General features: G+C 66.8%; 44 protein-coding genes and 1 tRNA gene (1 of these 45 only partly in view). 30 read left to right on the top strand and 15 right to left on the bottom strand.

The features are described 5' to 3' along the window. The 10 genes from ATO4_RS09305 to ATO4_RS09260 form a co-directional block, all read left to right on the top strand. Positions 1 to 700: methyl-accepting chemotaxis protein (locus ATO4_RS09305; protein WP_245308653.1), on the top strand; the 700-nt coding region annotated here is incomplete at its 5' end. A gap of 566 nt (positions 701 to 1,266) precedes the next feature. Further along, positions 1,267 to 3,213, top strand: coding sequence for a methyl-accepting chemotaxis protein (locus ATO4_RS09300; protein ID WP_210191044.1), 1,947 nt, complete (start codon positions 1,267 to 1,269; stop codon positions 3,211 to 3,213). A gap of 288 nt (positions 3,214 to 3,501) precedes the next feature. Next, positions 3,502 to 4,281 carry a 3-hydroxybutyrate dehydrogenase gene (locus ATO4_RS09295; protein ID WP_083591232.1) on the top strand — a complete coding sequence of 260 codons (780 nt, stop codon included), beginning with the start codon at positions 3,502 to 3,504 and terminating at the stop codon, positions 4,279 to 4,281. Positions 4,282 to 4,748: 467 nt separating this feature from the next. Further along, a complete protein-coding gene (locus ATO4_RS09290; RefSeq protein ID WP_083591231.1) occupies positions 4,749 to 5,345 on the top strand; it encodes a hypothetical protein in 597 nt (198 codons plus the stop codon). A 26-nt stretch (positions 5,346 to 5,371) separates the two neighbouring features. Beyond that, entirely contained in the window at positions 5,372 to 7,279 is a 1,908-nt protein-coding gene (locus ATO4_RS09285; RefSeq protein WP_139802347.1) for a methyl-accepting chemotaxis protein, read from the top strand. Between the two features lie 221 nt (positions 7,280 to 7,500). Further along, positions 7,501 to 7,659: a DUF3096 domain-containing protein gene (locus ATO4_RS09280; protein WP_083591230.1), complete on the top strand. Its 159-nt coding sequence runs from the start codon at positions 7,501 to 7,503 to the stop codon at positions 7,657 to 7,659. Between the two features lie 3 nt (positions 7,660 to 7,662). After that, positions 7,663 to 8,940, top strand: a complete 1,278-nt coding sequence (locus tag ATO4_RS09275) for an FAD-dependent oxidoreductase (protein WP_083591229.1) — start codon at positions 7,663 to 7,665, stop codon at positions 8,938 to 8,940. A gap of 217 nt (positions 8,941 to 9,157) precedes the next feature. Then, positions 9,158 to 10,558, top strand: coding sequence for a cytochrome P450 (locus tag ATO4_RS09270; RefSeq protein ID WP_083591228.1), 1,401 nt, complete (start codon positions 9,158 to 9,160; stop codon positions 10,556 to 10,558). A gap of 177 nt (positions 10,559 to 10,735) precedes the next feature. Next, positions 10,736 to 13,735: a DNA translocase FtsK gene (locus ATO4_RS09265; RefSeq protein WP_083591227.1), complete on the top strand. Its 3,000-nt coding sequence runs from the start codon at positions 10,736 to 10,738 to the stop codon at positions 13,733 to 13,735. 231 nt (positions 13,736 to 13,966) lie between these two features. Beyond that, entirely contained in the window at positions 13,967 to 14,149 is a 183-nt protein-coding gene (locus ATO4_RS09260) for a hypothetical protein (protein ID WP_083591226.1), read from the top strand. A 514-nt stretch (positions 14,150 to 14,663) separates the two neighbouring features. Here the strand turns inward: ATO4_RS09260 and ATO4_RS09255 are convergent. The 10 genes from ATO4_RS09255 to ATO4_RS09210 all read right to left on the bottom strand — a co-directional run bounded on the left by ATO4_RS09255 (position 14,664) and on the right by ATO4_RS09210 (position 26,476). Then, complete coding sequence (locus tag ATO4_RS09255) at positions 14,664 to 15,824, bottom strand: diguanylate cyclase (RefSeq protein WP_083591225.1); 1,161 nt, start codon at positions 15,822 to 15,824, stop codon at positions 14,664 to 14,666. 104 nt (positions 15,825 to 15,928) lie between these two features. Next, a complete protein-coding gene (locus ATO4_RS09250) occupies positions 15,929 to 17,077 on the bottom strand; it encodes a cytochrome P450 (protein WP_176222923.1) in 1,149 nt (382 codons plus the stop codon). Then, positions 17,058 to 17,909: a phytanoyl-CoA dioxygenase family protein gene (locus ATO4_RS09245; protein WP_176222922.1), complete on the bottom strand. Its 852-nt coding sequence runs from the start codon at positions 17,907 to 17,909 to the stop codon at positions 17,058 to 17,060. Before ATO4_RS09245 ends, ATO4_RS09250 begins: the two co-directional genes overlap by 20 nt. After that, positions 17,890 to 19,560 (bottom strand): AMP-binding protein, encoded by a 1,671-nt coding sequence (locus ATO4_RS09240; RefSeq protein ID WP_176222921.1) that lies wholly within the window; start codon positions 19,558 to 19,560, stop codon positions 17,890 to 17,892. The genes ATO4_RS09245 and ATO4_RS09240 overlap by 20 nt, the downstream gene beginning before the upstream one ends. Continuing rightward, positions 19,557 to 20,378: a phytanoyl-CoA dioxygenase family protein gene (locus ATO4_RS09235; RefSeq protein WP_210191043.1), complete on the bottom strand. Its 822-nt coding sequence runs from the start codon at positions 20,376 to 20,378 to the stop codon at positions 19,557 to 19,559. Before ATO4_RS09235 ends, ATO4_RS09240 begins: the two co-directional genes overlap by 4 nt. Next, positions 20,375 to 21,244, bottom strand: coding sequence for a glycosyltransferase family A protein (locus ATO4_RS09230; protein WP_083591220.1), 870 nt, complete (start codon positions 21,242 to 21,244; stop codon positions 20,375 to 20,377). The genes ATO4_RS09235 and ATO4_RS09230 overlap by 4 nt, the downstream gene beginning before the upstream one ends. Further along, the gene (locus tag ATO4_RS09225) at positions 21,241 to 21,531 is read right to left on the bottom strand and encodes an acyl carrier protein (RefSeq protein ID WP_083591219.1); all 291 of its coding nucleotides are present in this window, start codon (positions 21,529 to 21,531) and stop codon (positions 21,241 to 21,243) included. Before ATO4_RS09225 ends, ATO4_RS09230 begins: the two co-directional genes overlap by 4 nt. Then, positions 21,518 to 22,807 (bottom strand): polysaccharide pyruvyl transferase family protein, encoded by a 1,290-nt coding sequence (locus tag ATO4_RS09220; protein WP_083591218.1) that lies wholly within the window; start codon positions 22,805 to 22,807, stop codon positions 21,518 to 21,520. Before ATO4_RS09220 ends, ATO4_RS09225 begins: the two co-directional genes overlap by 14 nt. After that, positions 22,804 to 24,513 (bottom strand): hypothetical protein, encoded by a 1,710-nt coding sequence (locus tag ATO4_RS09215; protein ID WP_083591217.1) that lies wholly within the window; start codon positions 24,511 to 24,513, stop codon positions 22,804 to 22,806. Before ATO4_RS09215 ends, ATO4_RS09220 begins: the two co-directional genes overlap by 4 nt. 7 nt (positions 24,514 to 24,520) lie before the next feature. Beyond that, entirely contained in the window at positions 24,521 to 26,476 is a 1,956-nt protein-coding gene (locus tag ATO4_RS09210; RefSeq protein ID WP_083591216.1) for a polysaccharide pyruvyl transferase family protein, read from the bottom strand. A 97-nt stretch (positions 26,477 to 26,573) separates the two neighbouring features. On the opposite strand from ATO4_RS09210, the gene ATO4_RS09205 reads away from it, so the two are divergent. Both ATO4_RS09205 and ATO4_RS09200 read left to right on the top strand, forming a co-directional pair. Further along, entirely contained in the window at positions 26,574 to 27,230 is a 657-nt protein-coding gene (locus ATO4_RS09205; RefSeq protein ID WP_083591215.1) for a class I SAM-dependent methyltransferase, read from the top strand. Positions 27,231 to 27,243: 13 nt separating this feature from the next. Continuing rightward, positions 27,244 to 29,001: a methyltransferase domain-containing protein gene (locus tag ATO4_RS09200; protein WP_139802345.1), complete on the top strand. Its 1,758-nt coding sequence runs from the start codon at positions 27,244 to 27,246 to the stop codon at positions 28,999 to 29,001. On the opposite strand, the gene ATO4_RS09195 is transcribed toward ATO4_RS09200, so the two are convergent. After that, positions 28,941 to 32,351 (bottom strand): glycosyltransferase, encoded by a 3,411-nt coding sequence (locus tag ATO4_RS09195; RefSeq protein WP_176222920.1) that lies wholly within the window; start codon positions 32,349 to 32,351, stop codon positions 28,941 to 28,943. The genes ATO4_RS09200 and ATO4_RS09195 overlap by 61 nt on opposite strands. A gap of 648 nt (positions 32,352 to 32,999) precedes the next feature. On the opposite strand from ATO4_RS09195, the gene ATO4_RS09190 reads away from it, so the two are divergent. The 16 genes from ATO4_RS09190 to ATO4_RS09130 all read left to right on the top strand — a co-directional run bounded on the left by ATO4_RS09190 (position 33,000) and on the right by ATO4_RS09130 (position 44,962). Continuing rightward, the gene (locus ATO4_RS09190; protein ID WP_083591212.1) at positions 33,000 to 36,101 is read left to right on the top strand and encodes a glycosyltransferase; all 3,102 of its coding nucleotides are present in this window, start codon (positions 33,000 to 33,002) and stop codon (positions 36,099 to 36,101) included. Between the two features lie 184 nt (positions 36,102 to 36,285). Next, positions 36,286 to 37,851, top strand: a complete 1,566-nt coding sequence (locus ATO4_RS09185; RefSeq protein WP_139802344.1) for a sulfotransferase family 2 domain-containing protein — start codon at positions 36,286 to 36,288, stop codon at positions 37,849 to 37,851. 393 nt (positions 37,852 to 38,244) lie between these two features. Next, positions 38,245 to 39,462, top strand: a complete 1,218-nt coding sequence (locus tag ATO4_RS09180) for a site-specific integrase (RefSeq protein ID WP_083591210.1) — start codon at positions 38,245 to 38,247, stop codon at positions 39,460 to 39,462. After that, on the top strand, positions 39,459 to 39,902 hold the full coding sequence (locus ATO4_RS27020; protein ID WP_139802343.1) for a hypothetical protein: 444 nt from the start codon (positions 39,459 to 39,461) through the stop codon (positions 39,900 to 39,902). The genes ATO4_RS09180 and ATO4_RS27020 overlap by 4 nt, the downstream gene beginning before the upstream one ends. A gap of 75 nt (positions 39,903 to 39,977) precedes the next feature. Next, positions 39,978 to 40,175, top strand: coding sequence for an AlpA family phage regulatory protein (locus ATO4_RS09175; RefSeq protein ID WP_083591209.1), 198 nt, complete (start codon positions 39,978 to 39,980; stop codon positions 40,173 to 40,175). An 89-nt stretch (positions 40,176 to 40,264) separates the two neighbouring features. Then, complete coding sequence (locus ATO4_RS09170; protein WP_083591208.1) at positions 40,265 to 40,546, top strand: hypothetical protein; 282 nt, start codon at positions 40,265 to 40,267, stop codon at positions 40,544 to 40,546. Further along, the gene (locus tag ATO4_RS09165) at positions 40,543 to 40,809 is read left to right on the top strand and encodes a hypothetical protein (RefSeq protein WP_083591206.1); all 267 of its coding nucleotides are present in this window, start codon (positions 40,543 to 40,545) and stop codon (positions 40,807 to 40,809) included. The genes ATO4_RS09170 and ATO4_RS09165 overlap by 4 nt, the downstream gene beginning before the upstream one ends. Before the next feature lie 133 nt (positions 40,810 to 40,942). Continuing rightward, entirely contained in the window at positions 40,943 to 41,146 is a 204-nt protein-coding gene (locus tag ATO4_RS28300) for a hypothetical protein (protein ID WP_083591204.1), read from the top strand. Continuing rightward, a complete protein-coding gene (locus ATO4_RS27015) occupies positions 41,143 to 41,808 on the top strand; it encodes a hypothetical protein (RefSeq protein ID WP_139802342.1) in 666 nt (221 codons plus the stop codon). The genes ATO4_RS28300 and ATO4_RS27015 overlap by 4 nt, the downstream gene beginning before the upstream one ends. Next, on the top strand, positions 41,802 to 42,119 hold the full coding sequence (locus tag ATO4_RS09155) for a DUF6074 family protein (protein WP_083591202.1): 318 nt from the start codon (positions 41,802 to 41,804) through the stop codon (positions 42,117 to 42,119). The genes ATO4_RS27015 and ATO4_RS09155 overlap by 7 nt, the downstream gene beginning before the upstream one ends. Before the next feature lie 193 nt (positions 42,120 to 42,312). Further along, complete coding sequence (locus ATO4_RS09150; protein WP_139802341.1) at positions 42,313 to 42,690, top strand: hypothetical protein; 378 nt, start codon at positions 42,313 to 42,315, stop codon at positions 42,688 to 42,690. Between the two features lie 2 nt (positions 42,691 to 42,692). Continuing rightward, positions 42,693 to 42,950: a hypothetical protein gene (locus ATO4_RS27010; protein WP_139802340.1), complete on the top strand. Its 258-nt coding sequence runs from the start codon at positions 42,693 to 42,695 to the stop codon at positions 42,948 to 42,950. Positions 42,951 to 42,960: 10 nt separating this feature from the next. Continuing rightward, positions 42,961 to 43,263 carry a hypothetical protein gene (locus ATO4_RS09145; protein ID WP_083591198.1) on the top strand — a complete coding sequence of 101 codons (303 nt, stop codon included), beginning with the start codon at positions 42,961 to 42,963 and terminating at the stop codon, positions 43,261 to 43,263. A 129-nt stretch (positions 43,264 to 43,392) separates the two neighbouring features. Continuing rightward, entirely contained in the window at positions 43,393 to 44,442 is a 1,050-nt protein-coding gene (locus ATO4_RS09140; RefSeq protein WP_083591197.1) for a phage major capsid protein, read from the top strand. Positions 44,443 to 44,453: 11 nt separating this feature from the next. Further along, a complete protein-coding gene (locus tag ATO4_RS09135) occupies positions 44,454 to 44,717 on the top strand; it encodes a hypothetical protein (RefSeq protein ID WP_139802339.1) in 264 nt (87 codons plus the stop codon). Beyond that, positions 44,717 to 44,962 (top strand): hypothetical protein, encoded by a 246-nt coding sequence (locus ATO4_RS09130; protein ID WP_139802338.1) that lies wholly within the window; start codon positions 44,717 to 44,719, stop codon positions 44,960 to 44,962. The genes ATO4_RS09135 and ATO4_RS09130 overlap by 1 nt, the downstream gene beginning before the upstream one ends. A gap of 84 nt (positions 44,963 to 45,046) precedes the next feature. On the opposite strand, the gene ATO4_RS27005 is transcribed toward ATO4_RS09130, so the two are convergent. Both ATO4_RS27005 and ATO4_RS09125 read right to left on the bottom strand, forming a co-directional pair. Further along, positions 45,047 to 45,562, bottom strand: coding sequence for a hypothetical protein (locus ATO4_RS27005; protein WP_139802337.1), 516 nt, complete (start codon positions 45,560 to 45,562; stop codon positions 45,047 to 45,049). Positions 45,563 to 45,707: 145 nt separating this feature from the next. After that, positions 45,708 to 46,466 carry a hypothetical protein gene (locus ATO4_RS09125; RefSeq protein ID WP_083591191.1) on the bottom strand — a complete coding sequence of 253 codons (759 nt, stop codon included), beginning with the start codon at positions 46,464 to 46,466 and terminating at the stop codon, positions 45,708 to 45,710. A 291-nt stretch (positions 46,467 to 46,757) separates the two neighbouring features. Between ATO4_RS09125 and ATO4_RS09120 the strand changes: the two genes are divergently transcribed. Together ATO4_RS09120 and ATO4_RS09115 are read left to right on the top strand one after the other, a co-directional pair. After that, entirely contained in the window at positions 46,758 to 47,621 is an 864-nt protein-coding gene (locus ATO4_RS09120; RefSeq protein ID WP_083591189.1) for a hypothetical protein, read from the top strand. Beyond that, on the top strand, positions 47,605 to 48,111 hold the full coding sequence (locus ATO4_RS09115) for a PIN domain-containing protein (RefSeq protein WP_083591187.1): 507 nt from the start codon (positions 47,605 to 47,607) through the stop codon (positions 48,109 to 48,111). The genes ATO4_RS09120 and ATO4_RS09115 overlap by 17 nt, the downstream gene beginning before the upstream one ends. Positions 48,112 to 48,200: 89 nt before the next feature. Here the strand turns inward: ATO4_RS09115 and ATO4_RS09110 are convergent. Both ATO4_RS09110 and ATO4_RS09105 read right to left on the bottom strand, forming a co-directional pair. Then, positions 48,201 to 48,276, bottom strand: a tRNA-Lys gene (locus ATO4_RS09110). Positions 48,277 to 48,578: 302 nt separating this feature from the next. Continuing rightward, positions 48,579 to 49,511, bottom strand: partial view of an ABC transporter substrate-binding protein gene (locus ATO4_RS09105; RefSeq protein WP_083591185.1) — the 3' portion only. It continues 63 nt past the right edge of the window; 933 of the gene's 996 nt are visible here — the last part of the coding sequence; the start codon falls outside the window, past its right edge — the gene reads right to left on this strand; it ends in the stop codon at positions 48,579 to 48,581.

Raw genomic sequence — 49,511 nt, 5'->3', positions numbered from 1 at the left:
CGGCGAGATCGTCGCCCAGGCGGTGACGGCGATGAACGGCATCGAAGCTTCCTCCCAGCAGATCACCCAGATCATCGGCGTCATCGACGAGATCGCCTTCCAGACCAACCTCCTCGCGCTCAATGCCGGGGTCGAGGCGGCGCGCGCCGGCGAGGCGGGCAAGGGCTTTGCGGTGGTCGCCCAGGAAGTGCGGGCGCTGGCCCAGCGCTCGGCGGAGGCGGCGAAGGAGATCAAGGGGCTGATCTCGACCTCGTCGGAACAGGTGGAGAAGGGCGTGGCGCTTGTGACGGCGTCGGGCAAGAGCCTCGACGAGATCGTCGCCGAGGTCGCCGGCATGGCGGAATCGGTGGCCAGGATCGCGGACTCGGCGCGCGAGCAGGCGACGAGCCTTCGCGAAGTGTCGGGCGCGGCCGACCAGATGGACAAGGTGACCCAGCAGAACGCCGCGATGGTCGAGCAGTCGACCGCCGCCGCACAGACGCTGTCGGTCGAGACCGACGGCCTGGCGAGGGCGGTGGAACGGTTCCGGACCGGGCGCGCAGCGTCCGCTCCCGTCGAACGGCCGGCCGCGGAACGGGCCGCGCGCAGCTCCGCCAACAGCAAGGCTGCTCCAAGGCCGGTGCCGCAGCTGCGGACCGCCGGACCGGGCGGCGCGGCCCGCAGGCCGGCGCAGCCCGAGGAGAGCTGGGCCGAATTCTGAGCGATCCGAGACTCGCGCCGATGTGAGAGGAAGACGGCCCGGGGAGCCCAGCCCCGGGCCGAAGTCGTTCGAGGTCGGCGCATTGCGGGCGACGGGTCGGGCCCGACGCTCTGCCGGACGCTCGACGTCGGCGCGTGGTCCTTCGCTGCGAACCCAGCCGCCGCAACGAGAGGCTGCAGCGCGTCCTATGGACGGCGGATGGATCGTTTGACGATGTAGTTGCAAGTTACATCAAGATCGCGCCGCGTCTTCCTGCAGGATTGACGTCGCCCTCCGTAGGTGAGGGACGCATTCATCCAAGAGTTGATGGATCTACCAATCTCGCCGCTCCGGCCATGGCGCGGATTCGTCTGACTCACCTCATCGTCAGTGACGATTAGCAAGCAATATCGGTTTTTTTACCTTTTCTGTCTATCGATCGTCGGGCGGAAACCGCGTCATGCACGACAGCGGAAGCGTCTCTTGCGCCACAGTTGCCGCCGTTGTGGCACGAAACTTCTCCCGCGAGTCGGCGCGACTTCCCGAATTGACAGCAGCCACCCCCGTTCGAACCAAGCGAGACGACCATGACACAAGCCGCCCGGTTCACCATGAGCATCGCAGGAAAGCTCCGCGCGACGCTGGTGATCACCATTGCCGCCTTCACGGTCGTGGGAACGATCGCCTTCTTGTCCGGCAAGTCCGTGCGAGCCGACATGGCGGAGGCCGAGGCGGTGAGGATCGACCTCGACGTTGCGGCCGACATGCGGCTGGCCAGCCTTGAGCTGGTCCTCATGGCCATGGACTCGATCATCGATCGGGACGAGGGCAGGATCAACGCCGAGCGGATGGCCGTGATCGAGAAGAACTCCGCCTTGCTGCGCGATAACGTCGCGGCGGCCGAGGTGCTCGCAAGAAGGCTCGGAGCCGGCGGCGCCGTTGCGAGCCTCGGCAAGGACATCGCCGCCGTCAACGAGGCGATCGGTGTGACCCTGCCCCGGCTGATCGCACAGCGCGCCGACATCACCGCCTTCGCCGCGATCGACGACACGATCGACGATGCCGGCGAGCGGGTGGCCACGGCGCTGGACGACCTCAAGGTGCGCGCCCACCGCGAACTGGCCGAGACGCTGTCGGTGACGCAGGCCGACGTCGAGTTCTCCTTGTACAGCCAACTCGTGGCCACTCTGCTCGCGATCGTTGCGGTCGGGGCGTTCACCCTGGCAACGAGCCGTTCGATCGTGGGCGGGCTCTCCCTGCTCGGCAACGCCATGCGACGGCTCGCCTCCGGCGACAAGGCGATCGAGATCCCGGGCCGCCAGCGCGGTGACGAGATCGGTGCGATGGCCGGCGCCCTGCAGGTGTTCAAGGAATCCGCCCTCGCACAGGACCGGCTGGAGAGGGAGGCCGAGGCGGCCCGTGTCGACCAGGAGGAGGCCAAGCAGCGCCAGGCGAATCTCGAACACGCCAAGTCGGAGGATCTGCGGGCGTTCATGGGCGTCGTCGACGCGAGCTTCGACCGGCTCTCCTCGGGCGACCTGACGGTGCGCATGTCGGGCCAGGTGGCGCCAGAATTCGAGCCGATCAAGGCGAAGTTCAACGCCTCGGTGGAAGAGCTGGAAGCCGCGATCGGGCAGGTGATCGGGGCCGTCGGCACGATCCGCACGGGCCTGAACGAGATCACGGTGGCCTCCAACGATCTCGCCCAGCGCACCGAACAGCAGGCCGCGAGCCTGGAAGAGACGGTGGCGGCGCTGAGCCAGGTGACGAGCGCGGTGAACCAGACCGCCGAGGGCGCCAGCCAGGCGCGCCAGAGCGCCGTGGCGGCGCGGGCGAAGGCGTCGAAGGGCGGCGAGATCGTCGCCCAGGCGGTGACGGCGATGAACGGCATCGAAGCTTCGTCCCAGCAGATCACCCAGATCATCTCGGTAATCGACGAGATCGCCTTCCAGACCAACCTCCTCGCGCTCAACGCCGGGGTCGAGGCGGCGCGCGCCGGCGAGGCGGGCAAGGGCTTTGCGGTGGTCGCCCAGGAAGTCCGGGCGCTGGCCCAGCGTTCGGCCGAGGCGGCAAAGGAGATCAAGGGGCTGATCTCGACCTCGTCGGAACAGGTGGAGAAGGGCGTGGCGCTTGTGACGGCGTCGGGCAAGAGCCTCGACGAGATCGTCGCCGAGGTGGCCGGGATGGCGGAATCGGTGGCCAGGATCGCGGACTCGGCGCGCGAGCAGGCGACGAGCCTTCGCGAAGTTTCGGGCGCGGCCGACCAGATGGACAAGGTGACCCAGCAGAACGCCGCGATGGTCGAGCAGTCCACCGCCGCCGCACAGACGCTCACGGCGGAGACCGAAGGCCTCGCCACCACCGTCGGGCGCTTCAGGATCGGCGGCGGCGCGGCGGCGGTTCGGCCCGCGGCGGCAAAGACGGCCCAGCGGCCGGCGGCGTCGCCCCGGCCGGTCGCCCAGATGCGCAGCACCGGAGCCGGCGGCGCGGCCCGCAGGCCGGCGCAGGCCGAGGAGAGCTGGGCCGAGTTCTGACGCGGGATCGAGGTCCGCCGCTCGCAGGAGCGGCCCGGAAGACACGACGCGATCCGGTCCGACCCAATCCGCCCCGGCCCGGTCCGGCAGCGCCCGTTGAAAACGGCGGGGATGGCGAGGCCGTCCCCGCTTTCGCGCGTCCTGCCGGTTCGGCGACCGCGAGCCCGTGCGAGGCTCGGGGCGGTCCCCGGCGCGGCGACTTAAACTTTCGTCATGTGGCCCGACCGCCTTGCTGTGCAGCGGCTCCCGTCCATTTGCTGCAGGAGCGAACAGCAAGGGATCGAGTCAATGCAGATGGAAGGTAACGTCGCCGTCGTCACCGGTGCGAGCTCGGGGATCGGCCGGGTGATCGCCGAGACGTTCGTGCGCGAAGGCGGCAAGGTCGCGATCTGCGACATCAACATGGACGGGGCCGAAAAGGTCGCGGCCGAAATCCGGGCCTCGGGCGGCGAGGCGATGGCCGTGGCCATGGACGTGACCGACGAGGACGCGGTGAACGGCGGCGTCGACCAGGTGGCCGAGCGCTACGGACGCATCGACACGATGGTCTCCAACGCCGGCATCCAGATCGTCCACCCGATCGAGGAGTTTCCCTACTCGGAATTCCGCAAGCTGGTGACGATCCACCTGGACGGCTCGTTCCTGCTCACCAAGGCCTGCGTCAAATACATGTATCCGCAGAAGTCCGGATCGCTGATCTACATGGGCTCGGTCCACAGCCACGAGCCCTCGGCGCTGAAGACCGCCTATGTGGCCGCCAAGCACGGCATTCTGGGCCTTGCCCGGGTGATGGCCAAGGAGGGCGCCAAGCATGGCGTCCGGTCGAACACCATCTGCCCGGGCTTCGTGAAGACGCCGCTGGTGGAAAAGCAGATCCCGGAACAGGCGCAGAGCCTCGGCATCTCCGAGGACGAGGTCGTCAACAAGATCATGCTGGGAGAGACGGTCGACCAGACCTTCACCACCATGGAGGATGTCGCCGAGGTGGCGCTGTTCCTGGCGAGCTTCAAGTCGAACGCCCTGACCGGCCAGTCGATCGTGCCGAGCCACGGCTGGTACATGGCCTGATCGCGCCTCGCCCGATCGCTCCGGCGCGCCGGCCCGCCCCCTCCGGGCGGGGCGGCAATGACGAGGGGCTCGCGGCGGACATGCCCGTCTTGCGCGGCAGCGGCGATGCCGGACTGCCGAACCTGTGATCCACGAAACCCCGTCGCTCGCCAGCGGCGGGGTTTTTCGTTGGTCGGGCGCGATCGAAGCGCTCTCCGGCACCTGAGCCTGCTCGGCTGACCGAACGATCGTGGCAGCAACCCTCCGGGAGGCATCGGCGTGGCCGGCGCATGTCGGGGGGATGATAATATAGATAGTATACAATAAGGTCATGTATCAAAGTATCGATCGACGATACCCGGTTATATCGACCATTTAAAAGATATATTCATCTCCTGCGGCGATGGTCTGCAATAGAAATCGGCGCACCACTGCGATCATTGCGGCGGGGCCATCTTCTCAGCATCAGAAGTGGGAGCGAAATCGAGATGCATAAAGCGTACATCCTTGCGCGTGTTCTTCCGTTTGCCATCGCCGGCTGCCTATGGGTCTCGCCTGTCGTTGCGCAAGAAGCGCATGTCGCGCCGATCACTGAACTCGTCAACACCAAGCTCAAGCAGGGGTTGAGCAACCCGGCGATCGTCGCCGCCATCAATGCCCAGAACGCGGCGAACGCGGCGATCACCCAGGCCGACATCGACGCCCGCGACAAGCAGTGGCGTTCCGAGGTCGAGGCAGGCGGCGGCGAGATGGTCGACAAGGGCCTCAACTCGCCGGCCTCCGAGTATCTCAAGACGTTCCGCGACGAGGCGGGCGGCATGATCACCGAGGTCTTCGTCATGGACGCCCACGGACTGAACGTCGCCCAGAGCGACCCGACGTCCGACTACTGGCAGGGCGACGAGGCCAAGTGGCAGAAGACCTATGGCAGCGGCGGCGAAGCCGTCTTCGTCGATGGCGTCGAACAGGACGAGTCGACCCAGATGCTGCAGTCGCAGGCCTCGTTCACGATCGTCGATCCAGAGACGGGCCAGCCGATCGGCGCCGCGACCGTCGGCATCAATCTCGACATGCTCGAACTCTGAGCCGTCCACGAAAGAAGGACTTGCCCATGGCTCACCATCAGAATTCCGGTCGCAGACGCATCTCCCTCAGCCTCAAGGCCGCGCTCGTCACCGCGATCCCCGTCGTGCTCGGCATGGTCGCCCTCGTCGGCATCGAACTGCAGCAGCTGCAGTCGATGCTGCATGACGAGGCGAGGGAAAAGGCGACGATCGAAACCAGGCTGATGGCCGACCAGATGGCCGGCGGCGTCAAGTGGGGCAAGGTCGAAGTCGTCGAGAGCGTCTATGCCGATCTGGTCGAGGACGCCGGCAACGCCCTGTCGGACATCCTGGTCGTCGACCGGAACGGCAAGCCGCTGACGACCTACACCTCGGCGACCCTCGCCTCGGCGGGCAGTCTCGAAGCCTTCGCCACGGCCGTGACCGGAACGCAGAGCCAGTGGACCGACGGCCACATCGTCGTCGCCATTCCCATCGGCAAGGGGGATCAACCTGTCGGGGTGCTCGTCACCGCGACCGATACCTCGACCGTCAGCACGGCGATGGCAGGGCAGATGACCATGGCCATCGCCGTCGGCCTGATCATCGCCGGCCTCGTCGTCGCGACCGTCGCCTTCTTTCTGAAGCGCAGCGTGACCGGGCCGATCCGCGAGGTCACCGCCGTCATGTCGGCCCTGGCGCAGGGCGACAAATCCGTCGACATCCCCGATCTCGGCCGCAGCGACGAGATCGGCGAGATGGCGGCAGCGGTGCGGGTGTTCAAGGAAGCCGCGCTGAAGCAGGAGGCGTTCCAGCGCGAGGCGGCGGCCGCCCGCGTCTCCGAGGCGGAAGCCAAGCAGCGGCAGGCCGAGCTGGAACACGCCAAGGCGGGCGATCTGAGGACCTTCATGGGCGTCGTCGATGCCGGCTTCGACCGGCTGTCGGGCGGCGACCTCACGGTGCGCATGTCGGGCGAGGTGGCGCCGGAATTCGAGCCGATCAAGGCGAAGTTCAATGCCTCGGTCGAAGCGCTGGAAACCGCCATCGGCAGCGTCGTCGGCACCGTCGGCGTGATCCGCACCGGGCTCGCCGAGATCACCGTCGCCTCCAACGACCTCGCCCACCGCACCGAGCAGCAGGCGGCGAGCCTCGAAGAGACCGTCGCGGCGATCAGCCAGGTGTCGAGCGCCGTCAACCAGTCGGCCGACGGAGCCGTCGAGGCGCGCGAGACCGCGACATTGGCGAGGGTGAAGGCCGAGAAGGGCGGCGAGATCGTCGCCCAGGCGGTGACGGCGATGAGCGAGATCGAGGGCTCGTCCCAGAAGATCTCGCAGATCATCGGGGTGATCGACGAGATCGCCTTCCAGACCAATCTCCTCGCCCTGAACGCCGGGGTGGAAGCGGCTCGGGCCGGCGAGGCCGGCAAGGGCTTCGCCGTCGTCGCTCAGGAAGTGCGGGCGCTGGCCCAGCGCTCGGCCGAGGCGGCAAAGGAGATCAAGGACCTGATCACCGCCTCGTCGGAGCAGGTGGAACGCGGCGTCGACCTGGTGACGGCGTCGGGCAAGAGCCTGGACGAGATCGTCACCGTCGTCGCCAGCATGGCCGATGTGGTGGCCAAGATCGCCGACTCGGCCCGCGAGCAGGCGATCAACCTGCGCGAGGTCTCCAGCGCGGCCGACCAGATGGACAAGGTGACCCAGCAGAATGCCGCAATGGTGGAGGAAGCGACCGCTGCCGCCCAGACGCTGGCATCCGAGACCGACGACCTCGCGCGGACCGTCGCGCGGTTCAAGGTGAAGGCGCTCGCCGGCGCCACAGCGCCCGTCGCCCGGCCCGTTGCCAGATCCGGCGCCGAGGCGGCGAGGCGCGACGCCAGGCCGGCGGCGAAGAAGCCGGTGCCGCAGATGCGGGCCACCGGATCCGGCGGGGCGGCGAGGAAGCCGGCGCCCGTCGCTGAGGGCTGGACCGAGTTCTGACGGGACGGCCGCCGGCGAGCAAAGCGATCGCGCCGACGATCCTGTCCAGGGGAGAGATCGTGGGGGAGAGGCAAGGGAAGGAGCCGCAGTTCCTTCCCTTCGTCGTCTGGTCGCCGGCGTTCCGGGCGGCCGATCCCGTCGCGCCGCCTTCGCCCTCGCGCAGCCGGGCTCTTTGACCGCCGGTGCCGCGCACTAGCTAACGCCCTCCTACGGAGGTCGTCATGGAAATCATTGCCATTCAACCGCTCGTCGCGCTGGTCGCCGGGATCCTCATCCTGATCGTGCCGCGGCTCCTGAACATCATCGTTGCCGTCTATCTGATCGTCGTCGGCCTGATGGGCCTGTTTCCCGGCCTGATCAACCTTCCCGGCGGAGGGTGAGCCTTGACCAGCCGCCCCCAGATCCTGATCCTCGGCGGCGGGGCCGGCGGCTCCGAACTCGCCGCCCGGCTCGGCGTTCGCGACGACCTCCGGGTGACCCTGGTCGATCGCCACGCCTCCCACCTGTGGAAGCCGCGGCTGCATGAATTCGCCGCGGGCACGATCGATTCGACCCTGTCGGAGCTCAGCTACTACATGCTCGCCCGCATGCGCGGTTTCGAGTTCCAGCAGGGCGAGGTCGAGGCCGTCGATCCGGCCCGGCGCATCGTCCGCCTGTCCGGGCCGAAGGCTCCCGACGGCGACGACGCACGGCCGCGCGAACTGGCGTTCGACCATCTCGTCGTGGCGCTGGGCGGCGTGACGCCGGACTTCGGCACCAAGGGTGTCGACGCATACGCCGTGCGCCTCGACGAGCGTGCGGACGCCGATCGCTTCCGCGCGCGCTTCGTCGCGGCGATGATCGACGCCCGTCAGACCGGCACGGCGGCGCGCGTCGTCATCGTCGGCTCCGGCGCCACCGGCACGGAGCTTGCCGCCAATCTGCGCCAGGTCGAGGCCGGCTTCTTCCGGGGCGAGGGCAAGGCGCCGCGCGACATGCTGCAGGTCCTGATCGCGGAAGCCGCGCCCCAGCTCATGCCGGGCGCCGAGGAGACGTTGCGCGGGGCGGTCCGTTCGCGGCTGGACGACCTCGAGATCGACACGCTGACCGGCGCCAAGATCGCGGAGATCACCGCCGACGGCGTCATCGCGGCCGACGGCACCCGCTATCCGGCCGACATCTCGGTCTGGGCGGCGGGGCTCGTCGGCAATCCGGTGCTGGCGAGGCTCGCCGCCTTCGACCTCGACAACAAGGGTCGCATCGTCGTCGATTCCCGGCTTCGGAGCGGGCTCGATCCGCGGATCCAGGCGTTCGGCGATGCCGCGTCCTTCACGCCGGAAGGCGCCGGCGCGCCGTTGCCGCCGACGGCGCAATGCGCCAGCCAGCAGGCCGACTATCTCGCCGCCGCCATCCCTCTGCTCCTCGCCGGCAAGGAGCCCGAGCCCTTCGTCTACGACGACCGCGGCCGTCTGCTCTCGCTGGCGCGCGCCGGCTCGGTCGGCCAGATCGGCTTTGGCCGCAGGAACGATCTCCTGGTCAAGGGCCGCTTCGCCAACGCCGCCTACAAGAGCCTGCAGCGTCGCCACCAGTGGACGCTGCTCGGTCCCTTGCGGGGCGGTGTCGCGATCTTTGCCGACTGGCTCTCGCCGGCCAAGGGCGCGCAGCTGAAACTGCATGGCTGATCGGCGTCGGGTCGATCGGGTCGGACGGTGGATCGAGCCTTCACGGCGCGGAAAGCCAGTCCGACATCGCGAAGCGATCCGGCGGATCCGGCACGAGTGCGCCATGCGCCAAGACCCGATCCGGCGAGCTGCCGGCGGCGACGTGGAATTGCCCGATATCTGCGGCTAGTCTCGCCGCAGGCGGCGCCGGACCTGTCGGCGCGGGCGGGAGGATGCCATGGACTTCGAACCGGTGAAGCTCAGCGAAATGCCCCGGGGCGCCGGGCGCCTGACCTTCGTGCGCCGGCTCCTGTCCAATCCCGCCACCGCGGCACCGGCCGAACTGCGCGAGACGAGGGTGTTCTCGCCGCGATTCGCCCAGGGCAAGCTCGTCTATGTCGCCGACGCCGACGTCCTCGAGACCATCTTCGTCGAGCGACCGGACGATTTTCCCAAGGGACGCATCGACGAGCGCATCCTGCGGCCGATCTTCAACGATGGTCTGCTTCTGGCGGAAGGCGCCGACTGGCGCTGGAAGCGCCGGCTGGCGGCGCCGGTCTTCTCGCCCGCCGCGATGAAGCGCTTCATGCCGGGCGTCGTCGCCCCCTTCGCCGAGACGGCCGCGGCCTTTCGGGCAGCGAACGGCCGTCCGGTCGACGCCATGGATGCGATGAAGTCGGCGACGCTGGCGGTCATCGACCGGCTGCTCTTCGGGGCGGAGCGGGAGATCGATCCGGAACGGATCAAGGGCCATGTCGACGACTATCTCGCGCCGGCCTCCTGGATGGTCGCCTACGCTCTCTTCGGCCTTCCCGGCGCGACGCCCTTTCCCGGCCGCGGCAAGCTCGAGCGGGCAAGGGTCGCGGTCCGGGCGCTGCTTGCCGATTTCGTGGCGCGGCGCCGGGCCGGCGACCTTGCCGTCGACGATCTCTGCAACCGGCTGATCACCGCCAGCGATCCGGAGACCGGGCGCACCCTGTCCGACGGCGACATGGTCGACATGCTGCTGACCCTGCAGTCCGCCGGCCACGAGACCTCGGCCAACGCCCTGTCCTGGGCAATCCACCTGCTCACAAGGATGCCCGCCGTCCAGGAGCGTCTCGTCGCCGAGATCGACGCCGCCGCCGGCGGTGCGCCGATCGGGAACGAGCATCTGCCGCATCTCGCCGCGGTGCGCGCCTTCGTCGAGGAGACCATGCGGCTGTTCCCGCCCGCCCCGTCCCTGTCGCGCACCGCCCGCAAGGCCGAGACGCTCTCCGGCGTCGCCATAGAGGCCGGTGCGGCGGTGCTGGTGCCGATCCATCTGATCCACCGCCATCCCGCCTATTGGGAGCGCCCGGACGTCTTCGATCTCGACCGCTTCATGACGCCCGCCGCCGGGCGGCCGGCGCGCACCGTCTACATGCCCTTCGGCGCGGGACCGAAGATCTGTGTCGGCGCCCAGCTGGCGATGACGGAGATGACGGCGGGTCTCGCCACCCTCCTGCAGCATGTCCGGTTCGCGTCGTCGGGCGAAGCGGAGCCACGGCCGCTGCACCGGGTGACGCTGCGCCCGGCGGGCAAGCTGATGGTGATCGCCGAGCCGCGGCGGGGCGCCCCGACGCCCGGCTTCGCCGACCCGCTTCCAAGGGTCGCATAGAGCCGGCCACAGCGCGGGAAATCGGCAACAGGATGCCGCGCTCTTGCCGGATTTTGCTAACGGGCTCTTAATCTTAAGCGCGCCTTAACCTCGCTGGCGTATCGATTCCGGCAGGTAGGGGAAGGTCGGCCGATGCATGGCCGGCTCCGTCTTGGAAATGTCGTGACAGGTCGAGTAATGGCGTACTTAGCGGTCGGCGAACAGCAGAATTCCCTCTTTCGGCGCGGGATCGAGGTGGCGGGCGCGGGGCTGCTCCTGTGCCTTGCGGCCTATCTTTGCCTGGCCTGTGCCACCTGGTCGGTCACCGATCCGTCGCTCAGCCAGTCCAACCAGAACATGATCGAAAACGCCGCCGGCGCGACCGGCGCGATCGTCGCCGACCTGATGATGCAGATCTTCGGCATCGGCGCGGCGCTGGTCATCGGCCTGCCGGTGATCTGGGCCCTGCGGCTGATCAGCGGGCGGAGCGTCGACCACATCTGGAAGCGCGGCTGGTTCGCCGTCGGCGGCGTCGTTCTCGCCTGCGCCGCCCTCAGCTGCCTCGATGCGCCCCAGAGCTGGCCGTTGCCGATCGGCATCGGCGGCGTCGCGGGCGACCTCCTCCTGAAGATCCCGGCGGGCCTGTTCGGCGGCTATCCGAGCGGCATCTGGGCGCTGCCGCTGGCGGCGCTGCTCGCGGCCCCCGCCGGCTGGCTCTATCTCAACGGCGCCGCAGTGATCGGACGCTACGCCAGCAAGGCCGAAAAGCGGGCTCTCGACGAGGACGACGGCGAGGGACGCCTGTCGCTCCTCATCGGCGCCGCCGCCCACATGCTGTTTTCCGCAAGGGCCGCCTGGCAGCGCCGCAGCGAACAGCGCCGCACGGTCCGCGAACCGGAATTCGGCGAGCGCTTCGACCATTGGCGCGACGAGGACGACATCGTCTTCGCGCCGCCGCAGCCGGCGCTGGTCGAGCCGGCCGGTCGCTCGATCAAGGTGTCGATGCCCGCCAATGACGGCCAGAGCTTCGTCGACCCGACCGACTGGCAGGACGAGGACGAGGACGACGACAGCGTCGCCGCCTGGGCCGCCGACGACACCGCCGGCTGGCAGGACGAGGATCGCGGCAACGCGTTCGGCCAGGATCGCGGCCAGGACTCTGCTCGGGATCGGGGCCAGAACTGGGACAGCCATGATTTCGGGGGCGACGCCTTCGAGGCGGAGATCCGGGCCGCCGCCGCAGCACCCGCGGCGATGTCCGCCGCCGGCACCGACGATGCCATGTCGATGACGGCCGACGACCGGGTCGCCGGCCGCGGCGAGGAACGCGAAGGCGAGGGCGGCTGGCGCGGGCTCCTGTCGGGCAACATCGTCGCCTTTCCCGGCCGCAAGGCCAGCCAGCAGAAGCAGCGCACCGACCCGGCGCCCGCCGCGACGAGCGGCCGCGAGGCAGCCGCCGCTTCTCGCCCGGCCCCGACCTCCCCGGCCCCGCATTCCCCGACACAGCCTGCGCCGGCCCCGACCATGCCGGCCAGAGACGGCGCCGGCGATGCGCCGGTCCGCGTCGTCGCCCAGCGCACGGTGACGGCCGACCAGCAGCGGCTGCGCACCGGCTCGGGCCGCGCCGTGGCGATGAAGCCGCAGTCGATGACGGTGGCCGATCCGGCGAGCTTCGAACTGCCCCTGATCGACTTCCTGTCGCCGCCCAAGGCGACGGGGCGCGATTCCTCGATGTCGCCCGAGGCGCTGCAGGAGAACGCCCGGCTGCTCGAGGGCGTGCTGGAAGATTTCGGCGTCAAGGGCGAGATCATCGAGGTGCGCCCCGGGCCGGTCGTCACGCTCTATGAACTCGAGCCCGCCCCCGGCATCAAGTCGTCGCGCGTCATCGGCCTTGCCGACGACATCGCCCGCTCGATGTCGGCGATCGCCGCCCGCGTCGCCGTCATTCCCGGCAAGAACGCCATCGGCATCGAATTGCCGAACCAGCGCCGCGAGACCGTCTATTTCCGCGAGATGATCGGCTCGGAAGCCTTCACCAACAGCAAGAGCAAGCTGGCGCTCGCCCTCGGCAAGACGATCGGCGGCGAGGCCGTCATCGCCGATCTCGCCAAGATGCCGCATCTGCTCGTCGCCGGCACCACCGGCTCGGGCAAGTCGGTGTCGATCAACACGATGATCCTGTCGCTGCTCTACCGCATGACGCCGGCCGAATGCCGGATGATCATGATCGATCCGAAGATGCTGGAGCTGTCGATCTATGACGGCATCCCGCATCTTCTCTCGCCGGTCGTCACCGACCCCAAGAAGGCCGTCGTCGCGCTGAAATGGACGGTCCGCGAGATGGAGGATCGCTACCGGAAGATGTCGAAGGTGGGCGTGCGCAACATCGACGGCTTCAACAGCCGCGTGCGCCAGGCGATGGACCGTGGCGAGACCATGTCGCGCACGGTCCAGACCGGCTTCGACCGGGAGACCGGCGAGCCGATCTTCGAGACCGAGCAGTTCGACCTCGAGCCGTTGCCGTACATCGTCGTCATCATCGACGAGATGGCCGACCTGATGATGGTCGCCGGCAAGGAGATCGAAGGCACCGTCCAGCGCCTCGCCCAGATGGCCCGTGCCGCCGGCATCCACGTGATCATGGCCACCCAGCGCCCCTCGGTGGACGTCATCACCGGCACGATCAAGGCCAACTTCCCGACCCGTATCTCCTTCCAGGTGACCTCGAAGATCGATTCGCGCACGATCCTGCAGGAACAGGGCGCCGAGCAGCTGCTCGGCATGGGCGACATGCTGTTCATGGCCGGCGGCGGGCGCATCCAGCGCGTCCACGGCCCCTTCGTCGACGACCCGGAGGTCGAGGCGATCGTCGCGCATCTGAAGGCTCAGGGCGTACCGGACTATCTCGACTCGATCCTCGAGGACGAGGACGAGGATGGAGGGTCCTCCGGCGGCGGTTCCTCCAGTGGGGGCGGCGGCTCGGCCGGCGGCGACGACAGCGACGATCCCTATGATCAGGCTGTCGCAGTCGTGCTTCGCGACGGCAAGGCGTCCACCTCCTACATCCAGCGTCGTCTCGGCATCGGCTACAACCGCGCCGCCTCGATCATCGAGAAGATGGAAAAGGAGGGCATCGTCGGGCCCGCCAATCACGCCGGCAAGCGCGAAATCCTGGTGCCGACCGAAGACGAGATCTAGATCGGGATGAGATCAGCTTCGATCGACATCCCGCTCTATCTTCTTCTTGCCGCATAATCTTTCCCGAAAACCGGTTCCCACTTTTCGCGATCATGCTCGAGGCGGCGCTCGGTCCGGAGGGCGGCGTCGCCGCTCCCGGCCACCGCCAGCAGCCCTTCGGGCTGCTTTCCTGCCGCCGCGAGCGCGCTATCCTGCTCGGATGCAGGCTTTCGCCTGCCTGTGGAGGTCGCCATGTATCTCGACGAGAAGAACCAGTGGCGCCCGCCGAAGCCGTCCGCGCCGGCGCCGCGTCTCACGGACCGCGACGAGCGGATCGTGCTCTGGTCGGTGGGCGTCTTCCTGGTTTCGCTGGTGATCGCGCCGATCGGCGGCGCCAGCGTCATCCATGCGCTGATCGCGGCTCTCGGCCTTTAAAGCGGGATGAGACCCGCTTCGATCGGCATCGTGCCCGATCCGCCTGTTGCCGCATGATCTCTTCCGAAAGCCGGTTCCCACTATTCGGGATCATGCTCTCGCCGGGTCGGTTCGCGGCGGCCGGCTGCAGCATCGACGGCCTCCGGCGCTGCTCACGGCCATGGCCGGGCGATCTCACGGCCTTCGCGGCGCCGGCAGGGTGATGAGATAGCGCTTGGCGAAGGCGATCTGAACGAGCGGAGCCATGAGCGTGATCCTCTGTCGGGCTTGGCTGACTCCTTCGCAGTGGAAGCGCCAGAGGCGCATCACTCGCGGCCGATGCGCCATCCTCGGCCGCAGAGGGCGCTGCACGAAGGGGCGAAGCAGCGCAGAGGCCCCTTGTGGCCGGCAACCGGGTGCCGGCCGAGCGCCGGTGCCGCGGCGCGGCCGACGCCGGGCCCGCGACATCCGCGATCCGGCATCGACCCGCATCGCTCAGGCATGCCGGGTGCCGGCACTTTCTGGGAATGTGCCGTCAGGAAGCGCCCACGAGGGCGGCCCGTCCGTCACGGAGACTTGCGCCCGCGTCGCGGGGCGCCTCGGCCACCACCACCTGGTCGCGGCCGCCGTCCTTCGCCCGGTAGAGCGCCTCGTCGGCGGCCTTGAACAGGCTCTTGAAGTTCAGCTCCTCGCCGCGATGATCGGCGACCCCGATGCTGACGGTGACACCGCAGCTGTCGCCATTGACGACGAAGACCTTGCGGCCGATCGCCTCGCGGATGCGTTCGGCGACCCGCGACGCCTCGGCGAGCCCGGTGCGGGGCAGGAGCACGACGATCTCCTCGCCGCCATAGCGGGCGGCGGCGTCGCCGGCCCGCAGGTGGGTGACGATGGTCGCGGCGACCTGCTTCAGGACCTCGTCGCCGACGTCGTGTCCATAGCGGTCGTTCATGCGCTTGAAGTGGTCGATGTCGATGACCAGGGCGGCGACGCATTCGTCGCGGCGCCGGGCCTTGTCGATGATCGCGGTGCTGTTGCGCTCGAGGCTGCGGCGGTTGGGCAGGCCGGTCAAAGGATCGAGCATCGCCTGGCGCTCGAGCGCCTGGGTGGTGATGAGAAACTCCCGGGCGGAGCTGAGGAACCGCCCCAGGACGACGACGCCGAAGATCTTCGCGGCACCGAGGGGCAGGAGGACGTAGAGCGCGATCTGCGGCAGATCCGCGATCGGCGCACTGCACAGAAGCACCGTCGCCGGCAGGCAGGCGAGAAGGCCGAGCTGGAAGAAGTGGAGCGTCCTCGTCGGACGCCCGCCGGGGGCGACGATCCGGGCGAAGACGAGGCTGGTGGCGGCCGTGATCCAGATCAGCGCGACCCCCTGCAGCATGCTGGCGCCGCCCAGCAGCAGACGGACGAGGGAGGCGATGAGGGCGGTGACGGCGGCCGCGATGGGGCCGCCGAACGCGCCGGAAAGGGCCAGCATGACGCCGCGGGCATCGATGATGTTGCCATTGGGAAACTCGACGCCGCCCGCCATGGCGAAGCTCGCGCCGGCCCCGAACAGGCAGCCGATGCCGGCAAACCGCAGCGGGCCGCGGGAGAGATACCGCAGAAGAGTGCCGTAGCCCATGGTCAGGAGGGCGAAGACGCCGAGATTGTTGACCAGAGCGAACAGGAATTCCTCGAACGGTATCGGCACCGGCTTGTGCTCCTCCTCACGGCGCTTGACGAGACTTGCCAGGGAAATAGCGTAGCCGGGTTACGATCCGGTGAGCGCGGTTCGGGGAAGCAGCGAGCCGTGTCTCACTTTCGATGCCCTTCGGGATGAACCGGAGACACACTGAGGGGCAGCCGTTCGTAGCTGCGCAGGTTGGGGTCGAGGGTCAGCCTCGGTGGCGACGCGGCGGGCGCGATCTGCCAGGCGGAGAGGAGGGCTTCGATGAGGCTGACGGCCTGGAGCATCCCCATGCTGGTTCCCTGGCAGGCATGGGCGCCCGCGCCGAAGCCGAAGCTGCCCTTCTGGCGTCGATCGAGCACGATCCGTTCGGGATCGCCGTAGACCGACGGGTCGCGGTGCACCCTGTCGAGGTCGATCGCGAGATTGGCGCCTTTCGGCAGGCTGACGCCGGAGAAGACCCTCGCTTCGTTCAGGATGCGGTGCAGCCGGCGGTTGGGTCCCTGCAGACGCAGCGCCTCGGCGACGAAGCCCGTCAGCCTGGACGGCTGGCAGCGCAGGAAAGCCTGCGTGGCCGGGTCGGTCGCCAGAAGTTCGAGCGCCCCGGCGATGGTCCCGGCGATGCTGTCCACCGGACTGACAAGGAAGATCACGAGATCCTGGAGCGGATAGTCCGGGTCGACATCCGCCTCCGCTCGAAGATCGCCGAAGCCGTCCTGGCCGGCGATCGCCAGGCGCGCCGTTCGGCACGCAGCGTCCAGTTCGGCATAGAGGCTCAGCGGCGGCATGGGGCGCCACAGCGCTCTCAGCGCCCGTCCGGTCTCGCGCAGCAGGCGGATCGTCCCTGCGTCCAGCGCCAGGCTTTCGGCAAAGACCGCCAGGGGCAACGCGTCGGCAAGGGCGGAGACGGCCTCGATCTCGCCCGCCCGAAGCCCCTCGGTCAGACGCCGGGCCTCCTCGTCGAGGCGTGCCTTCGGGAACCGCGTCTTCATCCGGGCATGGAACGCGCGCACCACGCGCCGGGTCCCGGCATGCATCGGACCGGCCTGGAAGATCGGCATGCCGGCCAGGACGGCGTCGAGATCGGCGAAGTCCCGGCCGAGCCGCGACGCGACGCGGCGCAGGGCGAGGGCGGGCTGGATGGCCTCGCATTGGGGATCCCCCAGCAACGCCGCTGCGGTGGCGTGGTCGCTGATGATCCACGCCTGGTCGCGCACCGACCAGAGGGGGGGCTCGGGTGCTGCGGGAACGTCGCTTTCAGCCGGGGTCGGAGACATTGCCCCCATCCGCGGCAGAGACCGCATCGCCCTTGAAGATGACGTCGATGCCCTGGCGGAGGGCCCGGGCATGGCGGCGGAGGGCCGCGGGGTGGAAGTCGGCTTCCGGCGCCGTTTCGAGATCGAAGAGACCATGGTCGCGGCCGCGCACCAGGGTCGCCGAATTGCGCAGGCCGGCCCGCTGGCCGATGTCGCCGGCGATGTAGCGGATGGCGAAGCCGATGCGCCGCCCGTCCGACATGTTGGCATTGGAGCCATGGACGATCAGCGGGTCGTGCAGCGACATCTCGCCGGGGGCGAGGGTCACGTCCACGGCTTCGGCTTCATCCACCGACGCGACCACTTCCTCCCGGCGGCCGAGCATGTTGCGCGCATCGCCATTGTCGCGGTGCTCGAGCACGGTGTGGTTGGTGCCGGGCAGCATGCGGACCCCGCCATTCTCCGGCGTGCTGGGCGTGAAGGCGAGCCAGGCGGTGACGGCGCGCACGCCGGTGAGGCGCCAGTGGGTGGCGTCCTGATGCCATGTGACATAGCGGTCGGCGCGGGGGTTCTTGATGATGAAGCTCGTGCCCCAGCACAGAATGTCCGGACCCAGCAGATCCTCGACCGGATCGACGATCGCGGGGGCATGGACGAGCGACCAGGCCCAGGGCAGGAGGAGGTGGATCTTGGCGTTGAGCGTCGGCGGAATCCGCCCGGCCCGCGCGGCCTCGATCGCTTCGAGCGCGGCGCGGCGTTCGGCGATCTCGGCCTCCGGCAGGGCGCGCAGCGGGAAGAGCAACCCGTCCGCCCGGAAGCGGGCGATCTCGGCGTCAGTCAGACGTTTCGGCATGGCGCATCTCGATGGCGAGGGAGAGGACCCGCCCTTCCAGGAACTCTTGTCGGGCCGCCTGGCGGCGGATCTTGCCGCTGGTGGTGCGCGGCAGCGCCCCATGCCGCATCCATACGATTTGCGGCCGCACGCCGCAATCGGCGCCGATCGCGGTCGCGAGCCGGCTTTCGAGGGCCGGGTCGAGGGAGGCGCGTTCCCGCGCCGGCACCTCGCAGAGGAGGACGATACGCTCTCGTGCGTCATCGTCCACCGCGAAGGCAGCGGCCGCGGCGATCACGCCGCCGCCGGCCGCGACCGCGGCGCTCTCCACATCGACCGCATGGATGTTGCGGCCCTGAAGGCAGATCATGTCCTTGATGCGGTCGACGACGACGAGGCCTTCCGGCGCCTCGAAGCCGAGATCGCCGGTGCGCAGGTAGCGCTCGCCGTCCCGAGACGATGCGGCATTGGCAAGCGGGACGATGCGGCCGCTCTGCCATTCTCCGGCTGCGACATGGGTGCCCGAGACGCAGATCTCTCCCGTTTCGCCGGGCACGAGCAGCGCGCCGCTCTGCGGGTCTCGGATCGTGACGGTGCAGCCCGGCGGCGGCGTGCCGCAGACCGCGCGTTCCGCCTTGCGCCCGAAGACCGTGGTGCGCGCGGTCCGCAGGCCGAGGCCGGCGGTGCCGCTGACGAGGAGGGTCGCCTCCGCAAGGCCGTAACAGGGCAGCAGCGCCTCGGCCCGGAGACCCGCGCAGGCGGTATGCGCCGCGAAGGCGGCAAGGCTCGCGGCACGGACGGGTTCCGCCCCGCAATAGGCGACGCTGAGGTGCGACAGGTCGAGGCGAGCGAGTTCGGCCGCGCCGATCCGGCGCAGAGAGAGCTCGTAGGCAAAATTGGGACCGCCGGTGATGGTGCCGCCATGAGCGGAGATGGCGCCGAGCCAGCGCAGCGGCTTCTGCAGGAAGGCGAAGGCCGGCATCAGCACCGTCTCCGCCCCGAACCAGAGCGGTGCGAGAATGGCGCCGAACAGCCCCATGTCGTGATGCGGCGGCAGCCAGTGGACGCAGACGCTGGTCCGGTCGAGCGCGAAACCCTCCGCCATCATCGCGACATTGGCGGCGATGTTGCCATGGGTGACGACGATGCCGCGCGGCTGCGCGGTCGAGCCCGAGCTGAACTGGATGACGGCGGGAGCGTCGGGCTCGGGCTGGACCGGCGGGGTTGCCGGCCCCTCGGAGGCCCCTTTGGAGGCTTGAGTGAGCGCGCCGAGGTCCAGGAGGCGTTCGCCGAGCGCCGGATCACCGGCTTCCACGATGCCGGGCGTCGCAGCGAGGATCGCCGCGCCCGGGAGGCCGCTGACGATCGCGCGAAAACGGTTGCGCCCCTCGCCGAGCGGAGGAAACGGCACCGGCACGGCGATGGCGCCGGCCGAGATGACGGCGAGGAGCGCCGTGACGAAGGCGGTGCCGGCCGGTATCGCGAGGATCACCGGACGACCGGCAAGGCCGCGGGCGCGAAGCACGCCGGCAAGCCGCGCCGTCCCGGCTGCGAGTTCGGCATAGGTGAGGCTTTGCGTCTCCCCTTCGCCCTTTTCGAGGAAGCGCACGGCGATCTTGTCGGGGGTGGCCGCGGCATGGGCGGCGAGCCGCTGGGAAAGGCCGCCCGTCATGAAGCCGTGCCGCGGGAAAACTCGCTGAAGACGTCCCGCATCCATTGCCGTTGGATCACGGCGTAGCGGGCGAGGGCGTCGGGATGGAAGGCTGCTTCGGGCGGCTGTTCCAGGGTGAAATGGCCGTGGTCGCGACCCGCGACGAAGGTCGCGCTTCCCGCTTCGCCGCTTCGGCGGGTCACGTGGCCGGGGATGTAGCGAATGGCGAGGCCGCAGCGGCGTTGCCCGGAGGTATTGGGCTGCGAGCCATGGATCAGCAGGGCGTGGTGGAGGGACATCTCGCCCGGCGACAGGCGGATGTCGATCGCTGCCGCCTCGTCCACCTCGGCGACGACGATTTCCCGGCCGGGCAGCATGTTGGACCGGTCACCGGTGTCGGCATGGGCGAGCGGGCTATGGTGGGTGCGCGGGCTTACCCGCATGCAGCCGTTTTCGGGCAGGGAGGGCGTGAGCGCCACCCAGGCGGTCAGCCCCTCGGGCTCGGAAAGGCCCCAATATGTCGAGTCCTGATGCCAGGAGACGTATTTCTGGTCCCCCGGCCGCTTGTCGAAGAAGCCGGCCGCCCAGCAGAGGATGTCGGGTCCGAGCAGCGCGCGGACCGGCTCGACGATTTCGGGGTGATGCACGAGGTCCCAGACCCAGGGGATGAGGAGATGGGCCTTGATGTTGTGCTGCGGGGCTAGGCGCCCGGCCCGCGACTGCTCGATCTCCTCCAGCGCGCGGAGACGGACGGCCATGTCGCTTTCCGTCATCACGCGGAGGGGCGACAGGAAACCCTCGCGGCGATAGCGGGCGATGTCGTCGGGATCGAGGGTCATTCCCATCTCCTGCGGCCGGTCCGTGCATCGAAGAGCCAACCCGGCGTGCGGGTCGTACGCAGTGGTATACCGCGGCGTCGCTGATAGGCCTGGGCGCCGCGCTTCAGCACCGCGATCGCCTTGTCGGGAGTACTCGTGGAGAGCCCGCCGTGGAACTGGTGGAACGTGCCTTCGCCGAGGAGGCGGATCAGCTGGGTGTCGGGCAGTGCGCAGGCCCGCAGCAGGGTGTCCGCGTTGACCACCCCGCCGCCCGGCTCGGTGAAGGCGGTGTCGTAGCCGCCGAGCTCGTCCCACAGGGCGCGCGGCAGGAAGAGGCCGTTGCTCTCCAGGATGGGCCCGGCCTCGCCGGCGCGAAATTCCGGCGTCGAGACGTCGAAGAGCCGGTCGCCCTCCGCCGGCCAGCCGATCTCGGAAAGCAGCCGGTCCTCCGCCGCCTGGTCGTAGCCGTGGCTTGCCGCCTCGTAGTGCAGGGCGGGCCCGAGTTGGTAGTTCAAGCTGGCGACGACCGGCCGCGGATGCAGCGCCGCCGCTGCCAAGGCGCCCGCGACCAGGCCGGGCGAGGCGAGCCGCGCGCCGTCGATGAAGACGCCGACGAGCGGCGCCCTCGCCGCGGCGAGGCCGGTGTTGACGGCCGCCACGGGGGAGACGGTGGGGTTTTCCTGGTGCAGCACGCGCAGGTCGGCGTCGAGGTCTGCGAAGGCGGCCGCTTCCGGCGGCCGGGCAGAGCCGTTGTCGACCACGATGATCTCGCAGCGTCCGCGCGGGCAGTCGCGCTGATAGGGACGGGCGAGCGAATGCAGCGTGCGGGGTAACTCGCGCGCGATCTCATGGCTGACGACGACGAGCGAGACCTCGGGAGCGGTCATGACGCGGGCGGCGATACCGTCGCCGGCGTCTCTTCGCGGGCGTAGCGCGCGGAAAAATCGGCGATGGTCGGATGTTCGAACAGCTGGATGGGATCGACGGGCACGCCGAACTCTTCCTCCATCACGCCGGCCATGACGACGGCCTCGACGGAATCGAAGCCGTAGCTGTCGAAGGTGGCATTCGCGTCGATGGTCTCGACCGGGATCGCCAGCACGGCCGTGATGTAGTCGATCATCCAGCTGCGCAGCTGCGCGCGATCGCAGGGCAGGCGGCTACCAGCGTCCATGTCTCGGCTCTCCTTCAGCGCCCGGATCGGCGCGCATACGGCGATTGAGGAAGGGGGTCAACGCCCAGCCCGGCCCCTCGGAGGCGAGCCCCGACTTGAGGAGGGCGAGGGCGAAGTCGCCGCCCGGCGGCGAAGGCCCATCGAGGACACCGCCCGGCGGTGCCGGCGCATCGAAGGCGGCGACGATGGCCTGCCAATGGGCGTCGAGCGCCGCATGGGCGGCGGCCGGCGGGCGGGGATCGGTCTCGGGCCCAAGCGCCGCGGCGATCTCGAGGGCCTCCTGCCAGCTTCCGGCGAGATCGCCCAGGCGGCCGGTATGGGCGAGAAAGCCGGAGAACTTGTGATAGGCGGGACGCCCCACCAAAACGGCCGGCACGCCATAGGCGGTGCTGACGATGTAGCCGTGCAGCGAGGCGCCGAGATTGAGGCGGCTATGGGCGAGGGCAGCGGTGATCTCACGCAAGCTCTCCGCCTCGTCCAAGAGCAGGTGCGGCACCCCGAGGAAGGGGGCGAGGCTGCGGGCGACGGCGGGATCGTCATGGCTGGCGCCGATGCCGATCAGCATCGGGGTGAGGCCTCGCTCGGCGGAAAAGCGGCCGATCTCGGCGCCGAGCCATGCCGGCTCCAACCCCTTCATGGAGCGGTTGCGCACATGCACGGCGAGGAGCCGGGTATCTCCCGAAAGGCCGTTGCGCGCGAGGAGAGAGCGGAAATCATCAGCGAGGCCGGCTCGCGGCCAGAGCCGTGGCAGATCGATGATCGGGTCCGGCACGACGGCGAGCGGCAGATCGGCCGGCGCCCCGAGGAGGCGCGCGCTGCCGGCATCGCGGACCGAGCGATAGGCAAGGCTCGCCAGCATCGGCCCGATGAGGCGCGCCTGGCGGCTGGTGAAGGGATGCGGCACGCCGGGCGCGTTCCAGGCCACCGGCAGGCCTTGGAGGACGCCGGCGAGAGCCGCGCCCAGCCAGAGCCCCACCCCGGCCGAGGCGCCGACATCGGATGCCCGGTAGTGATCGAGGAAATCGGTGGAGCCGGCATGGATGATGTAGCCGCCGCCGACGAGGATGCCCGCGGCCTCCGTCTCGCCCGCGAGCATGTCCTTCGTCGCGATGGGGGACAGCGCATCGGTGAAGGCCGGGCGGCTGGCGCTCGGAGCCACCGGCTGGACGCGGAAGCCCGCAGGCTGCAGCCGGTGGGCGGCGACCAGGGGAAACAGCAGATCCCCGTAATTGTCCATGTCGAACATGCCGGTCATCAGGATCGTGCGTTCGCTCATGACCGCCTGCCCGCGACCGCGCGTTCGATGATGGTAAAGAAGCTGCCGTCGGCGATCATGTGCTCAATGGCGAAATGGTCGGCGCAGCTGGGCACGGGAACGAGAACGGCATTGGGCAGGCCGCGCAGCAGCTCCGCATCGGCGACGTCGGGTGCGAAGTCGGCGCCGTAGCATTGGTAGACGAGGACGTCCGGTTGCTGGCGCACCCGCTCGACGAGGCTGAGATCGGCGGCGGCGAACTGGCCGAAGATCGTGCTCCTGGCATCGCCGCCGGGCTGGTCCTCCTCCTCCTCACTCATGGCGCCGAGATGGATCGGCCCGGCGAAGGAGATCGCGGCATGGGCGCCGAGATCGAGGGCGGTGCGGATCGCGGCGACCCCGCCGATCGAGGAGCCGAAGGTGACGACCGGCAGGCCAAAGGGCTCGGTGATCCGGCGAAGCCCGGCGATCATGTCCGCCGGGCCGGGTCCGAGCCCGCGCATTCCACCGGTGAAGCCACGATGGTCGAGATCGCGCAGATAGACGACATTGACGGGCTGCCGGGCCATCAGGGCGTCGGTGTGATCCATCGGCAGATAGCCGAGCCCGCCCTGCACCCCGGCGAGGAGCACCAGCGTGGCACGCGCGCCGGGCCGGGTGACGAGCTGAACCTCCCGCGCCGGATCGTTGACGATGCCTCGGGTCGACCGCCAATCGGCTGCCGGCAGCCGGGCGAGGGCCGCGCGCAGCGGGGCGGCCATCGAGCCTGCCGGCCCCGTGTCCTGCACCAGAGCAAGCGCCTCCAGTGCTTCCGCCGTCCGGCCGTGGCGCAGGCAGGCGACGACATACTGAAACAGCCAGCGCTGGTTTTCGCCCATCGCCGGCCGATGGGCGGCAAGACGGGCAAAAAGCCGCCGGTCGTCCGCCATCGGCACGGTGCAACGGTTGTATCGGAAGACCATCAGCCAGTCGCCCGGCCAGCGCTCCAGCGCCTCGTGCAGCAGCGCCACCATTTCCTCGCGCCGGCCGAGGAAATGGGCCGCCTGGATGGCCCGGCGGACGAAATCCGCACGGTCCGGAAAGCGGACCCGCAACTCGTTGGCCAGCGCCAGGGCCTCCTCGAAGCGCGTCGCCGTGATCATGATCTCGAGGGCGAGGACCTGCGCGTCGTCCGGCAGGGGGCCGAGGGCGCGGGCCCGGTCGAGCAGCGCCTCCGCCTCGGCCCGGTCGCGCTGCCTGATGCTGAGGGCGGCGCGTTTGGCGAGGACGAAGCGATCCTCCGGGGTGTCCCGCATCAGCGTGTCGAGGAAGCGCCGTCGCTCGGAAAGATCCCCGATCGCGCTGGTGATGCGCGAGAGGAAGGGAAGCCGCGTCTGCGCCGGGGCAGGGCCGGGCCAGACCGTCGCCGCGAAGAGGGCCGCGGCTTCGCCGATCCTCTTCCCGGCGAGAAGCAGTTCGAGCAGCCGGATCGCGGGCCAGGGATTGGAAGGATGGCTGGCCATCGCGGCCCGGAAGCAGGCTTCCGCTGCGGCGGTCTGCCCGGTCGCCGCGAGATGGGCGCCCTCGAAGAGGACGAGGCGAAGCTCCTTCGGCCAGCGGGCCCGAGCCTCGGCGATCATCGCGCCGCACGCGTCGGTATCGCCGGATTTCAATCCCGCGTCGATCGCCGCGATGGAAGCGGAAAGCTCCGCCGCAGCCGGGAGGACGGCTTTCCGGGTTTCGCTCATGGTTCGATCATGTGGCTGCGGGCATCGGTGCGCCCGGCAGGCCCTGGGCGGCGATCCAGGCGTGGCGGGCGGCCGACCATGTGATGAGGCACAGCATCGTCTCGCTGCCGGCATGGGGGTCGGCCGGGCGCAGCACGGTCAGATGCGCGTCCGGCAGATGGCGTTTCAGCGTCTCGACCACGTCCTCGCCGAAGGCTCGGCGACAGCCCGGCTCGTCGCCCCGCGCAAAGCCCCAATCGAGGGTCTGGCCGCGGCCCGGGACGGTGCGGAAGGAGAGCAGCAGCACGCCCTCCTCGGCCGTCGCCGCGGCGAGCGCCGCAAGCGCGGCGCCGGGATCGCGGACATCCTCCAGGACGTCGAGGCAGATCACCATGGCAAAGCGCCGATCCGCCGGGGGCGGCGCGAGGCGGCCGTCCTCGTGAGCCGGATGGAGCAGGGCGAAATCGGCGAACCAGCCGCCGGCCGCGACCCGGTGGCGCCCATATTGCAGGCCGCTGGCGCGCAGCGTCGGTTCCTTGCGCAGCTGGTCGAGCACCTGGTGCATGGCGCGGTGGCGGGCGGTGGAATTGCAGGAGGCGCAGCGCTGGCCGTGGCCCTGCAGACTGTCCGCCAGGCGGCGGTCGGGCCGCATGGTGGTGCCGCCGCAGATCGAGCAGTGAAAGGGCTTGTCCGCCGGCGCGGCGCTGCTCGACGCCGGAACCTGAAGGACGGTGGTGAAGGCGCGCCAGTCCCGCGGCGGGGCGGGCTGCCGCTCCATCCAGAGCCGAAGCTCCTGCGTCGCAGCCTGGCAGGTGTCCGGCAAAGGGGCGCCGAAAAGGCCGCGAAGCCTGGCCCAATGGGCATCGATGCGATCGCGCGCGCTGCGGATCGCCTGCAGCCCCTCGGCCGGTAGCGGCTCGAGCAGGGCCGCTGCCTCGACGGCCTCCGCCCAGGACCGGACCAGCCGCTCCGGCATGCCGAGATGGTCGAGGAAGCCGGCGAACTTGATCATCCGCGGGCGGGCGACGGCGATCGCCGGCCGGCCATAGGCAAGGGCGGTGATCAGCCCGTGCATCGACGAGCCGACATAGCCGGTGGCATGGGCGATCAGCCCGGCGATCTCGCGCAGGCCGCGTGGCTGGACGAGGACGAGGGCGGGGATCGTCAGCTCCGAGCGCAGCGCCACCGCGAGCCTGTGGTCGCCATGGCAGGGGCCGATGGCGATCAGCACCGGCAGTGCGTTCGTCCGCCCGGCCAGCGCCTCGATCTGCCGGGCCTGGAGCGCCACGTCGCCATCCAGATAGCGGTCGTTGACATGCAGCGCGAGCCAGCGTTCCGGCACGGTCAGGCCATGGCGGGCGAAGGCGGCTGCGGCAGGGGCGCGCAGCGTCTCGGCGGGCCAGAGGGCGGGAAGATCGAGCGCGGTGTCGGGCAGGGTGTCGATGCCGGGCCGGGCCCCGACGCCCCAGAGTTCCCGGCTGGCGTCGTCGCGCAGCGTCACTGAGGGGCTGGCGGCGAGGATGCGGTCCCGCAAAACCTGGGCAGGGCCCGGCTCCATCGGATAGGGCACGCCGGGCGCGTTCCAGGCGAGCGGCTTCTCCTGCCCTGCCGCGATCAGCCCGGCGCCGAGCCAGAGCGCCGCATAGGCGCCGCGCTGCCCGAAGCGACCGTTCGCATAGTCGGACAGGCTGGTGACCCTGTCGTGCAGGATGTTGCCGCCGCCGACGACATGCAGGTCGGCCGCGAAATCGGCCGCGGTGTCGATCGGCAGGGCCGTGACGGCGTCATCCCAGGCAAGAGCTCCGCCGACCGGGGAAAAGGCGCGCATTCGCTCTTCGCTGACGCCCAGCCGGTCGCGCAGGAGCAGCGGGAACAGCAGGTCGCCGTAATTCAGGACGTCGAAGGTGCCGTAGACCGAAAGGTTCGGCCCGCGGGCCCGCAAGTCGGGGGGATGCGTGCGTTCCGCTTCGAGACTCTGAACCATCACACCCTAATCAGCCTGGCTCCCTTGCCCTGCCGCGCTGCCCGGGAGTATCGGTCTGGTAACCAAACTCCCCCTGTTAGTAAAGGTGTGCGGCATCATGCTGGAGCGGCTCAGCGACCCGCGTTTCAAGGCGATCTCGACGCCCTGCAAGGAGGCGGGCATGCTGGCCGAGCGTGTCCTGTCGACCAACGGGAACCCGGTCTTCGCGGAAGTCGGCATCGGCATCGGGGCCACCTCCGTGGCGCTCTGCCGGGCGCTCGATCATCGCGGCTCGCTCTGGCTGTTCGATTTCGACAACCGGGTGAACGAGCTGCATGCGGATCTGCGCGAACTCGGCTACCGGAACGTCGAGATCGTCGGCAATTCGCGCCGCACCTTCGACAGCTATGGCTGGACGCTCGCGATGCTGACGCGCCAGGCGCGCGAACGCGCGCCGGAGGGCATGTTCGACTTCATCTATCTCGACGGCGGCCACGTCTACCAGTACGACACGCTGGCCGCGGTGTGCTGCAAGGAACTGCTGAAGTCCGGCGGCTATCTCCTCGTCGACGACTACGACTGGACCATCGCCAAGTCGCCGACCATGCGCCCGTCGGAAAACCCCTCGATCCTGCTCGACTACACCGAGACGCAGATCGAGCTGTCGCATGTCGAGATGATCTGCAGCCTGCTGCTCGACGTCGATCCCGCCTTCGAGGCCGTGCCCCTCGGCTATCTCGACGTCGAGCATCGCCGCGCCTATCGCAAGCGCTGAGCGCTCGCCAGTGTTGACCGTATCCTCTGCCGAAGACCTCGCGAAGGCATTGCGCACGGCGCCGGAGGGGGCGGTGATCGGTCTCGACGCGCCGCTCTACAGGATCACCGAACGTCTCGAACTCACCCGGCGGCTGACGCTTTTCGGTCGCGATCCGGATGCCCCGCCGCTGCTGGTCTTCGCCGATGGTCGCTGCGACCTTTCCGTCGCGGCCGTGGGCTGTGGGCTCGAAAACCTCGCCTTCACCGCCAGCGGCCATCGCGGCACGGCCCTGCTGCGGATTGCCGCCGACGGCTGCAGCCTCTCGGCACTGACGCTCCTGCGCGCGCAGGGCGCCGGCATTTTGTTCGAGCGATGCCACGAGGTGTCGGCGAAGGGGCTGGTGCTGCAGGAGCTGGGGCAGGAGGCGGTGGTCGCCACGGGCTGCCGCGGCCTGAGCCTGTCGCTGGTTGCGCGGGACATCGGCCGACGGGTCGCGGCGGCCGCCATCCGCCTGGTCGACTGCGAGGGCTTCGACGTCGATGCCGAGGTCGCGGGCGTTTCGGGCAGTGCCGTCACCATCGAGGAGGCGCAGGGCCGATCCTCGCCGATGGCGGGCCGGATCGAACTGCGCGCGCAGGGGATGCAGCGGGCCCTCACGGTGCTGGGTCGCCGCGATGCGCCGGCCTCCGGGCTCTCTGGCCATATCCGGGCACGGGACTGGTCGGAGGCGGCGCTGCTTCTCTCGAATGTCGAGAGGGTGTCGTTCCATCTCGCAATGCCGGACGTCGCCGAAACGCCCGCCTTGAAGATCAACGGCGCCTTCGGTCTGCAAGACGCCGCCGTGGTGCTGGCCTGGCCCGGAGCGGAGGCGGGCGGGGCGCTGCCGGACGGCATGATGGTGGGGGGCGGCCAGACGCCCGCCGGTAATACGATCCTGACGGAAAATCAGGCCTTCGATGATGGCGAGACGCCCCCATCGCCCGTCACCGAGGCGCTGCTTCGGCGTGTCGGCGATGCGGGCGGGCCCGGCTTCCGGTTCTATGAGGTGAGCGGCACCTGCAGCCTTTGCGGCTGGCAGGGACGCTTCCAGCGCACGCACCGAAGCGAACGCGAGACGCTGGCCTGCGGCAACTGCCGCGCCACCCTGCGCTATCGCGGCCAGGCCGAGGTGATCTGCCGGGAAATCGGCGCGGGCCGTTTCGCGACGCTTGCCGCTCTCGCGGCGGGGGGCGGCTTGTCCGAACTCGCGATCTACGAGCCCGGCATCACCGGGCCGCTCAGGCCCTTCCTCTGTCAGGCCGGACGATACGAGCAGTCGATCTACGACCCGGACCAGCCGAGCGGGACGCTGGGCGCCGACGGGCTCGTCTATCAGGACCTCATGGCGACCGCCTTTCCCGATGCGGGCTTCGACCTCGTCGTGACCTCGGACATCTTCGAGCATGTCCGCAAGCCGTTCCCGGCCTTCGCGGAGATCCGCCGCATCCTGAAGCCGGGCGGGCTGCATGTCTGGACCGTCCCGATCGGCATGCCGCCGCCGGGCGAGACCCGGTCGCGCGTCGACACCTCCGGCCCGGAAGACCGGATGATCCTGCCGCCGGTCTATCACGGCTCGGGCACGGACGGGCTGTCGCTGGTCTATACGGATTTCGGCCGTGACATCGGCCGGCTGCTGGCGGAGATCGGCCTGCCGACCCGGGCGGTCCGGCACGTCGCGGGCGGCGACGATCACATCGCCGGCGTCACCTTCGTGTCGGTGCGCGAGGATTCAAAGACCTCGGTGACGTGAGCCATGATCTCGCGCATGCGCTGCGGCCACTGCAGGGATTCGAACTTTGCCGGATCGGGAAGGTCGCGCCCGTGCTCGGCGCGCCGGATGAGAGCCGTGTCGAGCCTGGCGATGAAATCCGCCGGGTCCCGGCCGATCAGGACGTCGTTCGAGAGATCGTCGATATTGGCGATGGCGGTGGTGACGACGGGAACGCCGAGCGCCCGGTAGACATAGAGCTTCAGCGGGTTCATCCGCTGCGTCAGGCCGCTGTCGCGATGCGGGATCATCGCCGCGTCGAAGGCTGCGATGTGCCGGACCGCCTGCTCATAGGGCACGACGCCGAGAGCCGCGACGTTTCGCCGGGCGAGCACGGGGCCGGCCTCGGCCATTCTCGGTATGGCGCCGATCAGAACGATCGACCAGTCCGGCCGCGCATCGGCAACCGCGGCGATCAGATCCCAGTCGATCCGGTCGCCGAGATTGCCCGAATAGCCGATGATCGGTCGCGGCAGGCGGACAAGAGCGTCCGGGATCTCCCAGTCGAGCACGCCGGGAAAGCTGTCGGCGCCGTTCGGCACCATTCGCGTCGCAAGGCCCTCAAGGCGCAGCCAGTCGGCAACGGCCTGGCAATTGGCGAGGGCGACGTCCGTCGCCGCGAAGGTGCGGTCGTAGTTGTCCTGCAGGGCCTGGCGCTGCTCCGGCGACACCGGCCATTCGCGCTGGTCGTCGATGACGTCGCTGACGACGAAGGAGAAGCCGATATGTTCCTGCACTTGCGGAAACTGCGGGACGACGGGGCAGACCCAGGCGAGGGCATTGTCCCGCATGCCGAGTTCGGCGATCCAGCGCTCGACGTGACGGGGGAAATCCCGGGAATCGGGAAGTGACTGGCCGAGCAGGTCCTTCGTCTGTCCGGCATGGATGAAGCTGCGCCGGAAGACCTTGGCCGTGTCCCGGTTCTGCAGGAATCGTTGGACGGTTTCGCCGACGACATGGCGCGCGCCGTTGAGGGGATTGGCACGTGCCGCCTCCAGCTGTCGCTGAACCACATCGACGGAGATCGGCGCGTCGATCTGCAGGATGCGGCGGATGGAGGGCATGCGGGCGAGTTCGGCGAGCAGCATGTCGTGGCGCCGGCCGTAGAGCCCGGTGTCGTTCTGCTTCCAGAAGAAGACGAGGTTGACACCCTCGTCCAGCCGCCGCAACGGGCGAACCTTCGGCTGCCAGCCGTCGCTGCGGGACATGCGGGCGTGCCAGGCGGGTGATAGGGTCCCCGGCATGGCGTCGCGGATGTGGGAAAGAAGCGGCGCGAGAAGGTCGCCGGTCGTCGGCTCTGCCTCCGACAGGCGGTCGACGAGTGCCTTCATCGCCGGAACGTGGGACTGGACCGACAGGGCCTGCCGGAAGAAGGCCTGCCTCGCCGCGCCCTTCGCCGCATCGTCCGCTGCACAGGCCTGGCGGATCGCGGCGGCAAGCGCCGGGATGTCCCTGCCGTCCGGCACCGTGATGATATGGCCGGGCTCCACGAGATCGGCGATCGGCGCCACGGCGGTCGCGATCACCTGGGTGCCGCTGGCGAGAGCGTCGGTCAGCTTGGCCGGGGTCTGGGAGGCCGCGATGCGGCTTTCCGGGTCCTGCAGCAGGCAGACGATGTCGGCCATGGCGTTGAACTCGGCGACCTTGTCCATCGGCTGGTCCGGCAAGAGGATGAGGCGCAGGCGAGGTCGGGCGCGCAGCTCCTTTTCGAGGTCGGCCTCGGTGAAGCTGCCGATGACGCAGAGGACCAACCGTGGATCGGCGATCATTTCCAGCGCCGAAGCGATCTCCAGCAGCCCCTTGTGGCGGCGCGGCGTGCCGAGAAACAGGACGACCTTGTCTTCGGGATGAAGGGCGAACTGGTGGCGGATACCCGCGCGCGCCGCTGCCGCGTCGGCGAAGAGCTGCTCATCCCGCGCGTGGCGCACGAGGCTGCCGCCGTGGCGCGCCTGCAGCACGGGATTGCAGGTCGTCACGTAATCGACGTCGCCAATGAGGCCCGCCGCGAGCTGTGTCCAGCGGCGGCCGTAGGGGGCGTCCCAGTCGGCGGCTTCGGCGGTTTCGACGAATTCGGCGATCCCCAGAGGCTCGGCCGCGTCGACGAAGGCCAGTTCGTCGTCGTCGATGTCGAGAATGAGCCGCGCCCCATGCACGAGCTTGTAGAGGAGGCCGATGAACAGGCTCGGGAACCGCGCCTTGGAGATCCAGGCGATGTCGCAGGGGTGCTCCATCACGAGGCGCAGGGCGCCATTGACGAAGCTGGCGAGATCGCCGCAGGCAAAGCCGCGGATCGGGTGTTTCCGGGTGGACCCTGCGAGCGGTGGCCAGAGATCTCCCCCGTAGCGCGGGAAGAGAGGGCCGACCAGTTCCACCGCGCCGGCACCGGCGGCGATCTCGGCGAGCACTGCGGCGCGGCCGACGGGATTGTGGCCGAGATCCCAGGCGATCACGTTGATGCGCGGCCTGCCGGGCGGGGCGTCGGTTCGCTCGCCCTCTGCCGGCCAGCAACGCAGCGTCGGGCCTTTGTCGTCCTTCGGGGCATTGCGGAGACTGAGCTGCAACTCGGCCCGGCGCTGCCCGATGGGCTGCGAACCCGGCAGCAGGCGGTGCGCCTCGTCCAAGGCGACCAGGGCCTCGTCATGGCGCAGCAGGGCCTTGAGCGCCTCGGCGCGGCCGACATAGGTCCAGACGAAGTCTTTCGAGAGGGCCTGCGCCTGTGCAAAACACTCCAGCGCCTCGAGCGGCTTGCCGCCCCCGGTCAGCGCGTTGCCGAGCTTGCACAAGAGCGCCGGCGACGCGCCGTAAAGGCCCTTCATCTCGACGAGAAGACTGGCCGCCTCGGTGAATTTCCGCGCATTCGCCAGTTCGTCCGCGAGGCGGAACTGCAGCTGCCGAAAGGCCTCGGTGTCCGGTCCGGCCCTTGCCTGCGAATCCGTGGCCGGATCGCGTTGCCCCAAGAGCGTCGTCAGGAAATCCGTCAGGGCCCGTCGATCGGGTTCGAGGGCGACGGCGGTCGCGCAAGCGGCGATCGCCTCGTCGGTGCGGCCGAGTCTCGCCGAGGCGCGGGCGCGGCCGAAATGTCCCCAGACAAATCGTGCGTCCGCTGCGATGGCGGCGGCGAAGTGCGTCTTTGCCGTTTCGAGCTCGCCGTCCCGAAGCGCGATGTCGCCGAGGCGGCAGCGGAGGACCGCGCGCTCACCATGGGCGAGGAGAGCTTCGTAGGCCGCCTTCGCTGCGACGAAGTCACCGCGTTCCCGCAGCTGGTCGGCAGCCCGCAGGTCGATCGAGGCGTCGCGCTCCTCAGCCGACGCGTTCGGCCGCAGCTCTGTCAAAGGCAACTTCCAGCGCATTGAAATGGTGGGATGTGACGACCCTGCCTAAGCGGCGTCGCCCTGTGGCGCAAGCCCGAAGGCTGCCTCCGCCTCGGCCGCGAGGTCGCCTCGACACGTCGGGCACGGCAGAGGGCGGTACGGCAGGGGGCGGGAGATCAACGAGGCGGTGATGGCAGGCGTGGACGTGGCTGATCGGGGTTGCGGCAGGACGACGTCGGCCTCGAAGCCGTCGAGGCTTGCCTTGCTGCCCGGAGTGGCTTCACCGGAAGGGCTTTCCAATAGGGCAGTTTTCGTCGATCTTCCGGGCCCGGCCGCGCTCTGCCACTGCGGTTCGAGGCGGCAGGATTGCAGGCTCGCCCTGGCCGCGCGGCCTCGCGATCTTCGCGCCTTCCTCCCATTTCGGGGGTCCCCGAATGGGGGTAATAGTGGCGTCAGCGGTGTCCGAATCAGGCCGGTATCGGAGATCCGATTTCCGTTCTAGATATTGATGGTCAGAAATGGTTATCGAACCCGGACGTCCCTACCCGCCGATGCGGGCCAGGCGCAGTTCTGTCTGTAACTCGGCAGCGATTTCAACAGGATAAAAGAGTGAAACCGCAACTTCCCCTTGGCGTCCGCCGACTCGTCGCCTGCGAAGGAGCCGTCTGGTTGTCGACGGACGCCGCTTTCACGGAGGCCGATCTCAAACTCTTCGAGGCGAACGACGAAAAGCCGGTCACGACGGTCCCCCCGTTTGGCGACCGGTCGCGCATCGACCTCATCTCCGGTCACGACATCGAGCAGTCGCAGATCGTTTCGCGTGTCGGCCAGGTCCCCTTTCTCACGATCAACAGCCTGCCGGACTGGACCGTGCCCAAGGGGACGACGTTGATGCTGCGCCTCGACGGCGCGCGGGCCGGCGACAGGTTCGAGCTGACACTGGGGCGGAAACGGATCCTCCAGTCGTGCTCGGACGCTCTCGTCTTCCGAGCGCTGCTCGCCGCGCACCGCATGTCGGCCAAGATCACGATCGAACTGCGCGACGCGGCCGGTGGCGTCGTTCAGTCCAGCGAAGACTACATCACGCCGGACCATCCCGGCGGACGCGACGTCTCCCTCCACAAGCCGTTGCTGGCCACGTTCGCCCGCGCGGCCGATGCAGCGACGCTGACCGTGTCAGTCGAGATCGACCGCGCCGACGAAGCATCGGTGGTCCCGCCCTATCTGTTCATCAGCAACCCGCAGCTCCATCCGACGACGCAGAGCGAAGGCCCGGCGCCCTACGTGCTGGGGGCCAGCCAGGCAGGCACGCAGGAATTCATGGCGAAGTTGAACCCCTATGTCGTCGGAGCGAGCAGCGTCGTCGTCAAGGATCAGATCATCACGCTGCCCGAGCGGCCCCGCGCCGGATTTTCCGATCCGACCTTCAGCGGCAGGTCGCTCCATGTGAACGCCACCGAGGACGGCGTCTACACGCTCTATGTCGACGGGGCCTATGTCTCGGATGCCCATCTGGGGATCGGCCGGGGAAGCGTGCTGCTGCCGGAGTTCCTGCTCGACGGCGGGATCCACCACGTGGCGATCCGTGACAGGCACGGCCTCTTCGTCCTCTACGAAACCTACGAAGCCTTCCCGGCGGTGATGACGAGCTACGACATCATCTGTCGGGAAACCCGCTCGCCGCTTCCCTATCGCCTGGCCCAGCAGGCCTCGCACCGCTACACATCGCTCGGCCGGGCCGTCGCGAAGATCTCTGACAAGGGCGAGGCCGAGCAGCTCGCCCATGCCCACGACGTGGTGACCAAGGGGGTCGGTTTCCTGACGAAGCGGGACTATCGCCCGCTGGCGTTCAAGTCCTACACCGCCCCGCTAGTCTCCATCGTCATTCCCGCCCACAACAAGTTCAACATCACCTATTCCTGCCTCTGCGCGCTGCTTCTCGCCGCGAACGAGGCGACGTTCGAGGTCGTCGTCGTCGACGACGGTTCGTCCGACGAGACCGCCCGGCTCGGCGACCTCGTCAGCGGGATCACCGTGATCCACAACGAGATGCCCCAGCGTTTCATCCGCGCCTGCAACGAAGGGGTCGCCGCCTGCCGCGGCGAATATGTCGTTCTGTTGAACAACGATACGGAACCGACGGCAGGCTGGCTCGACGAACTGATCGAGCCCTTCAAGCGCTTCGACGATGTCGGCCTGACCGGCTCCAAGCTGGTCTATCCCGACGGCCGCCTGCAGGATGCCGGCGGCATCGTCTGGCGGTCCGGCAATCCCTGGAATTACGGCCGCGGCGCCAACCCCTTCGAGCCGCGCTTCTCCTATACGCGCCAGGCAGACTATCTTTCCGGCGCGGCGATGATGGTCCGCAAGTCCGTCTGGGACGAGATCGGCGGCCTGTCGAGCTATCTCGAGCCGATGTATTTCGAGGATACGGACTTCGCCTTCAAGGTTCGCGCCGCGGGATACAAGACGATGTTCGCGCCACTGTCCCTCGTCTATCACTACGAGGGCGGGACCAGCGGCACCGAGATCATCTCCGGCATGAAGCGGTACCAGGAGGTCAATCGACCGAAGTTCAAGCAGCGCTGGGCGTCGGCCTATCGATCGGCCGGGGAAGAGGGCCAGAACGTCGACATCGAGAAGGACCGCGGCATCGTCGGCCGCGTCGCCTTCATCGACTACGCCACGCCGCGGCCGGACCGCGATGCGGGAAGCTACGCTGCGATCGAAGAGATCAAGCTGGTGCAGTCGCTGGGCTTCAAGGTCACCTTCGTCCCCGACAACGTCACCTATCTCGGTCACTACACCGACGAGCTGTCGCGACAGGGGGTGGAGACCATCCATGCCCCCTTCGCGATCTCGGTGGCGGATTTTCTCGAGAAGCGCGCCGCCGAGTTCGACGTCTTCTACATCACCCGATATCAGATCGCGGCGAAATACATCGACATGATTCGCCGGCTGGCGCCACGCGCGAAAATCCTGTTCATGAACGCCGACCTGCACTTCCTGCGCGAGCTGCGCTCGGCGATCGAGTCCAAGGACGACACGAGGATGGCCGGGGTCGCCAGGATTCGCGACGACGAACTGGCGGTCATGCGCAAGGCGGACGTGACATTGTCCTACAACGATGTCGAGCACAGCGTGATCGTGTCCCACGCATTGAACGCCGTCAAAGTCGTTCGGGCGCCCTGGGTCGTCCGGGCGAGCGAGACGATCGCTCCGCTCGCCGGGCGGGAGGGCTTCTCGTTTCTCGGCAGCTACGGGCATCCGCCGAACGTCCAGGCGGTCGAGTGGTTCACGGAAGCGGTGCTGCCGCTCGTCCTCAGCCAGCGGCCGGGCGAGGTGTTCCACATCTACGGCAGCGCCATGGGCGCGAATATCCGGGCGCTGGAAAGCGACAACGTCACGGCCCATGGCTTTGCCGAGGATCTCGCCGACGTCTACGATCGCCACCGCGTCTTCATCGCGCCGCTGCGCAGCGGCGCCGGCATCAAGGGCAAGGTGCTCGGCGCACTGGCGAGGGGCGTTCCCTGCGTCCTCTCGCCGGTGGCGGCCGAGGGAACGGGGCTGCGAAACGGCTATGACTGCCTGATCGCGGAGGATCCTTCCATGTGGGCCGAGCATATCGTCAGCCTGCTCACCAAAGACGAGCTCTGGATGAAGCTCTCCACCAATGGACGGGACTTCGTGAAGGAGAGCTTCTCGGTGCAGCGGGGACAACAGATCATGCGAAAGGCCTTCCAGGCAGCGGATATCTACTTCACGCTGTAGGGGCGGAGCGGGAGCGGACGTCATCGTCGAAAACCCGCCGCCGCGTTCTTCCCGCCCCGCCGCGTTTGAAGCACATCCTGGTGCTGCTAGAAGGCGAGCGTCCGACGAGCCACTGATCCGAAAGGCGGGTATGACGCGCAGAGCATTCTTCGTGATCGGGATGCACCGATCGGGAACGTCCGTCGTGGCTGGCGCCCTGCGCTTCGGCCGATCGCAGCCTGGAGAAGCCTCGCCGCTCGCCCGGGATGCGGCGGATGGGGTCTTCGACCCGGCGGCGGCGGTCATGCGTCTCAACGACCGGCTGCTCCAACTGGCGGGCGGCCGTTGGGACAAGATTCCGCTCTGGCTGCAGTGGGAAGATTTTTCCCGAGTCGATTTCGCCGCCTGGTGTGCCGGGTTCATCGGCGACGCGGCGGGCAGGGTCTGGGACGAGGCCTTCGCCGGCAGCGAGGACGACGTCGTCTGCCATGATCCACGGCTTGCCCTGACGCTGCCGATGTGGTCGCAGCTCGCGTCGTCGAGGGGATACGCGCCGCAGGTCCTGCTGGTCCATCGAAAGCCCGTGGCGGTCATGGCTTCGCTGTCTCGCCACCATGGCCTTTCCTTCGCACGGGCGGCGGATCTTCTCGCCGACTACTGGGCTGAAATGCTGTGCCGCGCGCCGGCCGATGCCCGCGTGATCGGTTGGGAGCGCTTCTGCGCCGACCCGGTCGCCACCCTCGAAGGGCTCGGCCTCGCCGCGGGAACGCCCGAGACGCTGCGCAAACTCGTCCGACCATCTGCGCAGACGGCATCTCTCGGGGTGGTGCCGCCACCGTTCATGCCGGAATTCCTGCGCGAATGCGACGCACTCCTGTCTTCAGCCCACGGCGCAGCGGTGCCACAGGAGGCGATCTCGCTCGCTGGGCGATGTCTGAAGGAACGCGGCGACCAGAAGCAGCTGACCGGCCGAACCTATCTGCTCGCGCAGGCGAGAAGCGTCCCGACGTTCAACGTCATCACGCGGCGGCAGCGAACCGTCGTGCTTCACTGCCACATCTTCAAGAACGCCGGTTCCTCGGTCGACGAGCTGCTGAAACGCAACTTCGGCAAGCGCTGGACGGAGGTGGAGTTTCCCGGGCGGGGCGGCTTTTCCAACGCCGACCTCACCCACAGCTTCATTCGCACCTTCGACCAGTACGACGCCGTCTCCACCCATACCGGGGACTGGTGGCTGGGCCACGACGACGCCGCCCTGTCGGTTCGTCCGATCGTCTTCCTGCGTCATCCGATCCTGCGGATCCGCTCGGCCTATGCCTTCGAACGCCGCCAGGACGCCGACACGCTGGGGGCGAGGCTGGCAAAGCAGCATGACTTTTCCGGCTATGTGAAGGCGCGTCTCGACATCCCCGGCGACCTGGCCTTCCGAAATTACCAGGCGCGGCGCTTCGCGGCCTTCGAGGACCGCACCTACACCGACGTCCGATCGGCGGCGTTCCGGGCGCTGGAGCGCTTGCCCTTCGTCGGGCTGGTGGAAGACTTCGCCGGCGCCAGCCAGCGCATGGAGACCTATCTCAAGCAGGACTTTCCGAGCTTCGAAGCCTTCGAGATCCGAGCCAATGCGACGGACGCCTCGCATGCGAGCGTCGCCGACAAGCTCGAGCGGGCGCTGGCCGAACTCGGCGCGGAGGTTCGCGAACGCGTCCTGGCGGAAAACGCCGTCGACCTCGCACTGTACGAGGCAGCGGGGCAGAAGTATCCGGCCAGCTAGAGATTGCCGCGGCTGCAACGATCTCCGGTCCGTCGAGCATCGCCGCGGAACGTGCAGGCACGGGAGGGTGGACGTCGCTCCCTCGGACAGGCGGCGGTGTCAGCAGCCGGCCATCGGGCGCCTGGAAAGCGCGGCACAATGCCAAATAGATCAATTCTATCATATTTTGGGTTGGTGGGCGCGTTGGGACTCGAACCCAAGACCTACAGATTAAAAGTCGGCTGAAATCGAACATGATAGGAACATCTGAAACAGCCTGAAATGGCTGTGACCCTTGCTCTGCAGTCATTTGCGTGTTGTATATCGTTCCATGCCGTTTCGGCGAGTTCCGCCATTTTGGAACCCATATGGAACCCAAACGGCGGAAACCGATAATCGAACAGTAGGTCCGCCATGCCGAGCAAGAACCTGACGAGCCGCTTCGTCGAAAGCGTCAAGGTCGAGGACCGAACCGACTTTTGGGACGAGGCTGTCCGTGGTCTTGTCCTGCGGGTTTCCCCCACCGGACGAAAGGTATGGAACTTCGTTTATCGGCGGGAGTCGGACGGCGAGCGTTGCCGTCTGTCGATCGGAAAGTTTCCCGCGCTGACATTGGAGAAGGCGCGTCGTAAAGCCCTTGATGCCGTCACAGCCGTTTCCGATGGCGCCGACCCTTCCGGCGATCGGCGGGCTCGGCGAGAGGCGATGACGGTGGAGGAGTTGGCCGGCCTCTACATCGAGCGCTACGCCAAGCGGAACAAGCGCAGCTGGGCGGAAGACGAACGAGTCCTCCGGGTGGACGTGCTGCCGGCGATCGGCCGCACCAAGGCCGTGGCAGTGAAGCGCCGCGACGTCCTCGACATCATCGACGCCAAGGCCGAAGCCGGGAAACTGACTCAGTCGACGCACATCCTGGCGGTCGTTCGGAAGATGTTCGGCTGGGCAGTCGACGAGGATTACCTCGAAGTCTCGCCGGCTGTCGGCATCCGGCCTCGCGCCAAGGCCGTGAAGCGTGATCGTGTCCTTTCTGCTGCGGAGGTCCGCGCCATCTGGACGGCGCTTCCTGACGCCCCGCTGAGGCCGATCACGATCGACGTTTTCCAGCTCCTGTTTCTGACCGGGCAACGGAGCGGCGAAGTCTGCGGCATGCGACGAGGGGAAATTGATCTCGACGCTGCGCTCTGGACGATACCCGGCGAGCGGACGAAGAACGGACTGACGCATGTCGTCCCGCTGTCGCCGGCCGCTCTCGTCATAGTCGAAAGGGCATTGCGGCGGGCCGACGAAGAAGCCGGCGCACCGCTATTCAGCCGCACCGGCGAGCCGATCGAGAGCAACGCCATCGCCAAAGCGGCGAAGTTGAAACTTCAGATCCTCGACGAGCGCTGGACGCCCCATGACATCCGCCGCACAGTCGCAACCATGATGGGCGACATTGGCATCCTGCCGCATGTCGTCGAGGCTGTGCTGAACCACATCAGCGGGTTCAGGGCTGGCGTGGCAGGTGTCTACAACCGGACTCGATATGAGCCGGAGAAGCGGCGGGCGCTCGATATGTGGGCTGACCATCTCGACGCCATCGTCACGGGCCGGAAGGCAGTCGTCGTTCCGATGGTGGAGCGCACGTCATGAAATTGTCCGACATCCGCAAAGCGACACATGAACAAGCAAAACGAGAGGCACTCGCTGGCGATCCTGAACTTCTGATATGCCTACTTAAGGCCGGATCTGAGATTAGTCCGGACCTCTATCCAGTCATTGCAAAATATATGGAAGGAAAGATCAAGAGAAAGCGCGGTCGCCCAAAGAACAGGAGGATAGGTCAGCATCGGTACCAGGACTTTGAGGTGAAAATAGCAGCTCAGCACGCGCTCCTACTTGTGGAGGCGTGGAGGGAAAGGCGGGGCGGACGCAGAACCTATGTCAATCGCGCCGGCCACACGGTCGCGGTCCGTGAGCAGGCTATCGCAAAGGCAATCGGCTATGTCGAACGGTGGATAGGCGGCAAGACCCTGGCGAAGCCTAACCAAGTTGACGAGGCCATGCGCCACCGCCGCAAATGGGGAATCTAAATACGGATTTAACTCCCGCTGACTTCGTTCGGTGGTTTGAAACACATTGCGGCTGTCTCAAACGAGGTGGTCGCGATGGACAAATTCATATCAATCAAAAGCACTTGCGAGCGGACAAGTCTGTCCCGGACGAGCCTTTGGCGCAAAGTCCGCGACGGCAAGTTTCCGAAGCCGGTTCCTCTTGGGGACGGCATCCGTAAAGCCTTCGTCGAATCCGAAGTCACGGCTTGGATCGCCGGCCGCGTCGCCGAGCGTGACCGCGAGGTGGCGTGATGTCTGCGCACTCGGAAACGAAAATGCCCGGCCAAGACTGCCATCCTGCCGGGCACGGAACACCTACCATCCCCCTAAAAGGAACGCCGATGAACGGCAAAACGGATACCATGGGCGGCCACAATGCCGCAATCCGCAAGGCAGGACTGGACGTTTACAACGCGGTTTGTATGGCTCGCGTCGTCGCGTTCATTGTCGACAAGGTCATTGACGGTCGCGTCGAGTCGAAGGAATTCGGCGGCGGCTTCTTCATCAACGACGAGGCGGCTGATGTTCTCAGCTTTGCGTCGCGGCACTGCGAAACCCTCGCTGGCGCGGCGCAGGAGTCATTCGAAGAATTCGAGTTCCATACATCGCAGGTGACGCAATGAGCGGCGCCCTTCCTCCAATCGTCGAAACCGTGGCTGTAGTCGATACGTTTTGCTCTGGCATCGTCGCTTGCGACGACATCGGCGGCGGCGTCGTCAGGTTGACGTTTTTCTCGCTGCAGCGATGCCCTTTTACCGGCGAGGCGCAACGGGCGGTGCAAGCCCGGCTCGTCCTGCCGAAAGGCGCCCTTCCTGACATCGTTGCTGTCGCCTCGTCGCAGCCCGTCCCGCTCGTCCATGACGAGCGGCCGGCGGTGATGAATTGAAGGGGGCCGCCATGACCTTCCTTCACCAGTGTTTCGATCTCGCTCGATTCTCACTCGCGTGGGTGCTGATCAGGGTTTCCCGTCTTTCCCTTAAGGGCGCGAGCATCGCGGCGCCGGAACTGCGGGGGCGCCAATGAGCGAGGTTCCCGTCGGCGGCACTACCGGCCTCGACCACGAAAGCAGCGCGTCAATCGACGAGGCTGCCGCGTGGCTCGCGTCCGAACGCAACCCACCATCTCCCATCATTCCGGCGCTTCGGCGCCGGTTCGGCCTGTCACCAACCGAGGCTTGCCAAGCCCTTCGCGAGGCGAACTTGATCAAAGCGAGGGCCATGTGAAGAAACACAAGACCAGCACCACGATGAACGAGGACGAGGAGGTTTCGGAAGCCGAGATCCGATCCTTCTCGTCGTGGAAATTCGACCTTCTCGAAACCGTCAATGCGGACCCGAAGACAAGCCCGGCGGATCTCGCGATTATGGAAGCCTACTTGCACTTCACACGAGCCAAGAGCCGCACGGCCTACCTGTCGGCTCTGGCTATCCGCATTAGGACCGGGATCAAATCGACGGACACGATCACGGCGCGGCGCCGGCGTCTCGTCGAGCTTGGATATCTAGTTCCCCATGGGACTACGAGGACCGGCATTGAAGTTTTCGAAGTCGTCAACGCTCGACAGAACCTTGTCGACGAACACGTGATGGCGGCTCAGGAAAAGCTCAGAGAAATGGACGCAGATCGGAAGCGCAAGGATCGTGCTCGTCGTCGCGTTGCTGGCGATGTCCCCCTAAATATTAGGAGGACAGAGAGTGCTCGTGTCCCCCTAAAATCTGAAATCGCGCACACACCCTGTCCCCCTAATAAATGGGAGGATGTCCCCCCAAAATCTGAAGACAAACACCTGAAGAGAACACCCGTATCAGGATTAGGCTCTGAAGAAGGAACACCCTCTAAGAGCTTCACACGCGAAGACTATCTGAGGGCTTCAAGAGGATGTTGATCGACATGCATTCCGACTTGCCGCTGTTCGCTTTCGTCGATGTCAAAGCCGATGTCATCCCCTTCCCGTGCCGTTATCGGATCGCAAAGGTTCGGCGTGCTGCTGTGATGATCGAGGCAAACACTGATCGAGGTGCCGAAGCCTATTGGCGACGAACCGTTTCGGATCTTCGAAAGCAGATGGAGCGCGCGGGCATTGCGTCCTGCCGGATTGACGCGGAGTTGCGCAGCTTCTTCGATGCCGTCCAACACGAGATGACGCGGCGATCTTATGCAGGGCAGCGGTCGCGTCCGGGCGGCGACGCGGCATGAGGGGGGGAAGTCTGCCGGCGGACGGCGTCAGGGGCGCGGCCCGGTCCGGTCCCTTCGTGCGCAGCGTCGCGAAATTGAAGGGAAAACCTGGGCGTCCGGGGGGGCCAATCGCCTCTCTGGGCCGGCAAGGGGCGGAACCGGCTGGTCACCTTCCTGTCGTGGATACTGAGGTTTTCATTAGGGGCTAAACCGCATGACGAAAAATCCCGGACTGACTGTCGTCCAACCGCCACCTTTCGACGAGGCAATACCGTTGCCTTCCCGCGATCTCGGGGCTTCCGGCCTAGCGTTCTGGAACGCGGTTCAATCCGACTATCAAGTCGATGATCCTGGTGGTCGGGAACTCCTCCTCCTCGCGTCCGAAGCGATCGACAGGGCCGAGGGCTTGCGCGCGATGATCGAGGCGGACGGCGCGGTGCTGCGGACGAAGGCCGGGCTGAAGGATCACCCGGCGCTGAAGCACGAGCTGGCGAACCGAGCATTTGTGACGCGGGCCATCGCTCGCCTCGGGCTGAATGTAGAGGCGGTGCGGCCGGTCGGGCGGCCGGGTCTAGGCGGATGGAAGGGCTGACGATGGCAACGACGAGACGACCGATCAATCATCATAGGCGGCGCAGAATTACACCTCGCGCTGTCGAGCTGTTTCGCGAGCTGCAGGCGGCGCCATCTGATGCCGCATGGTGGGCAATCCATGGCGAGCTTCATAGCGAGATCGCGGCGAAGCCGTGGGAATGGCCATGCCTTGAAGATCCGAACGGATCACGGAACTACATGGCCAAGCCCGAAGCATTGGCGCTCTGGCGAGACCTCGCCATTGCGGCCGACGAATAGAGGCTTGCCCATGCCCGGCCCGACCCTCGATGTTGCCACGATAGACCGGCTGGTGAGCGATCTTCTGGCACTAAAAGCGGCGCTCGTGGCGGCCGACGAGAAGGCAGTCGACGAGGTAGTCGATGAGGTAGTCGAACCGGTCCTGATCGACACGGCCTCGGCCTCGTCGCGCTTCGGTCTGGCACCGGATAGTGTTCGCTGGCTCTGCCGTGAGAAAAAGATCGGAACGCGCATTGGCGGCAGGTGGATGGTCAACGTCGCCGAACTGCGAAAGCATGTAAGCCGAAAGGCCGAGCAAGACACGGTTTTATAAACCGACCGTGTACAATGTACACGATCGGATCAAACGCGAGATTATCGACCCAAACGCGAGATTACGGGCCTTTGGGCCTCGCGTTTCATCGGGCATCGTCCAAGCATCGAAACGAATGGATGCTGACGAATGCCAATGGAAACCCCGCCTCTAACGGATTTTTACCTCGCCGCGAGGGCGAAGCTCGTCGGCCGCGATCAACCCGGCGAGGCAGTGAACTTCGCCAAATCCTATCGCGCCTCTGATCGTGCTCTCGCGTTGATCTCGAAGGCGACCGTCACGGCGGCGACGACTGATGACGCAGCCGGCTCCGGCAATCTCTCGGGTGCGCCTTCCTCGACCAGCAGGGCTTTCCTGGCCAGTCTTCAGAACCGAAGCTTCCTGATGAGGATGGCCGAAGATCGGGCGCTGCGGCCGATTCCGAACAATACGCAGATTGCGATTTCGTCTGTCGGCTTCGCTGGTTTCGATGTCAGCGAAGGCAGGGCGGTGCCGGTCAGCAAGCTGCAGATCGGGAAGGAAGAAACCGAGCTGCGCAAAGCCATGGCTTTGATCGTTGCGTCGAACGAATTGGCGCGGGCGATGTCTTCGGAAGGTCAGGCGCTGTTCAATCGCGAACTGGCGGCGGCAGTGGCTGACGCCATCGACGGGTCCACTGTCGCGGAGTTAGTCGACAGCGGCACCCCGTCGTTTGTGTCGAGTGGCAATGACGCGACGTCGGCGGCGGCCGACCTCCGGGCGCTTGTCATGTCGGTCTCGAACGAAGGCGATTCCAAGCCTTATTTCATTTTCGGAACGACGGCGGCGAAGGCAGCGGCGACCCTCTATGAAGCGGGGCAGTTCGTCTTCCCTGCGATGTCGAGCAGGGGCGGCGAGGTCTTGAACGCGCCGGCTTTGGTTTCGTCATCCATCGCGGCCGATTCCGTGATGCTGATCGATGGCAACGGCATCGGCGCGACGATTGGCGAAGTCGAGATCGACTTCTCCGAAGCCGCTGCGATTGAGATGGTCGACTCGACGAGCGGCAGTTCGGTCAACCCCACTGCGGTGCAGCTCGTCTCGATGTTTCAGAACCATTCGACCTGTCTTCGGGCAGTCGCCTATTTCAACGTCAAGCGGCTGAGAGACGACGCGCTCGCCGTCCTGACTGATGTCGCCTGGGGAGGGCCCGCAAGCTGATGGGGGCGATCATGAAGCCATTTGACGGCGAGGCTTTCGGCCTCGAACTGACGCAAGTCGTCAAGGACTATCTCGCTCGCGAAGTTCGGGAGATGAATCGGCGCATGGACGCGATTGAAGCCGAGCACGCGGCTTACAAAGGCGCCTATGACGCCGGCTGTAGCTATCAGAAAGGCGCCACCGTCACGTTCGAAGGAAGGCGCTGGAAGGCTGCGCAAGCGGCTGCAGTGGGCGATGTTCCGGGCGAGGACTTGGATACATGGAGGGTGGCCTAATGGATGGCGGAAGGACTCGAAATAAGCCGACCCTCAATCGCGCTTTGGCGCTCTGGGAAGAAGCCCTTCAGATCGCAGTGACGCGCGGCGAGATCATGCTCGTCGATCGCGGCGCAACCGAGGCTGAAATCGAGGCATGGCGCGATGAATACCTAGTCGATCTTGCGGCCGATCGAGAGCGGTTCATTGCCGCATTTGCCAGCTTCTTTGCCGATCCGGAGCGCGACACGGCGACCCATCACTAAGCCGCGAGAATTCCGGTTGGCGATGCTAGGGCGCCCGCTACCGCGCCGGCAACACCCGAGACAGAGCAACGCTAAACCCGTCGGTCATTGAGAAGCCGATTTCGATTCGTTGGTGTTGAAGACGAAGAGCGGCTCTCGATGAGGCTGGCCGATATGTTCCTGACGCGCCCAAATCGCCCAATGAGAAATCGGAATGCCCGAACCTTCGGTGCCTGTCGGTTTCATTGTCGCCAGATTAAGATGAAGAGGGCCCCGATGAATTCCGCCGACCGGGGCGGCACCGAAGCGTAGAACTGGGGCATTGGCATCAATATAGATTAACCCGGCTGATCTATCTCCAGTGAAACTATCTGTGCCGCGAAGTTCGACTGCCCATTCAGTCCCGTAGGACAGGCAATAGCCGTAAGCCGCGAGATTTGTGACGAACGGCCTGACATTGGAGCCTCTGACTCCAAAGACAGCGACTGTGAACAGGTCGTTCATGGCGTCTCGGTAAACCGGCACTCCTAACGCCAGACCGTCGCCATGATCGAATTCGATAAGGCTGCTTAGAGCGACATGTTCTAGATCAACAGCCTGAAAATCCTGGACAATTTTCATGTGGGTCTCTATTTTAATGGAAATAGCACAGTGCTCATATACTTGGTTGTATCAAGACGCGAGAAAAATGACAGTGGGATAACATCGCAATTTCGTCAGAACGACCATTGAACGGTTTCCTGCACAGCTTTGGATGTTCCAAAAGCTATAAGCCGCGCCGCGTCAATTCTGCCTTCCCGATCGCTCGGCAAAGATCCTGTATCGCGCCGTACCGACCGAACGGAACTTTGCACTCACCGCAGTACATAGCGGTATCGTAGGTTAGGTCGATGCCGTCATCATAGGAAAGGCGGTAGCTGCCACACTCCGTACAGTGATAGTCAAAATCAAAATAGTAGGAGGTTCCATCGGTATCTTGTGGGGTAACCGATTTCACCCGCATGGAAAGGTTGCAGACGTCGTGCGGAGCCCTCGGCGTCCTTATTGGACGAGGGGGGAGGGACGAAAGGTCAACTCCGAGCTTCCGAGCGCGCAGCTCAAGCTCGTCGTAGCGAGTTCCGATGCCGGCGTAGAAACAGCGAAGCCAGGAAACAAGGAACCTCGCCTCAAGATCACGCCGCTTTGCCCGACGTAGAATGACCACGATTCGCCAAGCGGGATAAGGCGGAACGAACTCTCCATAGCGTTCGTAGCCGTCGAGATGATGGTTGAGGATGGCCGCCTGCTCGTCAGGGTCGTTGTCGGTTCTTCGCAAGAATTGACGGAATTCCGTCTCCGGTAACCGGTACATGGGGTGCGCTTCAGCGGCGTCTCCGGATCGGACGAGTCCATTCTCTGTCAGGCCGTTTATCCAACGCTCGCGGAGCTTCGCGCGGAGTGTGATCTCGCGCTCCCTCGTCATCGGGTCCATGCCGTCGATGCGCTCGATGAGGCGGATGATAGAGCCGAACTCTTCCACGGTCATGGCGTGCTCCGGTCACCATCAAAACGCTGATGTCACATCCATGTCACTTGGATCTGCCGAGCCTACCGGGAACGCCTGCAAGGCAGCAAGGCAGGAAATAAGCTGGCCAGCACGGATGCTGACATGGCACTTACACGTTCGCCAATCGTCGCGCGCTTCAGAGCGAATTTGCCGGACCTCTATGGCAGCGGCGGACACGGCGCGACTCAGTCGCCCTACATCGCGTGATGCAAGGCAATCGACTGTTCATTCTCGGCTGGTTAGGATGGCAGTGATCAGGAGCCACAAGAAGTGAGCAAGCGCCTCACCATTACCGTCTATCCGTCAACGCTGGGAAGCGAGTTTCTCAGTGTCGAGGACGCGTTGCGCCAAGTGCTGGATCTCGTGGAGTCAGTTGTTGCTGCGAATGCGAATGGAGGCGGGAAAAACGTCGTCATTTGGCGTCTGACTGAGGCTCACACGAATTCGCCGCCGTTCACCGTCGAGGCAACCGCGTTCGCTTTAGATGCGACCGCATCAATCGCAGCTGAGGCGTCGCACATGGTGCACGCCTTCTCAACCGCCCTGTCGGCACTGATGTCTGGCCGGCGGCCCGCGAGGTTCGAAGTGGAAGCGGCGCAACACCTGCGTCGTGTATTTGATCGGAATTTGAATGGCGTCGGAGAGACCCTGGTTTCCCCAGAGGGGGAACCAGAAATCCGCATCACTCGTGCTGACGCGCTGCGTGCCAAGAACACCTTGGACCAGATCCTTGCCGAATCGCAGATTGACGATGTCGACCTGCAGCGCACCGAATACGGATCTGCTGAGGGAGAAGTTGTTGGGCTTACCCGGTGGCATGATCGACCAGCGATCTTGCTTAAAGAGCGCCTTTCTGGAGATCGCGTCACGTGCGTGCTCTCGAACGCGCTTGCTGACGATCTTGGTCCGGGGCACGCGTGGTCTGAGGCTTGGGATGGGCGGCGCGTCCTGATTGGAGGAGCGCTCCAATACGCTTCTGATGGGCGTCTGAAACGGATCGACGCGGACCGGATGTCCGAGATGAGCTGGACGGACGTGCCTCTGTCGAAGTTGCGGACGATCAACATACTGAACGGTCGAACCGCCCGCGAACACGTGGAGCAGTTCTGGGGGAAAGATGGCGGCAAGGCCTGACCAATTTTACTGGGACAGTTGCGCGTGGCTCGGCTTGATAAACGGCGATGACGACAAGAAAGAGCCTCTTGAGCACCTGTATGGGAAAGCGCGACGTGGCGAAATAGAGCTCTGGACATCGACGATAGCGATCGTGGAGATCAATCGTCTCGGCACAGAGATGCAAGACCCGAAGCCCTTGGATAAGGCGTGGCTGCGGATCATCGATGATGTCCTCCTCCAGCGTTTCGTAAAACTGGTGCCGCTGGACTTCGACATTGCGACCCGTGCCCGCTGCATTGTGCGTGAGACCCCCAACCTCCAGAAGAAGTGGGACGCTGCGCACATTGCGTCTGCGCTCCGCTGGAACATCGCGACACTGCACACCTACGATAAGTCCGACCTCCTCCACTTAGATGGTCACTTCCGGTGCGACGATGGGCAGGAGCTGCGGATCGTCAGGCCAGACGGTGACGCGGGCCTGCTGTTCGGCAAAGCCGCGGAAGAGTGAGAACTGGAACCCATTTGGAACCCAACGGCATCTCAGCCGAAAATATCAGGTTCCGATGTGTGGTAAAGTTCTGATTTTCTTGAAGTTTTTGGTGGGCGCGTTGGGACTCGAACCCAAGACCTACAGATTAAAAGTCCGTTGCTCTACCAACTGAGCTACGCGCCCGCGCCGGACGATGTGTCCGTGACAGGGGGCCTGATACGGAATCGTCGGCCAACAATCAACACCGAAGGTGACGGGACGGCGAAGGCCGGCGATCGCGCGCCGGCCCTGGTGGGGTTTTGGACGCGGCGCTGGTTGCCCGAAAACGGACCGCCAGCGAAGCGCGCATATCCTGCATCGGCGCGGCGCGGGCTGCGGTCGAGCCCGAGCCGCCTTGGCCGAGCGCCGGCCGAACGGTCGTCCGGCCGTGGTCGATGACGGCCGAGGCAGGATCCCCGAGGCGCGAAGGCCGCGCGCCGCCGTCCTCACATTTCCTTCATCTTGTCGGTCACCTTCGACGTCCAGGCGCCCTCCGGCTTGCGGGTGATCACCGGGTCGGAGCCGCCGCCCATCAGGACGGAGACGGTGGTCTCGGCGGCGGCGGTGTCGAGGGTGCCGTCGGAGCCGCCCACCAGCTTGTTGATCTCGCGGACCATGCGTTTCTGGTGCTCTTCCGTCTGGGCGCCGGTCATGTCGTTGTCGAGGACGATCCCGGCCGCCTCGTCGGGGTTCTCGGCGGCGTAGGCCCAGCCCTTCATCGAGGCCTCGACGAAGCGGGCGAGCTTGTCGACGGTCGCGGGGTCGGCGAGGCTGTCCTCGAGGACGTAGAGGCCGTCTTCCAGCGTGGCGACGCCCTGGTCCTCGTATTTGAACACCGTCACCTCGTCCTCGGGGATGCCGGCGTCGATGACCTGCCAGTATTCGTTGTAGGTCATGGTCGAGATGCAGTCGGCCTGCTTCTGGATCAGCGGGTCGACGTTGAAGCCCTGCTTGATGACGGTGACGCCGTCCGGCCCGCCTTCGGTGGAAAGGCCGAGCTTCGACATCCAGGACAGGAACGGATATTCGTTGCCGGAGAACCAGACGCCGAGGGTCTTGCCCTTGAAGTCCTCGGGGCTCGCGATGCCGGTGTCCTTGCGGCAGGTCAGCTCCATGCCGGACTTGGCGAAGGGTTGGGCGATGTTGACCAGCGGCAGTCCCTTCTCCCTGGCGGCGAGCGCGGCCGGCATCCAGTCGACGATGACGTCGGCGCCGCCGCCGGCGATCACCTGCTCGGGCGCGATGTCCGGGCCGCCGGGCTTGATCGTCACGTCGAGGCCGGCCTCGTCGTAATAGCCCTTCTCCTTGGCGACGTAATAGCCGGCGAACTGGCCTTGCGTGACCCATTTCAGCTGCAGGGTCAAAGGGTCGGCGGCGCT

The organism is Aurantimonas sp. 22II-16-19i, assembly GCF_002088275.1.
Classification (GTDB): Bacteria; Pseudomonadota; Alphaproteobacteria; order Rhizobiales; family Rhizobiaceae; genus Jiella.
Note: the sequence above shows the minus strand (reverse complement) of the source record. Positions and strands in the feature narration are given on the sequence as shown.

What these genes read in the sequence shown, in the direction of transcription:
- ATO4_RS09300 (WP_210191044.1), top strand. Translation starts at nt 1,267, where the DNA reads ATGACACAAGCCGCCCGGTTCACCATGAGCATCGCAGGAAAGCTCCGC.
- ATO4_RS09295 (WP_083591232.1), top strand. Translation starts at nt 3,502, where the DNA reads ATGCAGATGGAAGGTAACGTCGCCGTCGTCACCGGTGCGAGCTCGGGG.
- ATO4_RS09290 (WP_083591231.1), top strand. Translation starts at nt 4,749, where the DNA reads ATGCATAAAGCGTACATCCTTGCGCGTGTTCTTCCGTTTGCCATCGCC.
- ATO4_RS09285 (WP_139802347.1), top strand. Translation starts at nt 5,372, where the DNA reads ATGGCTCACCATCAGAATTCCGGTCGCAGACGCATCTCCCTCAGCCTC.
- ATO4_RS09280 (WP_083591230.1), top strand. Translation starts at nt 7,501, where the DNA reads ATGGAAATCATTGCCATTCAACCGCTCGTCGCGCTGGTCGCCGGGATC.
- ATO4_RS09270 (WP_083591228.1), top strand. Translation starts at nt 9,158, where the DNA reads ATGGACTTCGAACCGGTGAAGCTCAGCGAAATGCCCCGGGGCGCCGGG.
- ATO4_RS09265 (WP_083591227.1), top strand. Translation starts at nt 10,736, where the DNA reads ATGGCGTACTTAGCGGTCGGCGAACAGCAGAATTCCCTCTTTCGGCGC.
- ATO4_RS09260 (WP_083591226.1), top strand. Translation starts at nt 13,967, where the DNA reads ATGTATCTCGACGAGAAGAACCAGTGGCGCCCGCCGAAGCCGTCCGCG.
- ATO4_RS09250 (WP_176222923.1), bottom strand. Translation starts at nt 17,077, where the DNA reads ATGTCTCCGACCCCGGCTGAAAGCGACGTTCCCGCAGCACCCGAGCCC.
- ATO4_RS09245 (WP_176222922.1), bottom strand. Translation starts at nt 17,909, where the DNA reads ATGCCGAAACGTCTGACTGACGCCGAGATCGCCCGCTTCCGGGCGGAC.
- ATO4_RS09240 (WP_176222921.1), bottom strand. Translation starts at nt 19,560, where the DNA reads ATGACGGGCGGCCTTTCCCAGCGGCTCGCCGCCCATGCCGCGGCCACC.
- ATO4_RS09235 (WP_210191043.1), bottom strand. Translation starts at nt 20,378, where the DNA reads ATGACCCTCGATCCCGACGACATCGCCCGCTATCGCCGCGAGGGTTTC.
- ATO4_RS09230 (WP_083591220.1), bottom strand. Translation starts at nt 21,244, where the DNA reads ATGACCGCTCCCGAGGTCTCGCTCGTCGTCGTCAGCCATGAGATCGCG.
- ATO4_RS09225 (WP_083591219.1), bottom strand. Translation starts at nt 21,531, where the DNA reads ATGGACGCTGGTAGCCGCCTGCCCTGCGATCGCGCGCAGCTGCGCAGC.
- ATO4_RS09220 (WP_083591218.1), bottom strand. Translation starts at nt 22,807, where the DNA reads ATGAGCGAACGCACGATCCTGATGACCGGCATGTTCGACATGGACAAT.
- ATO4_RS09215 (WP_083591217.1), bottom strand. Translation starts at nt 24,513, where the DNA reads ATGAGCGAAACCCGGAAAGCCGTCCTCCCGGCTGCGGCGGAGCTTTCC.
- ATO4_RS09210 (WP_083591216.1), bottom strand. Translation starts at nt 26,476, where the DNA reads ATGGTTCAGAGTCTCGAAGCGGAACGCACGCATCCCCCCGACTTGCGG.
- ATO4_RS09205 (WP_083591215.1), top strand. Translation starts at nt 26,574, where the DNA reads ATGCTGGAGCGGCTCAGCGACCCGCGTTTCAAGGCGATCTCGACGCCC.
- ATO4_RS09180 (WP_083591210.1), top strand. Translation starts at nt 38,245, where the DNA reads ATGCCGAGCAAGAACCTGACGAGCCGCTTCGTCGAAAGCGTCAAGGTC.
- ATO4_RS27020 (WP_139802343.1), top strand. Translation starts at nt 39,459, where the DNA reads ATGAAATTGTCCGACATCCGCAAAGCGACACATGAACAAGCAAAACGA.
- ATO4_RS09175 (WP_083591209.1), top strand. Translation starts at nt 39,978, where the DNA reads ATGGACAAATTCATATCAATCAAAAGCACTTGCGAGCGGACAAGTCTG.
- ATO4_RS09170 (WP_083591208.1), top strand. Translation starts at nt 40,265, where the DNA reads ATGAACGGCAAAACGGATACCATGGGCGGCCACAATGCCGCAATCCGC.
- ATO4_RS09165 (WP_083591206.1), top strand. Translation starts at nt 40,543, where the DNA reads ATGAGCGGCGCCCTTCCTCCAATCGTCGAAACCGTGGCTGTAGTCGAT.
- ATO4_RS28300 (WP_083591204.1), top strand. Translation starts at nt 40,943, where the DNA reads ATGAGCGAGGTTCCCGTCGGCGGCACTACCGGCCTCGACCACGAAAGC.
- ATO4_RS09155 (WP_083591202.1), top strand. Translation starts at nt 41,802, where the DNA reads ATGTTGATCGACATGCATTCCGACTTGCCGCTGTTCGCTTTCGTCGAT.
- ATO4_RS09150 (WP_139802341.1), top strand. Translation starts at nt 42,313, where the DNA reads ATGACGAAAAATCCCGGACTGACTGTCGTCCAACCGCCACCTTTCGAC.
- ATO4_RS27010 (WP_139802340.1), top strand. Translation starts at nt 42,693, where the DNA reads ATGGCAACGACGAGACGACCGATCAATCATCATAGGCGGCGCAGAATT.
- ATO4_RS09145 (WP_083591198.1), top strand. Translation starts at nt 42,961, where the DNA reads ATGCCCGGCCCGACCCTCGATGTTGCCACGATAGACCGGCTGGTGAGC.
- ATO4_RS09140 (WP_083591197.1), top strand. Translation starts at nt 43,393, where the DNA reads ATGCCAATGGAAACCCCGCCTCTAACGGATTTTTACCTCGCCGCGAGG.
- ATO4_RS09135 (WP_139802339.1), top strand. Translation starts at nt 44,454, where the DNA reads ATGAAGCCATTTGACGGCGAGGCTTTCGGCCTCGAACTGACGCAAGTC.
- ATO4_RS09130 (WP_139802338.1), top strand. Translation starts at nt 44,717, where the DNA reads ATGGATGGCGGAAGGACTCGAAATAAGCCGACCCTCAATCGCGCTTTG.
- ATO4_RS27005 (WP_139802337.1), bottom strand. Translation starts at nt 45,562, where the DNA reads ATGAAAATTGTCCAGGATTTTCAGGCTGTTGATCTAGAACATGTCGCT.
- ATO4_RS09125 (WP_083591191.1), bottom strand. Translation starts at nt 46,466, where the DNA reads ATGACCGTGGAAGAGTTCGGCTCTATCATCCGCCTCATCGAGCGCATC.
- ATO4_RS09115 (WP_083591187.1), top strand. Translation starts at nt 47,605, where the DNA reads ATGGCGGCAAGGCCTGACCAATTTTACTGGGACAGTTGCGCGTGGCTC.